The 54,575-nt window shown below is 71.5% G+C and carries 60 protein-coding genes (1 of these 60 running past the window's edge); 20 read left to right on the top strand and 40 right to left on the bottom strand.

Annotation, left to right across the window (positions count from 1 at the left end; translation table 11 throughout):
* The 3 genes in view from AB0C38_RS43215 to AB0C38_RS43205 are tightly spaced (each overlapping or abutting the next) and all read right to left on the bottom strand, a layout consistent with a single transcriptional unit that may run on beyond the window.
* Window positions 1-325 carry the beginning of an amidohydrolase gene (locus AB0C38_RS43215; protein WP_360685153.1) on the bottom strand. It extends 845 nt beyond the left edge of the window, so 325 of the gene's 1,170 nt are visible here — the first part of the coding sequence; the start codon lies at window positions 323-325; its stop codon lies off the left edge, out of view.
* Window positions 322-1,446, bottom strand: coding sequence for an amidohydrolase family protein (locus AB0C38_RS43210; protein ID WP_360685150.1), 1,125 nt, complete (start codon window positions 1,444-1,446; stop codon window positions 322-324). Before AB0C38_RS43210 ends, AB0C38_RS43215 begins: the two co-directional genes overlap by 4 nt.
* Window positions 1,443-2,882 carry an APC family permease gene (locus AB0C38_RS43205; RefSeq protein ID WP_360685147.1) on the bottom strand — a complete coding sequence of 480 codons (1,440 nt, stop codon included), beginning with the start codon at window positions 2,880-2,882 and terminating at the stop codon, window positions 1,443-1,445. Before AB0C38_RS43205 ends, AB0C38_RS43210 begins: the two co-directional genes overlap by 4 nt.
* Window positions 2,883-2,944: 62 nt before the next feature.
* Here AB0C38_RS43205 and AB0C38_RS43200 point away from each other — a divergent pair, with 62 nt between their 5' ends.
* Entirely contained in the window at window positions 2,945-4,303 is a 1,359-nt protein-coding gene (locus AB0C38_RS43200) for a glutamine synthetase family protein (protein WP_360685144.1), read from the top strand.
* Here the strand turns inward: AB0C38_RS43200 and AB0C38_RS43195 are convergent.
* The 9 genes from AB0C38_RS43195 to AB0C38_RS43155 form a co-directional block, all read right to left on the bottom strand.
* On the bottom strand, window positions 4,295-4,945 hold the full coding sequence (locus tag AB0C38_RS43195; protein ID WP_360685141.1) for a peptidoglycan recognition family protein: 651 nt from the start codon (window positions 4,943-4,945) through the stop codon (window positions 4,295-4,297). The two genes, AB0C38_RS43200 and AB0C38_RS43195, sit on opposite strands and share 9 nt — an antisense overlap.
* Before the next feature lie 47 nt (window positions 4,946-4,992).
* Window positions 4,993-6,147 (bottom strand): PrsW family intramembrane metalloprotease, encoded by a 1,155-nt coding sequence (locus AB0C38_RS43190; protein WP_360685139.1) that lies wholly within the window; start codon window positions 6,145-6,147, stop codon window positions 4,993-4,995.
* Entirely contained in the window at window positions 6,144-6,779 is a 636-nt protein-coding gene (locus AB0C38_RS43185; protein WP_360685137.1) for a hypothetical protein, read from the bottom strand. Before AB0C38_RS43185 ends, AB0C38_RS43190 begins: the two co-directional genes overlap by 4 nt.
* A 73-nt stretch (window positions 6,780-6,852) precedes the next feature.
* Window positions 6,853-7,230, bottom strand: a complete 378-nt coding sequence (locus AB0C38_RS43180) for a MerR family transcriptional regulator (protein WP_360685134.1) — start codon at window positions 7,228-7,230, stop codon at window positions 6,853-6,855.
* 33 nt (window positions 7,231-7,263) lie between these two features.
* Window positions 7,264-8,055, bottom strand: a complete 792-nt coding sequence (gene trpA, locus AB0C38_RS43175) for a tryptophan synthase subunit alpha (protein WP_360685131.1) — start codon at window positions 8,053-8,055, stop codon at window positions 7,264-7,266.
* On the bottom strand, window positions 8,052-9,263 hold the full coding sequence (gene trpB, locus AB0C38_RS43170) for a tryptophan synthase subunit beta (protein ID WP_360685128.1): 1,212 nt from the start codon (window positions 9,261-9,263) through the stop codon (window positions 8,052-8,054). Before trpB ends, trpA begins: the two co-directional genes overlap by 4 nt.
* Window positions 9,260-10,069: an indole-3-glycerol phosphate synthase TrpC gene (trpC, locus tag AB0C38_RS43165; protein ID WP_360685125.1), complete on the bottom strand. Its 810-nt coding sequence runs from the start codon at window positions 10,067-10,069 to the stop codon at window positions 9,260-9,262. Before trpC ends, trpB begins: the two co-directional genes overlap by 4 nt.
* 124 nt (window positions 10,070-10,193) lie before the next feature.
* Window positions 10,194-10,721 (bottom strand): Trp biosynthesis-associated membrane protein, encoded by a 528-nt coding sequence (locus AB0C38_RS43160; RefSeq protein WP_360685212.1) that lies wholly within the window; start codon window positions 10,719-10,721, stop codon window positions 10,194-10,196.
* Window positions 10,722-10,752: 31 nt separating this feature from the next.
* Entirely contained in the window at window positions 10,753-12,309 is a 1,557-nt protein-coding gene (locus AB0C38_RS43155; protein WP_360685122.1) for an anthranilate synthase component I, read from the bottom strand.
* Window positions 12,310-12,404: 95 nt separating this feature from the next.
* On the opposite strand from AB0C38_RS43155, the gene AB0C38_RS43150 reads away from it, so the two are divergent.
* Window positions 12,405-13,010 (top strand): TetR family transcriptional regulator, encoded by a 606-nt coding sequence (locus AB0C38_RS43150; RefSeq protein WP_360685119.1) that lies wholly within the window; start codon window positions 12,405-12,407, stop codon window positions 13,008-13,010.
* Here AB0C38_RS43150 and AB0C38_RS43145 read toward each other — a convergent pair.
* From AB0C38_RS43145 to hisF, 5 genes are all read right to left on the bottom strand, one after another.
* Complete coding sequence (locus AB0C38_RS43145) at window positions 13,003-13,935, bottom strand: hypothetical protein (protein ID WP_360685116.1); 933 nt, start codon at window positions 13,933-13,935, stop codon at window positions 13,003-13,005. The genes AB0C38_RS43150 and AB0C38_RS43145 overlap by 8 nt on opposite strands.
* A gap of 178 nt (window positions 13,936-14,113) precedes the next feature.
* The gene (locus tag AB0C38_RS43140; protein WP_360685113.1) at window positions 14,114-14,476 is read right to left on the bottom strand and encodes a DUF1304 domain-containing protein; all 363 of its coding nucleotides are present in this window, start codon (window positions 14,474-14,476) and stop codon (window positions 14,114-14,116) included.
* Window positions 14,473-14,835 (bottom strand): phosphoribosyl-AMP cyclohydrolase, encoded by a 363-nt coding sequence (gene hisI, locus AB0C38_RS43135; protein WP_285483495.1) that lies wholly within the window; start codon window positions 14,833-14,835, stop codon window positions 14,473-14,475. The genes AB0C38_RS43140 and hisI overlap by 4 nt, the downstream gene beginning before the upstream one ends.
* The gene (locus AB0C38_RS43130) at window positions 14,832-15,209 is read right to left on the bottom strand and encodes a hypothetical protein (protein WP_360685109.1); all 378 of its coding nucleotides are present in this window, start codon (window positions 15,207-15,209) and stop codon (window positions 14,832-14,834) included. Before AB0C38_RS43130 ends, hisI begins: the two co-directional genes overlap by 4 nt.
* A complete protein-coding gene (hisF, locus tag AB0C38_RS43125; RefSeq protein ID WP_360685106.1) occupies window positions 15,206-15,979 on the bottom strand; it encodes an imidazole glycerol phosphate synthase subunit HisF in 774 nt (257 codons plus the stop codon). Before hisF ends, AB0C38_RS43130 begins: the two co-directional genes overlap by 4 nt.
* Before the next feature lie 38 nt (window positions 15,980-16,017).
* Between hisF and AB0C38_RS43120 the strand changes: the two genes are divergently transcribed.
* From AB0C38_RS43120 to AB0C38_RS43105, 4 genes are all read left to right on the top strand, one after another.
* The gene (locus AB0C38_RS43120; RefSeq protein ID WP_360685103.1) at window positions 16,018-16,614 is read left to right on the top strand and encodes a TetR family transcriptional regulator; all 597 of its coding nucleotides are present in this window, start codon (window positions 16,018-16,020) and stop codon (window positions 16,612-16,614) included.
* Between the two features lie 186 nt (window positions 16,615-16,800).
* On the top strand, window positions 16,801-18,294 hold the full coding sequence (locus tag AB0C38_RS43115; protein WP_360685100.1) for a right-handed parallel beta-helix repeat-containing protein: 1,494 nt from the start codon (window positions 16,801-16,803) through the stop codon (window positions 18,292-18,294).
* Between the two features lie 94 nt (window positions 18,295-18,388).
* Window positions 18,389-18,886, top strand: a complete 498-nt coding sequence (locus AB0C38_RS43110) for a SigE family RNA polymerase sigma factor (RefSeq protein ID WP_360685097.1) — start codon at window positions 18,389-18,391, stop codon at window positions 18,884-18,886.
* Window positions 18,883-19,863, top strand: a complete 981-nt coding sequence (locus tag AB0C38_RS43105; protein ID WP_360685094.1) for a hypothetical protein — start codon at window positions 18,883-18,885, stop codon at window positions 19,861-19,863. The genes AB0C38_RS43110 and AB0C38_RS43105 overlap by 4 nt, the downstream gene beginning before the upstream one ends.
* Here AB0C38_RS43105 and AB0C38_RS43100 read toward each other — a convergent pair.
* Complete coding sequence (locus AB0C38_RS43100) at window positions 19,853-20,800, bottom strand: hypothetical protein (RefSeq protein ID WP_360685091.1); 948 nt, start codon at window positions 20,798-20,800, stop codon at window positions 19,853-19,855. The genes AB0C38_RS43105 and AB0C38_RS43100 overlap by 11 nt on opposite strands.
* A 159-nt stretch (window positions 20,801-20,959) precedes the next feature.
* Here AB0C38_RS43100 and AB0C38_RS43095 point away from each other — a divergent pair, with 159 nt between their 5' ends.
* From AB0C38_RS43095 to AB0C38_RS43085, 3 genes are read left to right on the top strand one after another with little or no spacing between them, the layout of a single operon-like run.
* The gene (locus tag AB0C38_RS43095) at window positions 20,960-21,673 is read left to right on the top strand and encodes an ABC transporter ATP-binding protein (protein WP_360685088.1); all 714 of its coding nucleotides are present in this window, start codon (window positions 20,960-20,962) and stop codon (window positions 21,671-21,673) included.
* Window positions 21,670-22,404 (top strand): ABC transporter permease, encoded by a 735-nt coding sequence (locus AB0C38_RS43090; protein WP_360685085.1) that lies wholly within the window; start codon window positions 21,670-21,672, stop codon window positions 22,402-22,404. The genes AB0C38_RS43095 and AB0C38_RS43090 overlap by 4 nt, the downstream gene beginning before the upstream one ends.
* A 13-nt stretch (window positions 22,405-22,417) precedes the next feature.
* On the top strand, window positions 22,418-22,804 hold the full coding sequence (locus AB0C38_RS43085) for a PPOX class F420-dependent oxidoreductase (RefSeq protein WP_360685083.1): 387 nt from the start codon (window positions 22,418-22,420) through the stop codon (window positions 22,802-22,804).
* On the opposite strand, the gene AB0C38_RS43080 is transcribed toward AB0C38_RS43085, so the two are convergent.
* The 5 genes from AB0C38_RS43080 to AB0C38_RS43060 form a co-directional block, all read right to left on the bottom strand.
* Window positions 22,788-23,264 (bottom strand): GNAT family N-acetyltransferase, encoded by a 477-nt coding sequence (locus AB0C38_RS43080; protein ID WP_360685080.1) that lies wholly within the window; start codon window positions 23,262-23,264, stop codon window positions 22,788-22,790. The genes AB0C38_RS43085 and AB0C38_RS43080 overlap by 17 nt on opposite strands.
* Before the next feature lie 31 nt (window positions 23,265-23,295).
* Window positions 23,296-23,655, bottom strand: coding sequence for a DUF1330 domain-containing protein (locus AB0C38_RS43075; protein ID WP_360685077.1), 360 nt, complete (start codon window positions 23,653-23,655; stop codon window positions 23,296-23,298).
* 91 nt (window positions 23,656-23,746) lie between these two features.
* Window positions 23,747-24,484 (bottom strand): bifunctional 1-(5-phosphoribosyl)-5-((5-phosphoribosylamino)methylideneamino)imidazole-4-carboxamide isomerase/phosphoribosylanthranilate isomerase PriA, encoded by a 738-nt coding sequence (priA, locus tag AB0C38_RS43070; RefSeq protein WP_360685074.1) that lies wholly within the window; start codon window positions 24,482-24,484, stop codon window positions 23,747-23,749.
* Window positions 24,485-24,520: 36 nt separating this feature from the next.
* A complete protein-coding gene (hisH, locus tag AB0C38_RS43065; RefSeq protein ID WP_360685209.1) occupies window positions 24,521-25,141 on the bottom strand; it encodes an imidazole glycerol phosphate synthase subunit HisH in 621 nt (206 codons plus the stop codon).
* A 31-nt stretch (window positions 25,142-25,172) separates the two neighbouring features.
* Entirely contained in the window at window positions 25,173-26,027 is an 855-nt protein-coding gene (locus AB0C38_RS43060) for a hypothetical protein (RefSeq protein ID WP_360685070.1), read from the bottom strand.
* Between the two features lie 173 nt (window positions 26,028-26,200).
* Here AB0C38_RS43060 and AB0C38_RS43055 point away from each other — a divergent pair, with 173 nt between their 5' ends.
* Genes AB0C38_RS43055 through AB0C38_RS43045 form a run of 3 tightly spaced genes read left to right on the top strand, consistent with a single transcriptional unit; the run spans window position 26,201 to window position 28,172 of the window.
* Window positions 26,201-26,377 carry a hypothetical protein gene (locus AB0C38_RS43055; protein ID WP_360685067.1) on the top strand — a complete coding sequence of 59 codons (177 nt, stop codon included), beginning with the start codon at window positions 26,201-26,203 and terminating at the stop codon, window positions 26,375-26,377.
* Window positions 26,378-26,425: 48 nt separating this feature from the next.
* The gene (locus AB0C38_RS43050) at window positions 26,426-27,598 is read left to right on the top strand and encodes an acyl-CoA dehydrogenase family protein (RefSeq protein ID WP_360685064.1); all 1,173 of its coding nucleotides are present in this window, start codon (window positions 26,426-26,428) and stop codon (window positions 27,596-27,598) included.
* 37 nt (window positions 27,599-27,635) lie between these two features.
* Entirely contained in the window at window positions 27,636-28,172 is a 537-nt protein-coding gene (locus AB0C38_RS43045) for an NIPSNAP family protein (RefSeq protein WP_360685061.1), read from the top strand.
* Here AB0C38_RS43045 and AB0C38_RS43040 read toward each other — a convergent pair.
* Window positions 28,161-28,727, bottom strand: a complete 567-nt coding sequence (locus tag AB0C38_RS43040) for an NUDIX hydrolase (protein WP_360685058.1) — start codon at window positions 28,725-28,727, stop codon at window positions 28,161-28,163. The two genes, AB0C38_RS43045 and AB0C38_RS43040, sit on opposite strands and share 12 nt — an antisense overlap.
* A 324-nt stretch (window positions 28,728-29,051) precedes the next feature.
* On the opposite strand from AB0C38_RS43040, the gene AB0C38_RS43035 reads away from it, so the two are divergent.
* Window positions 29,052-30,149, top strand: coding sequence for a hypothetical protein (locus AB0C38_RS43035; RefSeq protein ID WP_360685055.1), 1,098 nt, complete (start codon window positions 29,052-29,054; stop codon window positions 30,147-30,149).
* On the opposite strand, the gene AB0C38_RS43030 is transcribed toward AB0C38_RS43035, so the two are convergent.
* The gene (locus tag AB0C38_RS43030; RefSeq protein WP_360685206.1) at window positions 30,127-31,017 is read right to left on the bottom strand and encodes a transketolase; all 891 of its coding nucleotides are present in this window, start codon (window positions 31,015-31,017) and stop codon (window positions 30,127-30,129) included. The genes AB0C38_RS43035 and AB0C38_RS43030 overlap by 23 nt on opposite strands.
* Window positions 31,017-31,706, bottom strand: a complete 690-nt coding sequence (locus tag AB0C38_RS43025) for a thiamine pyrophosphate-dependent enzyme (protein WP_360685052.1) — start codon at window positions 31,704-31,706, stop codon at window positions 31,017-31,019. The genes AB0C38_RS43030 and AB0C38_RS43025 overlap by 1 nt, the downstream gene beginning before the upstream one ends.
* Window positions 31,707-31,758: 52 nt before the next feature.
* Here AB0C38_RS43025 and soxR point away from each other — a divergent pair, with 52 nt between their 5' ends.
* Window positions 31,759-32,220, top strand: coding sequence for a redox-sensitive transcriptional activator SoxR (gene soxR / locus AB0C38_RS43020; RefSeq protein WP_360685049.1), 462 nt, complete (start codon window positions 31,759-31,761; stop codon window positions 32,218-32,220).
* A gap of 33 nt (window positions 32,221-32,253) precedes the next feature.
* On the top strand, window positions 32,254-32,787 hold the full coding sequence (locus AB0C38_RS43015) for an RNA 2'-phosphotransferase (protein WP_360685046.1): 534 nt from the start codon (window positions 32,254-32,256) through the stop codon (window positions 32,785-32,787).
* Between the two features lie 248 nt (window positions 32,788-33,035).
* Here the strand turns inward: AB0C38_RS43015 and AB0C38_RS43010 are convergent, their stop codons facing one another.
* Window positions 33,036-33,629, bottom strand: coding sequence for a TetR family transcriptional regulator (locus AB0C38_RS43010; protein WP_360685043.1), 594 nt, complete (start codon window positions 33,627-33,629; stop codon window positions 33,036-33,038).
* A 205-nt stretch (window positions 33,630-33,834) separates the two neighbouring features.
* On the opposite strand from AB0C38_RS43010, the gene AB0C38_RS43005 reads away from it, so the two are divergent.
* On the top strand, window positions 33,835-36,030 hold the full coding sequence (locus AB0C38_RS43005; RefSeq protein ID WP_360685040.1) for an MMPL family transporter: 2,196 nt from the start codon (window positions 33,835-33,837) through the stop codon (window positions 36,028-36,030).
* Here the strand turns inward: AB0C38_RS43005 and AB0C38_RS43000 are convergent.
* Complete coding sequence (locus tag AB0C38_RS43000) at window positions 36,027-36,185, bottom strand: hypothetical protein (protein WP_360685037.1); 159 nt, start codon at window positions 36,183-36,185, stop codon at window positions 36,027-36,029. The genes AB0C38_RS43005 and AB0C38_RS43000 overlap by 4 nt on opposite strands.
* Window positions 36,186-36,202: 17 nt before the next feature.
* Between AB0C38_RS43000 and AB0C38_RS42995 the strand changes: the two genes are divergently transcribed.
* Window positions 36,203-36,940, top strand: coding sequence for an MBL fold metallo-hydrolase (locus AB0C38_RS42995; RefSeq protein WP_360685034.1), 738 nt, complete (start codon window positions 36,203-36,205; stop codon window positions 36,938-36,940).
* Here the strand turns inward: AB0C38_RS42995 and hisB are convergent.
* From hisB to hisD, 3 genes are read right to left on the bottom strand one after another with little or no spacing between them, the layout of a single operon-like run.
* Window positions 36,937-37,536, bottom strand: a complete 600-nt coding sequence (gene hisB, locus AB0C38_RS42990) for an imidazoleglycerol-phosphate dehydratase HisB (protein ID WP_360685031.1) — start codon at window positions 37,534-37,536, stop codon at window positions 36,937-36,939. The two genes, AB0C38_RS42995 and hisB, sit on opposite strands and share 4 nt — an antisense overlap.
* The gene (locus AB0C38_RS42985) at window positions 37,533-38,633 is read right to left on the bottom strand and encodes a histidinol-phosphate transaminase (protein WP_360685028.1); all 1,101 of its coding nucleotides are present in this window, start codon (window positions 38,631-38,633) and stop codon (window positions 37,533-37,535) included. Before AB0C38_RS42985 ends, hisB begins: the two co-directional genes overlap by 4 nt.
* Entirely contained in the window at window positions 38,630-39,955 is a 1,326-nt protein-coding gene (hisD, locus tag AB0C38_RS42980; protein ID WP_360685025.1) for a histidinol dehydrogenase, read from the bottom strand. Before hisD ends, AB0C38_RS42985 begins: the two co-directional genes overlap by 4 nt.
* Window positions 39,956-40,038: 83 nt before the next feature.
* Between hisD and AB0C38_RS42975 the strand changes: the two genes are divergently transcribed.
* Window positions 40,039-40,830 carry a carbon-nitrogen hydrolase family protein gene (locus tag AB0C38_RS42975; protein WP_360685203.1) on the top strand — a complete coding sequence of 264 codons (792 nt, stop codon included), beginning with the start codon at window positions 40,039-40,041 and terminating at the stop codon, window positions 40,828-40,830.
* Between the two features lie 106 nt (window positions 40,831-40,936).
* Here the strand turns inward: AB0C38_RS42975 and AB0C38_RS42970 are convergent, their stop codons facing one another.
* Genes AB0C38_RS42970 through eccB form a run of 3 tightly spaced genes read right to left on the bottom strand, consistent with a single transcriptional unit; the run spans window position 40,937 to window position 43,724 of the window.
* A complete protein-coding gene (locus AB0C38_RS42970; protein WP_360685022.1) occupies window positions 40,937-41,596 on the bottom strand; it encodes a response regulator transcription factor in 660 nt (219 codons plus the stop codon).
* Window positions 41,593-42,291, bottom strand: coding sequence for a response regulator transcription factor (locus tag AB0C38_RS42965; RefSeq protein WP_360685020.1), 699 nt, complete (start codon window positions 42,289-42,291; stop codon window positions 41,593-41,595). The genes AB0C38_RS42970 and AB0C38_RS42965 overlap by 4 nt, the downstream gene beginning before the upstream one ends.
* Before the next feature lie 11 nt (window positions 42,292-42,302).
* The gene (gene eccB / locus AB0C38_RS42960; RefSeq protein WP_360685017.1) at window positions 42,303-43,724 is read right to left on the bottom strand and encodes a type VII secretion protein EccB; all 1,422 of its coding nucleotides are present in this window, start codon (window positions 43,722-43,724) and stop codon (window positions 42,303-42,305) included.
* Window positions 43,725-43,865: 141 nt separating this feature from the next.
* Between eccB and AB0C38_RS42955 the strand changes: the two genes are divergently transcribed.
* A complete protein-coding gene (locus tag AB0C38_RS42955; protein WP_360685014.1) occupies window positions 43,866-44,912 on the top strand; it encodes a type VII secretion protein EccE in 1,047 nt (348 codons plus the stop codon).
* Window positions 44,913-44,986: 74 nt separating this feature from the next.
* On the opposite strand, the gene eccD is transcribed toward AB0C38_RS42955, so the two are convergent.
* The 6 genes from eccD to AB0C38_RS42925 are packed head-to-tail and all read right to left on the bottom strand — an operon-like array spanning window position 44,987 to window position 50,393.
* Window positions 44,987-46,360: a type VII secretion integral membrane protein EccD gene (gene eccD, locus AB0C38_RS42950; RefSeq protein WP_360685011.1), complete on the bottom strand. Its 1,374-nt coding sequence runs from the start codon at window positions 46,358-46,360 to the stop codon at window positions 44,987-44,989.
* Entirely contained in the window at window positions 46,360-46,680 is a 321-nt protein-coding gene (locus AB0C38_RS42945; protein ID WP_284740983.1) for a YbaB/EbfC family nucleoid-associated protein, read from the bottom strand. Before AB0C38_RS42945 ends, eccD begins: the two co-directional genes overlap by 1 nt.
* A complete protein-coding gene (locus tag AB0C38_RS42940) occupies window positions 46,677-47,147 on the bottom strand; it encodes a hypothetical protein (RefSeq protein WP_360685008.1) in 471 nt (156 codons plus the stop codon). The genes AB0C38_RS42945 and AB0C38_RS42940 overlap by 4 nt, the downstream gene beginning before the upstream one ends.
* Window positions 47,147-48,508, bottom strand: coding sequence for a WXG100 family type VII secretion target (locus tag AB0C38_RS42935; protein WP_360685005.1), 1,362 nt, complete (start codon window positions 48,506-48,508; stop codon window positions 47,147-47,149). The genes AB0C38_RS42940 and AB0C38_RS42935 overlap by 1 nt, the downstream gene beginning before the upstream one ends.
* A gap of 3 nt (window positions 48,509-48,511) precedes the next feature.
* Window positions 48,512-49,582 carry a hypothetical protein gene (locus AB0C38_RS42930; RefSeq protein ID WP_360685002.1) on the bottom strand — a complete coding sequence of 357 codons (1,071 nt, stop codon included), beginning with the start codon at window positions 49,580-49,582 and terminating at the stop codon, window positions 48,512-48,514.
* 37 nt (window positions 49,583-49,619) lie between these two features.
* Window positions 49,620-50,393 (bottom strand): WXG100 family type VII secretion target, encoded by a 774-nt coding sequence (locus AB0C38_RS42925; RefSeq protein WP_360684999.1) that lies wholly within the window; start codon window positions 50,391-50,393, stop codon window positions 49,620-49,622.
* A 143-nt stretch (window positions 50,394-50,536) separates the two neighbouring features.
* On the opposite strand from AB0C38_RS42925, the gene eccCa reads away from it, so the two are divergent.
* Window positions 50,537-54,466 carry a type VII secretion protein EccCa gene (gene eccCa, locus AB0C38_RS42920; RefSeq protein ID WP_360684996.1) on the top strand — a complete coding sequence of 1,310 codons (3,930 nt, stop codon included), beginning with the start codon at window positions 50,537-50,539 and terminating at the stop codon, window positions 54,464-54,466.
* Window positions 54,467-54,575 lie beyond the last annotated feature (109 nt).

The raw sequence follows: 54,575 nt of genomic DNA, 5'->3' as shown, positions 1-54,575 counted from the left end.
CGGCGAGGTGGACGTCGTGGCCGCACGCGTGCATCAGGTCGTTGCCCGACGCCCACGGCACGCCGGTGCCCTCCAGCACCGGCAGGGCGTCGAGCTCCGCCCGCAGCGCCACAACCGGGCCGTCCCCGCCGGGCAGCGGGATCGCGCGGCCGGTCTTGGCGACCCGCGTGCCGTCGCCGGCGCCGAGCGCGGCGGCCACCAGCCGGGCGGTGTCCTCCTCGTCGCCGGAGCCGCGCGGGTCGGCGTGCACCTCGTGCCGGAGCTCGATCGCGGCGGGCAGCTCGTCCTCGATCGCGCGCGTCCACCGGTCCCACAGGTCGTTCACACGTGCTCCAAGCGGTAGATCCTCTTCGCGTTCTCGTGTCCCACCAAAGCACACAGCCGGACGGCGTCCACTTCGGACATCGCGCCGGCGTCCAGCGCGGCGCGCAGGAAGTCCGAAAGTCCCTGGCGGAACAGCGCCGTGCCCAGGTGGTACAGCTCGGCCAGGCCGAAGGCGTCGGTGGAGAAGAGGACCTTCCCGAAGGGCGCGATCTCCAGCAGCTCGGCCAGGATCGCCGGCGCGCGGAAGCCCGCGTTGTGGGTGGCGAGGCCGACGTCGACGAAGACGTGCTCGAAGACCTGCGCGAGGTAGGCGGCGTTGCGGTGGAACGGGTAGTTGTGCAGCAGCAGGATCGGCACGCCGCGGTCGCGCGTGGCCCGCAGCAAGCCGGTGAGCCGCAGCGGGTCGCACCGGTGTAAATCGACGTCGGAGTCGCCGTACCCGACGTGGAACTGCACCGGCAGGCCGAGGTCCAGGCCGACGAACACCAGGAACCGGTGCAGGACCTCGTCGGCGAGCCGGCCGTTTCCGCCGCGCAGCCAGCGTCCCGCGGCGGCTTGGACCTCGGAGGGCGACGGCCGCTCCCCCGCCAGTTCGAGGCCGACGCGGTAGGCCGCGATCGACTTGAACCCGACGGCGGTCTCGGCCCGTTTCCCCAGCTCGGCGACGAAGTCCGCGGCGAAACCGGCCGCGGTGCTTCCGCGGATCACCTGCTCGGCGACCTGTTCCAGCCGGACGACGTCGTGCGCGCGGGTGCCCGCCAGCTGCGCGAACTCCCCGGTCGTGGTCAGCGAGTCCGGCAGGAACCCGCCGTCCAGCAGGAAGTCGGTGGTGCCGGTGGCGCGCAGGAACCGCCGCGCCACCTCGGCCGCGCCCAGCTCGGCCCGGCGTTCGAGGTAGACGTCGGCCGAGGCGTGCTTCGGCAGGTCGAGCACCGGCGCGCAGCGTGCGCGCACGGCCAGCCCGATCAGCGAGTCGAACAGGCTCGTGCCCAGCGGCGACGTCGTGTCCGCCTCGGTCAGCATCGCCTCGAAGCCGGCGCGGGCCACGTCCCCGGTGGTGACGCCGTGGCAGTGGTGGTCCACCAGCGGCAGGTCCGCGACGAACGGGAGCAAACCGGTCATGCGCCTCCGTCCACGTCGGCCAGCCTTTCCCCCACCCTACGAGCGAAGCCCGGCGCGGACAGCACCAAGATCACCGCGAGCAGCAGCACGGCCGCGGCCACCACGGGGAACCACCGCGCCGGGCCTTCGGCCGGGTACGGCACGACGTTGACGTACACGGTGTAACCCAGGACGGCGAGCGCGCCGATCGGGAACACGAGGTGCCACACCGGCACGCGCATCCGGCGCTTCACGAACAGCAGCAGGATCGCGCCGACCGTCGTGAGCAGGTAGATCACCAGCAAGATCAACGTGCCGATCGACCCTGACCACGCGAAGGTGTCCGACGCCGTCGCGCCGAAGAACAGGGCGCAGACCAAGATGATGAGCACCGCTGCGCCGGTCACCACGCTCACCGCGGCAACCGGCGTCCCCCGGCTGGACGTCCGGCCGATGCCGCGGCCGCCGTAGGCGTCGCGTCCGAGGGCGAACAGCAGCCGCGAGCCGCCGACGACGCAGGCCAGGCAGCAGCCGAACGCGCTGATCGCGGCGCCGACGCTGATGACGTCGCCGACCCACGCGCCCGCGTAGCGGCTGCCGAGGTCGCCGAGCAGGGACGGCGAGTCGTGGAACGCCGTCGCGTCCGTGCCGAACGCCATCATCTCGACCGCGGTGACGACGACGAAGTAGCCGCCGCCGAAGATCGCCGTGCCGAGGATCGCGCGCGGGATGTTGCGCTTCGGGTCGTGGGTCTCCTCGCCGAGCGTCGCGGCGGCTTCGAACCCGGCGAAGGACAGGAAGCCGAACACCGCGCCGAGGAACACCCCGGACAGCCCGGTCTCGGGGGTGAAGGTGAAGACGTCGAGGGTGAACCGCGCGTCGTCCGGCGCGTTCCCGGCGACCAGCCGGACCAGGATCACCACCGTGACCAGCAGGATCACCGCGATGGTCGCGCCTTCGACGGCGAGCAGCGTGCTCGTGCCGCGGCGCGCGGGCACCACGGACAGCAGCCAGGCGCCGATCAGCGCGACCGCCGTCAGCACGAACGGCCCCCAGGACGGCGGGTTCGGCCAGATCCCGGCCTGGGTGAGGAAAGCGGTGCCGAGCGTGCCCGCGGCCGAGCTCGTGACGACGGCGTAGAACGTGTACGTGCCGAGGAGGCCGATGCCGGAGACGACGCCGGCGCGCGGGCCGAGCGTCGCGCCGACGAACGCGTACACCGAGCCGGCGTGCTGGTAATACCGGCAGAGCTTGACGAAGCCGTACGCGACCAGCAGGACGCCGACCGCCGAGAGCAGGAAGGCGAGCGGGACGGCGCGGCCGGCGGCGGACGCGGTCTGCTGGGGGTTGATGTTTGCGGCCATGCTGGGAGCCATCAACGCCACGGACAGGCCGACGGCCTGCCAGACGGAGAGGGAACGGCGCAGCCCTGGACGGGTTTCGACGGTGTCTGACACGATCTCCACCTCGCTTTTCGAAGTGCAGCTCAAGGTACTCAGTGAACATCGACGGGAGCAGGATGAGCCAGCTCGACCGGGCAGAACTCGCACAGCAGGGCGCGCTCCGGGCCGACGGCCTGCGTGCGGCCGGTGTCGAGCTCGTCGCTCTGACCTTCGTGGACAACAGCGGTATCGCGCGGGTCAAGGCCGTCCCGGTGGACCGGCTGTGGTCGGCGGCGGCCTGGGGTGTGGGCGCGTCGAACTCGTTCGACTTCTTCCTGGCGACCGACGAGATCGTCGACGGTGCCTATTCGCGTGGCCCGGTCGGCGACCTGCGGCTGCACCCGGACCTCGACGCGCTCGTGCCGCTGGCCGCGCAGCCCGGCTGGGCGTGGGCGCCGGTCCGGCGGTACGACCAGGAGGGCGAGCCGCACCCGCAGGACGCGCGGGCGCTGGCCGCGACCGCGACGGCCCGGCTCACGTCGCTGGGCTACACCGTGCGGACCGCCTTCGAGATCGAGTGGGTGCTCACGGCGGCGGACGCGCCGGACGACCCGCGCTCGGCCACGGCGGGCCCGGCCTACGGCTTCGCGCGGCTTTCCGCCCAGGCGGACTACCTGCGCGCGCTGGTGTCCACTTTGTCCGCCCAGGGCGTGGCGGTGGAACAGATCCACCCCGAATACGCGGCCGGGCAGTTCGAGCTGTCGGTCGCCCCGGACGACCCGGTGCGCGCGGCCGACGTCGCGGTGCTGACGCGCGAGACGATCCGGATGGTGAGCGAGCGGCACGGACTGCGGGCGTCGTTCACCCCGAAGTTCTCGCCGGCCGGCGTGGGCAACGGCGGCCACGTCCACCTGAGCCTCTGGGACGGCGACCGGAACCTCTGCGCCGGCGGTGACGGCCGGTTCGGCCTGACGCCGACGGCGGAGGCGTTCGGCGCCGGGATCTTCTCGCGGCTGCCGGCGCTGCTGGCGATCGGCGCGCCGTCGGTGGTCAGCTACCTGCGACTGGAGCCGCACCACTGGGCCGGCGTGTTTTCGGTGTGGGGCCTGGAGAACCGCGAGGCGCCGCTGCGGCTGGTGCGGGGCCCGGCCGGGCAGCGCGACCGGGCGGCGAACTTCGAGGTCAAGTGCTTCGACCTGACCGCGAACCCGTACCTGGTGGTGGCGGCGCTGCTGTTCGCGGGCCTCGCCGGCCTGGACGTGAAGGAGTCGCTGCCGGAGCCGGTCGACGTCGACCCGGGGACGCTGCCTTCCGCGACGCGGCTGCCGACTTCCCTGGCGGACGCGGTGACGGCGTTCGAAGCGGACGACGCGTTGACGTCGGCGTTCGGCGCGGAGCTCGCGACGACGGTGATGGACGTGCGCCGCGGCGAGATCGCTCGGCTCGGTTTGCTGCCACCGGACGAGCTGTGCGCGCTCATGCGCTACCTACATTGACGCCGCCACTTCGTCGCGCAGCTGCGGAAGCTTGGCGTAGAGGCGGTCGCCGGGGCATTCGGTGTTGTAGTAGTCGTGGTGGCCCTTGATCTCCTCGACGGGGATGCCGTACTGGCGGCAGACGTAAGCGCAGAACACGACCAGCGCGGCCCACTGCGCCTCGGGCGGCTCGACGCTCGTGTAGGTGCCTTCGTTCTCGATGCCGATGGCGTTGGTGTTCTGACCCGGGCAGTGCGCGCCCTGGATCATGGTCGTGCCGCCGCGCAACGCGTCGAGGCTGCCGTGGCGGCCTTCGAGCCGGTACCCGCCGCGGCTGACGGTGAAGTGCTGGCCGGTGTCGGACCAGCCGTTGTCGTCCATGTGGTCGTGCTGGTCGTCGCGGGCGACCTGGAAGGCGTGCGCGAGGGAGTAGTCGGTGCTGTTGGCGCTGGCGATGTGGTGGATGAGGACGCGGTTCGCCGGGTGGTCGAGGGTGGTGAGCGCGTCGGACGGCGGCCGGGCTCCCCACTCGGCACAGCTGTAGATCCGGGGTTCGGTGGCGGCTTGGGCCGCGCGGGGCAGCAGGAAGCCCGCCGCACCCGCGACGGCGAGCCCGGTGGCGCCGCGGAGGAAGGTGCGCCGCGGGAGGTGTCCGAAGTCCATGCGGGGTGACCTTGCCGGAGCGGCGTACAGCTTTCGTACAACCGGCGTCAGCTCCGCTGGTGGAGCCGGACGAGCTCCGCGCGAGCGTGCGCGACCCGGTCCGTCTCGCGGCCGCCGGCGCGGGCGATCTCCCGGGCGAGGTCGCTCGCGGCCGCCGTCCGGTGCCGGGCGGCGCGGCGGCCGCGGACGTGCTTGCGGTAGGCCTTGCGCTCCTTGCGGAGGCCGCTGACCGCGTCGAGCAGGGCCGGGTCGAGGACCCCGGCTTCGGCTTCCGGGCCGAGCAGCTCGCGCGTCCAGGTCCGCTCCCGCCGGGCGGCGTGGCGCAGGACGTAGAACAGGAACGTCAGCTCCACGACCGCGATCACGAACGGCAGCACCACGGACAGGGCACTGTTGCCGCTGAGGCCGTTCATGTCGTCCCAGGCGAAGTGGAACACCATCGCCACCAGCATGGTCAGGACGCCGCGCACGACGTTGCGGTCGGCGCGGTCGCGGCCCAGCACCCACATCAGCCCGGCGCAGAAGACGGCGCTGAACAGCGCGTGCGACACGATCCCCGTCGCACCCCGGATGACGAAGATCTGCAGCGACGAGCCGATCTGGTCGGCGCCGAAGCTCTGGGTCGCGCCGTTGTAGACGTAGAGCACGTCCTCGAAGACCTGGAAGCCCAGGCCGAGGAACGCGCCGATGATGAACCCGTCGTAGACGCTGCGGACCAGCCGGGGCGCGAGGCCGATCAGGAGCACCAGCCCGAGCGCCTTCGCGAACTCCTCGTCGATCGGGGCGGTGAGGCCCGCGGCCCAGTTCGAGGCGAAGGCGGTGCCGCCGAGCTTCGTCCAGATCTCCAGCAGGGCGGTGTTGGCCGGGAGCGCGATGCCGAACGCCGCGGCGAGCCCGCCCCAGGCGAACGCCGCCGTCAGCAGCCCGCCCGGCTGGGCCGTGAAGCGGTTCTGGTGGCGCAGCAGGACCAGCCAGGGCACCAGGTAGAGCCCGAACAGCAGCACCCCGCCGGTCAGCGCCGGGGTGTAGAAGGTGCCGCCGGCGCCGAAGTACCGCAGCAGCGCGAGCGCGCCGGAGCCGACCCCGGCGAGGTACACCCAGAACGCCAGGTTGTGCGGCTGGAAGAACCGGAACGGCAGGCCCCAGCCCGACTGCTCGATGGCGGTGAGCTGGGCCGCCTTGGTCCCGGACGGCGCGGTCATCGGCCCGCTCCCGGGGTGATGCTGAGCAGCACGCCGCCGATCTCGTCCCGGTACCGCTCGAACTGGCCCGGCGCGGTCCGCACCCGGAACAACAGGGCGGGCGCCGCCTCGGCCTGGGCGCCACCGGCCATCTTGAAGGCGACGTCGAGCCCGTCACCGCCCGGTCCCGTGGTGCTCTGCGCGACCCCGACGAGCCCGGCCGACGTCGTCACCGTGCCCCGCGCACCGTCGATCGCGGGGGCTTCGCGGCCTTCCGAACGCCGCACCTGGTCGAGAAAGGCGTCCGCGGAACCGCGGTAGGACGCGCCGCGCAGTTCGATCGTCGCGCCGCCCGTGGCCAGGACGGCGTCCAGGCTCGCCGGGCTGGTGGCGGCCCCCGAGCCGGCCAGCGTGCCGTTCTCCAGCTGCCAGCCCACCGGCGGGACGGCGGTGCCGCCGGCGCCGAGGTCGAGCAGGGAGCCGGCCCGGATCTCGTTGTGCCACGGGATCGCGGCGTTCACCGCCGGCAGCCCGTAGGCAAGCACCAGCGCGACGGCGAGCGCGATCAACGCGGGCGTGAAGGTCCTTCGGTCGAGTCCGAGGAAGCGGTGCTCGACCGGCACCCATCCCCGCGGCGGTTCGGTCACGGTCACCGGGATTCCCCTCTCTTCGGTGACCGTCATCAGAACACGAAGAGCGGGATCGGGCCTCCGGAGGAGCGGCGGGTCAGCCGGTCGAGGCCAGCTCCCCCGTGCCGCTGTAGAGCTGGATCTTGAACCGGATGTGGTCCTGGTGCTCGCGCAGACGCTCGATCTGGGCCTCGACGCGGGCCTCGTGCTCGCGCAGGACGTCGACACGCTCTTCGCGCGTCGCCTCACCGGAGCGCAGCAGCTCGACGAAGCGCAGCATCTCCGCCACCGGCATGCCCGTGTACCGGAGACAGCGCACCAGCTGCAGGAACTCGACGTCCTGCTCGGTGAACACCCGCCTCCCGCCGGCGGTGCGGCCGACGTGGTGGAGCAGTCCGATGCGCTCGTAGTACCGCAGGGTGTCGATCGTGAAACCGGTCTTTTCGGTCACCTGAGCCGGGGTGTAGGAGGTCACGGACCCAGCCTGACACCCGGAGTGCACTCCAGGTCAAGCGGTGGCGACCGCCCGGCGCACGCCGTCCGCCAGCTCCTCCGACAGGCGGCGAACTCCAGTGGGGCCTTCGGCCGCCGCCGTGACCAGCGCCGAGCCCACGATCACCGCGTCCGCGAACGAGGCCACCTGGGCCGCCTGGTCGCCCGAACGCACGCCCAGCCCCACGCCGATCGGCAGGGACGTGTGCGCCCGCGTGCGGCGGACCAGCGTCTCCGCTCCCGCGCCGACCTGGTCGCGTGCGCCCGTCACGCCCATCACCGCGGTCGCGTAGATGAAGCCCGAGGCCGCGGCGACCGTCTTCGCGAGCCGCTCCTCCGACGACGACGGCGCCACCAGGAACGTCCGGTCCAGCCCGTGGGCCTCCGACGCCGTCATCCACTCGCCGGCCTCGTCCGGGATCAGGTCCGGCGTGATCAGGCCGAGCCCGCCCGCCGCCGCGAGGTCCCGCGCGAAGCGGTCGACGCCGTAGCGGTGCACCGGGTTCCAGTACGTCATGACGACCGCGCGTCCGCCGCGCGCCGAGATCGACTCCACGACCTCGAACACGTGCTTGAGCCGGAAGCCGTTGTCCAGCGCGGTCACCGACGCGGCCTGGATGGTCGGGCCGTCCATCACCGGGTCCGAATAGGGGACGCCGACCTCGATGAGGTCCGCGCCGCCGTCGACGCACGCCGCGATCAGGTCCTTCGACGCGGAAACGGTCGGGAAGCCCGCCGGGAGGTACCCGATCAGGGCGCCGCGGCCTTCCGCGCGCGTCGTGGCGAAGAGGTCGTCGAGCCCGCTCACTTGTCCACCAGCCCGAACCACTTCGCCGCCGTGTCCATGTCCTTGTCGCCGCGGCCGGAGAGGTTGACGACGATCAGGCCCTCCGGTCCGAGCTCGCGGCCCAGCACCAGCGCGCCGGCCAGCGCGTGCGCCGACTCGATCGCCGGGATGATGCCTTCGGTGCGCGAGAGCAGCTTGAACGCGTCCATCGCCTCGGCGTCGGTGACCGGCCGGTACTCGGCGCGGCCGGTGTCCTTCAGCCACGCGTGCTCCGGGCCGACGCCCGGATAGTCCAGCCCGGCCGAGATCGAGTGCGACTCGACCGTCTGGCCGTCCTCGTCCTGCAGCAGGTACGTCATCGCGCCGTGCAGGTTGCCCGGGGTGCCCTTCGTGAGCGTCGCGCCGTGGCGGTTGCCCTCGATGCCCTCGCCGCCCGGCTCCAGGCCGACCAGCCGCACGGACGGGTCGTCGTAGAAGCCGGAGAAGATGCCGATCGCGTTCGACCCGCCGCCGACGCAGGCCGCGACGACGTCGGGCAGGCGGCCGGCCTGCTCGAGGATCTGCTCGCGGGCCTCCGTGCCGATGACGTGGTGGAAGTTGCGGACCATCGCCGGGAACGGGGCCGGGCCGGCCGCCGTGCCGAACAGGTAGTGCGTGGTGTCCGAGTTGGTCACCCAGTCGCGCAGGGCCTCGTTGATCGCGTCCTTCAGCGTCCTCGAACCGGTCTTGACCGGGATCACCTCGGCGCCGAGCAGCTTCATGCGGGCGACGTTCAGCGCCTGGCGCTCGGTGTCGACCTCGCCCATGTAGACGACGCAGTCGAGGTCGAGCAGCGCGCACGCGGTGGCCGTCGCGACGCCGTGCTGGCCCGCGCCGGTCTCGGCGATGACGCGCTTCTTGCCCATCCGCTGGGTGAGCAGCGCCTGGCCCAGCACGTTGTTGATCTTGTGAGAGCCGGTGTGGTTCAGGTCCTCGCGCTTGAGGAACACCCGGGCGCCGCCGGCGTGCTCGCCGAAGCGCTTGGCCTCGGTGAGCAGCGACGGCCGGCCCGCGTAGTCGCGAAGCAGGCGGTTGAACTCGTTCAGGAACTCCGGGTCGTGGCGGGCCTTCTCGTACTCGGTCGCCACCTCGTCGACGACGCCGATCAGCGCCTCCGGCATGAACCGGCCGCCGTACGGGCCGTAGTAGCCGCGCTCGTCCGGGTCGTGCGTGCCGCGCTCCTCCGTCACCGCGACGGCCTCGGGCAGGCAGGGTGGGAACCGGCGGTGACCAGCTTGATCAGGGAGCCCTTCGGGTCACCCGACGCGACGAGCCCCTCGCCGACCAGCACCGCGTCGGCGCCGTGACCGGCGTAGGACATCAGGTCGCCCGGCCCGCGGACACCCGACTCGGCGACCTTGTAGACGTCCATCGGCAGGCCGGGGGCCAGCCGCGAGAAGACGTCGCGGTCCACCTCGAGGGTGTGCAGGTTGCGCGCGTTGACGCCGATGACCTTGGCGCCCGCCTCGAGGGCCTTGTCGGCCTCCTCGGCGTTGTGGATCTCCACCAGCGCGGTCATCCCGAGCGACTCGACGCGGTCGAGCAGCGACACGAGCGCGTTCTGCTCCAGCGCGGCGACGATCAGCAGCACCATGTCGGCGCCGTGCAGGCGGGCCTCGTGCACCTGGTAGGGGCTGACGACGAAGTCCTTGCGCAGGATCGGGGTGTCGACCGCCGCGCGCACCGCGTCCAGGTCGGCCAGCGAGCCGCCGAAGCGGCGCTGCTCGGTGAGCACGCTGATCACGCGCGCGCCGCCGTCTTCGTAGTCCTTCGCCAGCGCGGCGGGGTCGGGGATGTCGGCCAGGTCGCCCTTGGACGGGCTGCGCCGCTTCACCTCGGCGATCACGCCGATACCGGACTCACGCAGCGCGGACATCACGTCGCGGGGCGCCGGAGCGGCCGCCGCGCGGATCTTCAGCTCGTCGAACGGCAGCACGGACTCGCGTGCCGCGAGGTCCTCGCGCACGCCGGCGACGATGTCTTCGAGCACGGTCACCGGGCGCCCCCGCCCGGGTACGCGCTCACGGATTCATTCGCAAGGTCGCTCACAAAAACCTTCCCCTTCCCGCCGAAACGATGCTAACCCCCGCATCTGGAGCGCCCGGTTCCGGGTGCGCGCGTTACTCCGAATGCCTCCCCCGGACCTCCGTCGGATCCTGGCCTTCCGACAGCGCTTCCCACAGCTCGGCGTCCGGGTCACGCGCCTTCTTGCGCGTGGCCGGAGCCGCGTACCTGGTCCCGAGCCGCGCGGCCGTCCCGGCACCCTTGACGGCTGCCAACCCGCCGGCGGCGACGAGAATTCCCCCCAGCACGGCCAGGCCGCGGCCCAGCAGCATCTCGGTGACGGGCAGCCCGTCCGCGTAGCCGGAGAACCGGACCCCGGCCACCCCGGCCCAGACCGCGGCGACGCCCGCCAGCGCGAGCACGACGCCCAGCACGCGCCGCGCCCAGCCACCGGTCGCGATGACCCCGGCCACGCCGGCCAGGGCGAGCAGGGCCAGCGGCACGAGCGCCGTCGCGCGCTGCTCGCCGTTCTCGCGGTAGAGCACCGTGCCGCGCACGCCGGCGTCGCGGAACTCGGCGAACCACGTCAGCCGTGACGCACCCCACAGCGCGAGGGCGCCGAGCAGGAGCGCGACCACGATCATCCACAGTGGACGGCGGGACGGCCGCTCCGGCTCAGACACGGGCGCTGTCCCCGGCCGGGTCGAGGGCGCCCGCCGCCACCATCGTCTGCGCGGCGGCCACGGCCGACAGCACGGTCCGGGCCTTGTTCAGCGACTCGGTGTCCTCGTAGTCCGGCACCGAGTCGGCGACGACGCCGCCGCCCGCCTGGACGTGCGCGATCCCGTCCTTGACCAGCGCCGTGCGGATCGCGATCGCCGTGTCCGCGTCGCCGGCGAAGTCGAGGTAGCCGACGACGCCGCCGTACAGCGCGCGGCGGACCGGCTCGAGCTCTTCGATCAGCTCCATCGCGCGGACCTTCGGCGCGCCGGACAGCGTCCCGGCCGGGAAGCACGCGGTGACCGCGTCGAAGGCCGTCTTGCCCTCGGCCAGCTCACCGGTGACGGTCGACACGATGTGCATGACGTGGCTGTAGCGCTCGATCTGGAAGAAGTCGACGACGCGCACGGTGCCCGGCTTGCAGACCTTGCCGAGGTCGTTGCGGCCGAGGTCGACGAGCATCAGGTGCTCGGCGCGCTCCTTCTCGTCGGCCAGGAGGTCCTTGGCCAGCTGCGCGTCCTCCTCCGGGTCGGCGCCGCGCCAGCGCGTGCCCGCGATCGGGTGCGTGGTCGCGCGGCCGTCCCGCACGGTGACGAGCGATTCGGGGCTGGAGCCGACGATGTCGAAGCCTTCGAGCCGCAGCAGGTACATGTACGGGCTCGGGTTGGACGTCCGCAGCACGCGGTAGATGTCGAGCGCGTCGGCGGCGGTGGGGATCTCGAACCGTTGCGACGGCACGACCTGGAACGCTTCACCGGCCTTGATCGCCTCGACGGCCTTCTCGACCGCCGCGTGGAAGTCCGCCTTGGACCGCTTGCGCGTGAACTCGGGCGCGGGCCGCTCGAACGCGGCGATCGTGGCCGGCGCGGGCACCTGCAGCTGCTCGGTCATCGCGCTCAGCCGGGCGACGGCGTCGTCGTAGGCCGCGTCCACGCGCTCGGGCGAGTCGTCCCAGTTGACGGCGTTCGCGATGAGCGTGACCGTGCCCTCGTGGTGGTCGAACGCCGCGAGGTCGGTGGCCAACAGCATCGTCAGCTCGGGGATGTCGAGGTCGCGTTCGGCCAGCTCCGGCAGCTTTTCGAGCCAGCGCACGGAGTCGTAGCCGATGTAGCCGACCATGCCGCCGGTCAGCGGCGGCAACCCGGGCAGCGGCTCGGTGTGCAACGCTTCGATCGTTTCGCGCAGCACGTTGAGCGGGTTGCCCTCGGACGGCAGGCCGACGGGCGGGGTGCCGGTCCAGACGGCCTTCCCGTCGCGGACGGTGAGCGCGGCCGGGCTGCGGACGCCGATGAACGACCAGCGCGTCCAGGAGGCGCCGTTCTCCGCGGACTCGAACAGGAACGTGCCCGGCCGGTCGGCGGCGAGCTTGCGGTACACCCCGATCGGCGTCTCGCCGTCGGCGAGGACCCGGCGCACGACCGGGATGACGCGACGGCTCTCGGCGAGGGCACGGAAGTCCTCACGGGACGGGCTGACCGAGCCGGGACCGGACCCGGCAGATGCGCTGACCATGACCCTCATTGTGCTGCACTCCCCAGGAGGGGTTTTCCCAGACCCTGAATTCAATGAGTGTTGAATTCAGGGGGCACGTGCGTCATGATGGAGGCGTGAGCACCACCGAGCCTACTTCGCGACGCCGCGGACGGCGCCCCGCCGGCCAGGACACCCGCACGGCGCTGATCGAAGCCGCGCGGGCCGTGTTCGCCGAGAACGGCTACGACGGGGCGACCGTGCGCGCGATCGCCACCCGCGCGGGCGTCGACGCGGCCATGGTCAACCACTGGTTCGGCGGCAAGGAGGGCCTCTTCGCCCAGGCGGTGCTCAAGCTGCCGTTCGACCCCCTGGAGCTGCTCGGGATCCTCCGCGACGGCCCGGACGACGAGCTCGGCGAACGGATCGTCCGCACCTTCATCACCCGCTGGGACGGCGCGGGCGGCGGGGTGTTCGTGGCGCTCATCCGCAGCATCACCGGCCACGAGCAGGCCGGGCAGGTGCTGCGCGACTTCTTCCAGAAGTTCTTCACCGCGCTGATCTCCTCGATCGGCTCGGGAGACGTCTCCCTGCGCATGACGCTGTGCGCGTCCCAGATGGTCGGCATGGGCATGATCCGGTACGTGGCGAAGTTCGAGCCGTTCGCCACCGAGGAGGTCGAGGTCCTGGTGCGGGCGGTGGCGCCGAACCTGCAGCGCTACCTCACCGGCGACATCAGCTGATCCGCTCCCGGGTCGCGCGGACCGCCACGGTGGGCGGGCCGTTCTCGAGCCCCACGACCATCGACCGGCCCCAGCCGCCGACCCAGCCCGGCCGGTTCTTCAAGCCGGCCGTCGGTGACAGGGCGAGGAACCCCGAGGTGCGGCTCAGCTCGATCGCCGTCCCGTCGCGGAATCTCGCGTGCAGCATCGCCCCTCCCGCGTCGGTCACGGCGGCTCGCCGCCACCCGGTGCGCTCGACGGCCCGGATCCGGCGCCGCCAGCTCGCCGCCGCCCCGATCGAGAACGGGAGGCCGAACACGGCGGCCAGGATCGGGACCACGCCGAAGCCGAGCAGGACCTGGTTTTCGTTCGGTTCGTCGTCGGTGCGCACGCGCGCCGGGTCGGCCGGGTCGTAGCTGACGATCACCCCCTCGCCGACGTGGTAGTCGCGGTCCGACTCCCAGATGATCGCGTCGGTCCGGTCACCGTGGCGCACCCAGATGTAGGAGGTGCCCTTGACGCGGTGGATCACGTTGACGACCACACCGGGCTCGTGGAAGCCGGTGTGGAGCAGGTCGTCGGCGGCCGCCCCCGCCAGGGCGACGCCGGTGAACCCGGCCACGAGCACCACCCCCCAGCCCACGACGAAGCCCGTCGCGCGGCGGGAAGCCCGGCGCAGGCGGGCGTTCGGTTCCGGGTGGTCACCGTCGGCGGGATCCGCCGCGGGCAGCCACCGGCCGAAGTCCACGACGGCGGCCAGCGCGCTGCGGTCCAAAAGCCGCAGCGCGTACCAGCCGAGGGCGGCGAACGCGAGGGAACCGGCCAGGAGGATCGCGTTGCCCGGCAGATCGTCGTCGCCGGAGAAGAGCGAGTACACCGTGGCCCCGGCGAAGAGCGTGGAGAGGAGCGAAAAGACGACGAAGACGACCACCCAGAATGCCCGCATGGAGTGATGGTAGGGCCGTTGACCTGCGTGGAAGCTGCGAGAAACGGCATACGACGACGAGGCAACCCGGCGGCTTTCCCGTGCGTGCAAGTGAGCAGGCGTCACATTTCGCTGACACCGTTCGCGCATTCGGGGAATCGACGGAATTCGTATGCTTCGCCGACCGGGCGGCGCGGGGTCAGCGGGCGAGCAGGAGCGCGATGAGCGCCAAAACTCCCGGCAGCACCTGGACGAACAGGATCCGCTTGCTGGCCGTCGCCGCGCCGTAGAGGCCCGCGATGATCACGCACACGATCCCGTACAGCTTGAGCTGGAAGCCCGTCGGATCGCTCGCGATCAAGCCCCACACGAGCGCGAGCGCCAGGAAGCCGTTGTACAGCCCCTGGTTCGCGGCCAGCGTCTTGGACTCCTCGGCGAACTCCGGCGTCGTGCCGAAGGCCGCGCGGGCGCGGGGCGTCGTCCAGAGGAACATCTCCAGGACGACGATGTAGACGTGGATCAGGGCGACCAGCCCGACCAGGACGTCGGCGACGATTGTCACGCGTGCTCTTTCTCGTCGGCCAGGAGCAGGCGCTCCTCGGTGTCGAAACAGGTGTGCGTGCCGGTGTGACAGGCCGGGCCGGTCTGGTCGACGCGCAGCAGGACCGTATCGCCGTCGCAGTCGATCCGCACCTCGCGGACGTGCTGGTAGTGCCCGGACGTCTCGCCCTTGACCCACAGCTTCTCCCGGCTGCGCGACCAGTACGTGCCGCGGCGGGTGGCGAGGGTGGCGGCGAGCGCGTCGTCGTTCATCCAGGCCATCATCAGCACGTCCGAGGTGGCGTGCTCGACGACGACGGCGGCGATCAGGCCGTCGGCGTTGCGCTTGAGGCGCGCCGAGACGGCCGCGTCCAGGGTCATGCCCGTACCCCCAGGATGTGCCGCTTCAGCGGCATCGAGTTGAACAGGACGAACGCGTAGCCGTAGCCGGCGAAGGACAGGCCGGAGAACAGCTTGTTCCACCACAGGGCGGCGCCGAGCAGCAGGAACGCGTGCAGCAGCGCGAACACCACGGAGATGATCAGCCCGCCGATCCGGGCGCTGCCCAGCTTGAGCACGAGCCCGGTCGTCACGACCCCGCCGAGGATGAGCGCGAGCGCGGGGATCCGGAAGATCTCCAGGCCCGAGCCGGCGCCGATGACCGGGATGAGGTCGAGCAGCGCCCACGCGACCGGCAGCCCGACCATCAGGGCGGCGACGACCTTGACCTCGACGGGTGCCTGCCAGGACTTCATCGGACCTCGACCCCACCTTCGCGCAGCGCGTCCTTGACGTCGCCGATCTTCAGCTGTCCGAAGTGGAACACGCTGGCCGCGAGCACGGCGTCGGCGCCGGTGCGGACCGCGGGCAGGAAGTGCCCGAGCGCGCCCGCTCCCCCGCTGGCGATCACCGGGACCCGCACGGCCTTGCGGACCAGCCCGATCAGCTCGAGGTCGAAGCCGTTCTTGGTGCCGTCGGCGTCCATGGAGTTCAGCAGGATCTCGCCGACGCCCAGCTCCTCGCCGCGCGCGGCCCACTCGACGGCGTCGATGCCGGTGCCGCGGCGGCCGCCGTGGGTGGTGACCTCGAAGCCGGACGCGGTGGGCTCGCCGCCCTCGGGCACGCGGCGCGCGTCGACCGACAGGACGATGCACTGGGAGCCGAAGCGGCGGGAGGCCTCGTGGAGGAACTCCGGGCGGGCGATCGCGGCGGTGTTGATGCTCACCTTGTCCGCGCCGGTGCGCAGCAGCCGGTTGACGTCGTCGTTGCTGCGGACGCCGCCCCCGACGGTGAGCGGGATGAAGACCTGCTCGGCGGTGCGGCGGACCACGTCGTAGGTGGTCTCGCGGTCGCCGGAGGACGCCGTGACGTCGAGGAACGTGAGTTCGTCGGCCCCCTCGGCGTCGTAGCGCCGGGCCAGCTCGACGGGGTCGCCGGCGTCGCGGAGGCCGGCGAAGTTGACGCCCTTGACGACCCGGCCCGCGTCGACGTCGAGACAGGGGATCACCCGCACCGCGACAGACATGCCCACCAGCGTAGTCAGGGGCGTTCTAAGCTCGGCCAATGGCACAGGCGGGGCGGCGGCCGGGGCAGACGGAGACGCGGGAGAAGATCCTCGACGCGGCCCGGCACCGGTTCGCCGAGCTGGGGTACGACGGCGCGACGGTCCGCGGGATCGCCGCCGACGCGGGGGTGAACGCCGCCCTGCTGCACCACTTCTTCGGCAGCAAGCAGCAGCTGTTCGCGGCCTCGATGAACCTGCCGGTGAACCCGGCCGAGCTGGTCCCGGCGATCCTCGCGGGCCCGCGGCCGGGCCTGGGGGAACGCCTGGTGCGCGCGTTCCTGGCGGTCTGGGCCACGCCCGAGGGGCGGACGCCGTTCATCGCGATGCTGCGCGCCGCGGCGACGAACGAGCAGGTCGCGCTGATGATGCGCCAGTTCATCGAGCGCACGGTGCTGGCCGAGGTGGCCCGCGCGCTGGACGTCCCGCGGATCCGCGTCGCCGGGATCGCCGCGCAGATGATGGGGGTCGCGCTGCTGCGGTACGTGATCAAGCTGCCCCCGCTGGCGGACGCGGACGACGAGGAGATCGTCGCGCTGCTCGCGCCGGTGGCGCAGTACTACCTGGAAGGCCGCGAAACCGTCGGTGGCCCGCCGTGAGGGCGGCGGCAAAAATCGCGTTCTTCGTGGGGATTCCCATTGTCCCGCATTTGTCATGCGGCCGGAACCGGTGATTATCTACCCATGACCAGCACCCGAATTCACCGCAGATAAAATCACCCACAAGGGGAGAAGCCGTGCCCTTATGGCGGTGTCCCCACGATCGACGCCGCGTACGTTTACCGCATGCCGCGCCCCCATTCCGCGCTTGTCGTCCTGCTCGTCGCCGCCCTGGTCACTCCCGTTTTCCCGGCCGCCGCGGGTGCCACCGACATCGGCGGGACGGGGGCCGTGTGCGACCGCCAACCCGCTTTGAACCCCGAAGCTCCACCCGGTGCCGTGGTCGTCGATCCGGCGGTCGACGGCGACCTCAGCGTCAAGACGCAGTCCTCGCCGCCCGGGACCACCTTCTGGCTGCCGCCCGGCACGCACCGGCTGGCCGAGGACGGGTTCGGGCAGGTCATCCCGAAGGACGGCGACACCTACCTCGGCGCCCCCGGCGCGGTGCTCGACGGCCGCGGCCTCAACCGGGCCGCCTTCACGCAGCAGGCCCAGGACGTCGTCATCCGCGGCCTCACCATCGAAAACTTCGTCGCTCCCCAGGACCAGGGCGTGGTCAACCACGACTCCGGCGCGCACTGGGTGATCGAGCACAACACCATCCAGAACAACGGCGGCGCCGCGCTGATGGCCGGCGACCGGCAGGAAGTGCGGGCGAACTGCCTGCGCGACAACGGGCAGTACGGGATGAACGCCTACCGTCCCGACAACGCCATCACGGGGCTGCTCGTCGAGGGCAACGAAATCTCGGGCAACAACGTCGACGACTGGGAAACGCGCAATCCCGGCTGCGGCTGCAGCGGCGGAATCAAGTTCTGGGCCGTGAACGGCGCGGACATCCGGGGAAACTGGGTCCACCACAACCGCGGCGCCGGCCTGTGGGCCGACACCAACGACAACGATTTCCTGATCGAAGACAACGTCATCGAGGACAACGACGCCGAGGCGATCTTCTACGAAATCAGCTACAACCTCGTCATCCGCCACAACGCCATCCGGCGCAACAACGTGGTGGCCGGCAGCAGGCGCGCGGCCCGCGGCGACAACTTCCCCACCGCGGCGATCTACCTGTCCGAGTCCGGCGGCGACCCCCGGGTGCCGGCCCGCACCGACGTCATCGACATCTACGGAAACGACTTCGCCGACAACTGGTCCGCCATCACGCTGTGGGAGAACGCCGACCGCTTCTGCAACAGCCCGGCGAACACGTCCACCGCGACCTGCACCAAGTTGGTCACCGACCGCAACCAGTGCGCGGCGCCGGGCATCGCGACCCGGCCGCTCTACGACGACTGCCGCTGGAAGACCCAGCGGGTCGAGATCCACTCGAACACCTTCCGCTTCGACCCCGACCGGCCCGGCTGCGCCGGCATGTGCGGCCGGATGGCGGTGCTGTCGAACTACGGCACGTACCCGGCCTGGTCCCCCTACCGGGGCACCCTCGTGCAGGAGGCGATCGCCCACGACCAGGACAACTACTGGTACAGCAACCACTACGTCGGCCCGTGGACGTTCGTGGCCGGCGACAGCTCCCGCACCGTCACCCCGGTCCAATGGCAGAACGAGCCGTGGAACCAGGACGACTGCGCGTCCTTCGACGGCGTGACCCCGCAGTGCTGAACTCGCCCGAAGCCGATCTCTTCCGAAAAAGTTTCCACCCCCATGCATCACCCCGCCCCGCTCACGCGTCCAAAGGAGGACGGAAGGGGCGCGCGTGCGCTTTGAAGAGTTCGTGGCGGAGCGGCTGGACGGCCTCCTGCGCTACGCCACCGTCCTGACGAACGACCCGCACCTGGCGCAGGACGTCGTCCAGGACGTGCTGCTGCGCGCCCAGCAGCGCTGGGACGGCATCGAGGCCCCGCCCACCTACGTCCGGCGGATGATCACCAACGAGTACCTGTCGTGGCGCCGCCGTGCGGTGCGGCGGATGGTGCCGAGCAGCCACGACGTCCTCGACGCGCTCGGCCCGCCGGAGGCCGACCCGTCGGCCGCCTACGACGAGCGGGACGCCATGCTCGGCCTCCTGGAGACGCTGCCCCGCAAGCAGCGCGCGGCGATCGTCCTGCGCTACTACGAGAACTACTCCGACGCCGAGATCGCCGCCGTCCTGCGCTGCGGCACCTCCACCGTGCGCAGCCAGATCTCCCGCGCCCTCGCCACCCTGCGGACCGCCCCGCACCCCGCCGTCCTCACCACCGGAGCCCCCGAATGACCCGCAGCGACCACGAGACCGAGACGCTGATCCGGGAAAGCCTCGACCGCGTCGCCGCCCGCGCCCCGGACGGCGACGCGGTCCGGGACGCCCTCGCCCGCGCCGGTCGCAAGCAGCGGCCCGGGGCGCGGCTCGCGCTGGTGGCCGCCGCCGTGGTCGTGGTGGTGGCGGGGGTCATCACCGGCACGCAGGCGTTCACGACGTCCCACCTGGACCCGGCGGCGAGCCGGCCGGTGCTCGGCTACAGCCCCGGCCGGCTGCCCGACGGCTTCACCGAGCAGTACCGCGAGGGCGGCCCCGGCATCACGCCGCAGGTCCGGCGGTGGTTCGCGGGCCCGGCCGAGATCACGCTCTCGGCGTACTCGACCGCCGATCCCGAGTGGTCGCGGACCGCGCTGCGGATCGCGTCGATCCGCGACCAGATCCTGGTGCACGGCCGGGTCGCCATGGTCACCGGCGACACCGGCGGCGCCGCCCTGCTCACCTGGCTGGCCGACGACGACCACGTGCTCACCGTGCGGGTCGGCGGGGTGCCGGACGCCCGCGCGGTCGCCCAGCGGATCGCCGAGGCCGTCACCCCCGAGCCGGTCGGCGTCCGCGGCGAACTGCGCTTCGGTGCGCTCCCCGAGGGCCTGGCGGAACGGTCGGCGGCGGTGAAGGGCACCGGCCCGGCCGACGCGAGCACCGAGCTGACCGCCGCCGATCCCGCGCGGCCGTCGGTGCCCGCGGTCCGCGTCACGGCGAGCGCCGGCTCCCCCGGCGTGAACGGCGCCGCCCCGGTCACCGTGCGCGGCGGCCAGGGGTTCTTCGTGGCGCCGAAGCCCGGCGAGACGGCGATGGTCGCGGTCCGGCTGCCGTCGGGGCGCTGGCTGACGGTCGCGGGCCCGCGGCCGGAGGCCGAACTGGTCGCCATCGCCGACGACGTCCAGCTCGACCCCGCGCCCGACTACCGGTGGCTCGGGCGGGCTACCAGCTGACCATCGGGAACCAGATGATCCCGAGCCGGCCCAGCACGCGGACGTCCCAGTAGAGCAGCGTGAACGTGCCGCCGACGAGCAGCGCCGCACCGGTCACCGTCGCGATCCGGGCGGGTTTCGCGGCGAGCCAGCGCTGCACGCGACCGCCCGTGGCGTGCGTCAGGATGAGGAACAGCACCGCCATGACGACGATGTTGCCGACCGACTGCAGGGCGAACGCGGCCGCGCCGTAGAGGACGTTGTGCTGCTCGGCGGCGCTGCGGAACATGATCCGGAACAGCGGGTAGGGCCGGCCGATCAGGAACCCGCCGATCAGCGCGCCCATCAGGACGAGCGGTGCCGCCGGGTGCCGGGCGACGAACCCGGCGAACGGGTTCCGCAGGATGCCGAGCGCGATCAGGCCCAGCACCAGGAAGACCAGCCCGACGACGCCGAAGGCGACCATGGACTGGATGCTGCGCGCGCTCAGCCCGGACGTCGGCGCGGTGGAGAACTGCGGCATCCGCGTGCCGACCAGGGCGACGACGACACCGTAGACGATCGACACGGCCAGCAGGCCGGCCGCGATCCAGCCCAGCGGCTTGAGCGTCGTGGCGAAGCGCTGTTTCTCCCCGGCCTGGCCGCCGACCAGCGGGGCGACCGCGCCGAACGCGGCGATGTTGCAGGCGGTGAACGAGCCCGCGAGGCCGGAGACGAACGCGAACAGCGTCCCGGCGAGGACCCCGCTGATCGGCGTGGCTTTCGCGTCGTAGCCGAGGAGTCCGTTCGCGACGCTGTCGCCGATGACGGAGTCGACGAACGGCGCGGACCACAGCGCGGTCAGCGCGAAGCCGGCGAGCACCGCGACGACGGCGATCGCGACGCGGCGCGTGGGGTAGGGCCCCGCGCCGAAGAACTGTGCTTGCGGATGAACCGGTACCTGCTGCGTGACGGCCATCGACGTCCCTCCAGGTCAGCGAGAATCCCAAGACTTCAAAGCGTTTCAGACACGGGTGTCGAAACGCTTCCGCCGGTCGTGTGGGTTCGCGGGGCGAACGGACTAGGCGTTTTTCCCGCCTCTTGACGCCGGGAACTCACCAGGCGCAGAATTAAACGCATGACTAATTCTGCGCTCGAGGTCACCGGCCTGCGGGTCCGGCGCGGGGGCCGGGAGGTCGTGGGGGACGTGAGCTTCTCGGTGCCGCGCGGCGCCGTCACCGGGCTGCTCGGCCCGAGCGGCTGCGGCAAGACGACCCTGATGCGGGCGATCGTCGGCGTGCAGATCGTCGAAGCCGGCACCGTCACCGTGCTCGGCCTGCCCGCCGGCAGCCCGCCGCTGCGGCGCCGGATCGGCTACGCGACGCAGAACCCGGCGATCTACGCCGACCTGACCATCCGGGAAGCCCTGCGGTACTTCGCCGCCGTGCTGCGTGCGCCGGCGTCCGATGTGGACAGAGTCATCGACGAGGTCGGCCTGGCGGACCACGCCGGGAAGCTCGTCGGATCGCTGTCGGGCGGGCAGCACAACCGCGCGAACCTCGCTGTCGCGCTGCTCGGCGAGCCGGAGCTGCTGGTGCTCGACGAGCCGACCGTCGGGCTCGACCCGCTGCTGCGCGACGAGCTCTGGGCGCTCTTCCGCCGGCTCGCCGACGGCGGCGCCACGCTGCTGGTGTCCAGCCACGTCATGGACGAAGCCGCGCGCTGCGACCGCCTCCTGCTCATGCGCGAAGGCACCCTCCTGGCCGACGACGCCCCGCTCGCCCTGCGCGAGCGCACCGGCGCCGCCGACCTCGAACAGGCCTTCCTGCACCTGGTGCGGGCCGCCTCGTGAACCCGGCGCTGACGCTCGCGACGACGCGGCGCATCCTCACCCAGCTGCGGCACGACCCGCGCACCGTCGTGATGCTGATCCTGGTGCCGACGCTGCTGATGATCCTGCTGCGGTACGTGTTCAACTCGACGCTGGTGTTCAGCCGCGTCGCGCCCGCGCTGCTCGGCGTGTTCCCGTTCCTGATCATGTTCCTCATCGCGTCGATCACGACGCTGCGGGAGCGGACCACGGCCACCCTCGAACGCCTGATGACGCTCCCGATCGGCCGGCTCGACCTGCTCTTCGGCTACGCGCTGGCGTTCGGCTCGATCGCCGTCGTCCAGGTGGCGCTCGCGGCGGGCGTCTCGCTGTGGTGGCTCGGCCTCGACCTCGCGGGTTCGGTCGTGCTGCTGCTGGTGATCGCCGTCCTCGACGCGCTGCTGGGCATGGCGCTCGGGCTGTTCGTCAGCGCGTTCGCCCGCACGGAGTTCCAGGCCATCCAGTTCATGCCGGTGTTCGTGCTGCCGCAGATCCTGCTGTGCGGGCTGTTCGTGCCGCGCGAAGAAATGGGCTGGTTGCTGCGGTGGCTCTCGGACGTCATGCCGCTGTCGTACGCGGTCGAGGCGCTGACCCGCGTCACGGCTTCTTCGACGGTGGACGCGGTGATCCTGCGGAACCTCGTGGTCGTGGCGTGCTGCGCGCTGCTGGCGCTGGTGCTCGGCGCGGCGACGCTGCGGCGACGGACGCCGTGACTACCGTGGACGCATGGCATCCGAAACGGACCGGCTCGCGGCCGAGCGCTACGTCGTCCTGACCACGTTCCGCAAGGACGGCCGTGCGGTGCCGACCCCGATCTGGGTGGCCGGCGACGGCGGCGAGCTCGTGCTGTGGTCGGAGCGCAAGGCCGGGAAGGTCAAGCGCATCCGCAACAGCGGCCGGGTCGAGGTCCAGGCCTGCGACGTCCGCGGGAAGAAGACCCACGGCGCGGTGGCGAGCGGGCAGGCGCGGCTGCTGGACCTGTCCGAGTCCGAGCGCGTCCGGCGGGCGATCACCCGCAAGTACGGCATCGTCGGGCGCGTCACGATGTTCTTCTCGAAGCTGCGCGGCCCGGCGGACCGGACGGTCGGGATCGCGGTCAAGCTCGACGGCTGAAGCTGCGGAACCCGCGGCGCAGGTAGTTCGGCAGCGCGTTCGGGTGGTCCAGCGTCGAGGTGTGCAGCCAGACGCGGCGCGCGCCGGGCAGCGTCCACGCGTCGGCCACGACGAGGGTGAGCGCGTAGCCGCCGAGCCCCTTGCCGACGAACTCCGGCAGCAGGCCGAAGGTGGTGATCTCGACGTCACCGCCGGGCTGTGGCTCGAAGTCCGCGGCGCCCGCGACCTCGCCGCGGTACTCGACGAGCCGGTACCGCCGGTCCGGTTCGGCGAGCCAGCGTTCCCAGTCTTCGTCCGATCGGGACGCGCTCGGCCAGAGGTACGGCGTCCCGATCCGGACGTGCAGGTCGCGGATCGACGGCCCCGCTCCGGTGGCTTCGAGCGTGACGCCGTCGACGACCGGCGCGGGGTTGAGGTGTTCGGCGGCGGTCATTTCGAGCTCGGTGACGATCTCCTCCACCGCGGCAACCTACGGCTCCACGGGGCTGCTGTCAGCCCCTTATCGGGGTCGCCTTCGCCGCGCGCATCGCCGCGGCCATCGCGGCCGAGTCGTGGTCCGGCCCGCAGCCTTCGACGATCACCAGGTCACCGGGGATGTGGTCGGCCCGCAACCGCAGGATTTCCCGGTACGCGGCGGAGTCGTACCACTCGTGCGCGGCGGCGAGGCCCGGGAACTCGATGACCACGAGCGCGCCGGGCCAGTCGCCTTCCATGACCTGCACCGGCGAGCCGTGCACGACGAACTTGCCGCCGAAGGGGTCGAGCGTCGCCTGGATGCGCTCCAGGTACCGGAAGACGTCCTCGGGCAGTTCGGCCGGCGGGCGCAGGTGGGCGATTCCGTAGGCGGTCATGGCGTTCCTTTCGTTGTCTTGAAAGGAATCCTGACGCCTTGCGGGCGTGGAGTCGATTACGCCGGAGGTAATGCCGGCGCCACTCCGCCGGTCAGACCTTCGCGACCGCGGCGAGAGCCTCCGGCAGCGTGAACGCGCCGGCGTAGAGGGCCTTGCCGACGATGGAGCCCTCGACGCCGTCCGACGCCAGGCCGGCCAGCGCGACGAGGTCGTCCACACTGGACACCCCGCCGGAGGCGATCACCGGCGCGTCGGTGCGGGCGACGACGTCGCGCAGCAGCTCGAGGTTCGGGCCGCGCAGGGTGCCGTCCTTGCTCACGTCCGTCACGACGTAGCGGGACGCGCCGTCGCGGTCCAGGCGCTCCAGCACCTCCCACAGGTCGCCGCCGTCGGACGTCCAGCCGCGGGCCGAGAGGCGGTGGCCGGCCTCGGTGATCCGCACGTCGAGGCCGATCGCGACGCGGTCGCCGTACTCGCCGATCACCCGCGCGGTCCACTCCGGGTCCTCGAGCGCGGCGGTGCCGAGGTTGACCCGGCGGGCGCCGGTGGCCAGCGCGGCCTTCAGCGACGCGTCGTCGCGGATGCCGCCGGAGAGCTCGACCTGGACGTCGAGCCGGCCGACGACGTCGGCGAGCAGCTCGCGGTTGCTGCCCTTGCCGAAGGCGGCGTCGAGGTCGACCAGGTGGATCCACTCGGCGCCGTCGCGCTCCCAGGCGAGCGCCGCCTCCAGCGGGCTGCCATAGGAGGTCTCGGTGCCGGCCTCGCCCTGGACGAGTCGCACGGCCTGGCCATCGGCCACATCAACGGCGGGAAGCAGCGTGAAAGTCACGCCGGTAACTCTAGGGCGGAGACGCGCGTCACCCGGTCAGAGGGTCGCGAGCCAGTTGCGCAGCAGCTGCGCGCCGGCGTCCCCGGACTTCTCCGGGTGGAACTGGGTGGCCCAGAGCGGCCCGTTCTCGACCGCCGCGACGAAGTCCTCGCCGTGGTGGGCCCAGGTGACCTTCGGTTCCTGGCCGGCCAGGCCCGATTCCAGCTCCCACTTGCGGGCGGCGTAGGAGTGGACGAAGTAGAACCGCTCTTCGGGGTCGAGGCCGGCGAAGAGCTGCGTGCCGGCCGGCGCGCGCACGGTGTTCCAGCCCATGTGCGGCAGGACGTCGGCCTCCAGCCGGTCGACGACGCCCGGCCACTCCCCCGTGCCCTCGGTCTCCTCGCCGTGCTCGACGCCGCGGGAGAAGAGGATCTGCATGCCGACGCAGATGCCGAGCACGGGACGGCCGCCGGCGAGGCGCTTGCCGATGATCCGGTGGCCCTTCACGTCCAGGAGCCCCGCCATGCACGCCGAGTACGCGCCGACCCCGGGCACGAGCAGGCCGTCGGCCTCGATCGCGGCATGCGGGTCGGCGGTGACCTCGACTTCGGCCCCGGCGCGCGCCACGGCGCGTTCGGCGGAGCGGAGGTTGCCGGAACCGTAGTCGAGAATCACCACACGAGACACGCACCCAGCGTAGCCGTCGCCCTCAGCGGCGCTCGAACGAATAGACGTCCGTCACGGTGTTGCACGGCGCCGGCGGCACGACCTCGACGCGCAGCACCCCGGCGTCGTAGTCGACGCCTTCCGGGGTGAACGTGCCGGTGCAGGTGCTGACCAGCGGAACCTGGCTGATCTCGCGCACCTTCGCCGTGACGTCACGGCCGTTCAGGGGCCGCGGGAGGTCGATCTGCAGGAGCTGCAGGTTCGTCGGGTACAGGTCGTTGTTCGGGTCGCTCGTGGCGCAGATCAGGCGCGTCGGGCTGACGAAGTCGCAGCCCTGGGCGCTGCGGATGTGGTGGTCGAGGTGGATGCGGGCGGCGACGGGGAGGTCGCCGGCCTGCTTCGGGCCGCGCGGGTTCAGGAACGGCGTCGGCGAGACGTAGAGGCGGTCGATCTCGCCGAGCGGGCCGGAGACCAGCCACTGGCCGTCGGGAGTAGCCGCGACCTGGGCGTTGGCGTTCGGGGCGGGCTCGTCGGCGGCGAGCGGGTGGACGAACTCCGTCGTCGTCCCGTCGGGCTTGGTGACCAGGTACATCTTCGTGGTGGGCGTGGGGGTGACGGTGTCCTGGTAGACGTCGAAGACGTAGCCGCGCAGTGAGTCCGGGTCGCCGACGTGGCCCCAGCCCTCGTCCTTGAGCGGCTGCGGGATGGTGGCGCCGTTGCGGTAGACGATCTCGGACGGGTGGCCGGGCAGCCGCAGCGTGGCGATGCCCTCGCCGCTGACCCGGTTCTCGGCGGTGGTGTGCCCGACCTGGCGCCAGGCGTTTTCGTGCGCCGTGGCGACGCCGGTGGCCGCGAGCAGGGTGGCGGTGGTGAGGACGAGCAGACTGGCCGCGCGCATGTGCGCTCCTCGGGAGTAGAGGCCTTGGCGGCGGCGACGCGATTCTGCCACGAAGGGACCGCGGGCCGGAAGAATCTTGAAGAAGAGCGTTTCGGCGTCCCGATCGCTGGGTATCAAGTCACCCGATCGTGCGGGCTGACCCCGGCACGACCGGACGCCAGGGAGGCGAAGAGATGTCCGAGGACGATCTGCTGTCCCAGATGCTGCACGCCTGGCGCGACGACATCGAAAGCGTCCCGTTTCCGCAGTTCAGCGAGCTGCTGATCCCCCGCCAGCAGGTCCGTCCGCGGTGTTCGCCGTCCGCGTCTGCTGCCCGCGTGACGAACGCCACGCGGAGGACAGACGCCTGACTGTGGTTTCCTGCGGGGGCCGCATCGACGCGTCCCCCGGGAGCCCTTATGAGTCGCACCCCTGATCCGCACGACTTCCTCGACCTCGACGCCGGGCTCGCCGAGGAGGAGCGCGCCATCCGCGACGCCGTCCGCGCGTACGCGAAGGACAACCTGCTGGACCAGGTCGCGGACTGGTACGAAACGGGCGCGCTGCCCGCCGCTGAACTGGCGAAGGAGTTCGGCTCGCTGGGGCTGCTGGGCATGCACCTGGAGGGCTACGGCTGCGCCGGCACGAGCGCGGTCGCGTACGGCATCGCGTGCCGTGAGCTGGAGGCCGTCGACTCGGGGCTGCGGAGCTTCGTGTCGGTGCAGGGTTCGCTGGCGATGTACGGGATCCACAAGTGGGGCAGCGAGGAGCAGCGGCAGGAGTGGCTGCCGCGGATGGCCACCGGCGACGCGCTGGGGTGCTTCGGGCTGACCGAGCCGGACGCGGGCAGCGACCCGGGCTCGATGCGGACGCGGGCGGTGCGCGACGGGTCCGACTGGGTGCTGTCGGGCACGAAGATGTGGATCACCAACGGAACGGTCGCCGACGTCGCGGTGGTCTGGGCCCAGACCGACGACGGGATCCGCGGCTTCGTCGTCCCGACGTCGACACCGGGGTTCACGGCCAACGAGGTCAAGCACAAGCTGTCCCTGCGAGCGTCCTTGACGGCGGAGCTGGTCCTGGATGGAGTCCGGCTGCCCGCATCCGCGGCGTTCCCCGAGGTCCGGGGCTTGCGCGGACCGCTGTCGTGCCTGAACGAGGCCCGCTACGGAATCTTGTTCGGCGTGGTCGGGGCGGCTCGTGCGTGCTACGAGTCGGCGCTGGAGTACACGCTGTCGAGGTCGCAGTTCGGCAAGCCGCTGGCCGGGTTCCAGCTGACGCAGCACAAGCTGGCCGACCTGCTGGTCGAGGTCAACCGCGCCGGCCTGGTGGCGATGCAGATCGGGCGGCTGAAGGACGCGGGGTCGTTGCACCACAACCACGTGAGCTTCGGGAAGATGGCGAACGTGCGCTCGGCTCTTTCCGTGGCGCGCACCGCCCGCTCGATGCTGGGCGCGAACGGGATTTCGCTGGAGTACCCGGTGATGCGGCACATGGCGAACCTGGAGACGGTGCTGACGTACGAGGGCACGGAGGAGATGCACGCGCTGTCGCTGGGCCAGGCGGTGACGGGGCTGGCGGCGTTCCGCTGATCCGTTTTTGTCGGTGGTGAGCGGTAGCTTCCTGCCCGTGGACTTTTCTTCGTTTGAGACGGTGCTCGAGCTGCGGCGCTACACCTTGCACCCGGGCCGGCGTGACGAGCTGATCTCGCTGTTCGAGCGGGAGTTCGTCGAGCCCCTGGAGGAGGCCGGAGCGCATCTGTTCGGGCTGTTCCGTTCACCCGCTGCGCCGGACCAGTTCGTGTGGCTGCGGGGCTTCCGGTCTCTGGCTGCCCGGAAATCGGCCCTTGAGGAGTTCTACTTCGGCCCGGTCTGGAAGGCGCATCGCGAGGCGGCGAACGCAACGATGGTCGACTCGGACGACGTGCATCTGCTCCGTCCGGTCCTTCGCGGGCTGGCTTCGCCACCGACGGGTTCCGGGGTGTACGTGACCGTGGGTCCGGTTTCGGAGCCGCCGCCATCGGTGTTCGCGGCGTTCGAGACGGAGCCGTCTCCGAACAACTTCCCCCAGCTGCCGGTCCACACGGACGGGCCGGTGTCGGTGTGGTTCAGCCGCGAGCCTTCCGGGGAGCAACTGGAACCGACGGCGCGTTCGTTACTCCGATAAGAGCAGTTCGGTGAGCCCGGCGGGATAGAGGATCTTGCTGCCGTTCCGGAAGTCCTGGAGGTCGACCCACCGGGCGGTGGCGGGATCGTCGAGGATCTTCATCTCGTCTCGGGCGTAGAGACCGGCGTCGACGAACTCGGCTTCGTAGACGAAGGCGATCTCGTGCCCGGGGTTGCCCCGGTAGGCGTAGACGTTCTCGAGGACCCCGAGCCGCTCTTTGACGACGATCGAGGCATCAAGCTCTTCACGAAACTCGCGCACGAGGGCGTCATCGCTGCGCTCACCGAACTCGACCCCACCCCCGAGCGGCCGGTAGTAGGTCTCGCCCTTGACGTCATCGCGCCCTTCGAAGACAAGGATCTGTTCGCGCCGCCGAATCAGACCGAGCGCGATCGGCCGAATGCTGGACCCCATGGAGGTCACGCTATCGGGCTTCCCCTCCCGGAGCACCACCCAACCGAGCCACCCCACCCCCGAAGCCACCAGCACCCCGGTGGCGAGCCAAGCCCAAGCCGCCCCGAACACCCCGGCAACGGCGACGACCACGATGCCCACAGCAGGCACCGCCCAGGGCGAAAGGCCCATCCCCACCTCGTCCCGACTTGTCGACTAGCCCTGAATGCTGGCCTAACATGGTCGAATCCTGGGAGGCGGGGTGAGGCGGATGCGCAGGCTTCGGCTCCTCTCGGCCCTGATTCGGCTGCAGACGCGCCTCGGTCACGAGTTCCCGTCATTCCGAGCACCGGCGAGAAAGCCCACCGACGACGGTAGCCCCTGCGACCGCCCCGGCTGCCACGGCGTGTTCGAGCGCAACAGACGTGGGATTCTCCGGTGCAGCGAATGCGGCAAGCGACCCGATGACTCGGCGAGCTCCACGAAATGAGCTCACAGTCACTGGCTGACAGCGCCATCTCGGTCGGCAGTCGGATTGGCCGCCAGTTCAGCATCGTCAGCATGCTGCCGGCTTTGTTCCTCGTTCTGTGGTCGGCGGCCCTCATCGCCAGCGGTGCTTGGCAAGGTGGGCCGCAGCTCAAGCAACTGGGCCACGAGTTCGGCCAGCCGACGGTGGCCAAGGTCGCCTGGATCATCCTCGCCAGCCTGATCACCGGCCTCTTCCTGCACCCCCTCCAATTCGCCATGGTCCAGCTCTTGGAGGGGTACTGGGGGCACAATCGACTCGCCCGGGTGCTGGCTCTCATCAGGATCGACCACTATCGGAAGAAGAAGCTGGACCTGAGAAAGCAGGCGGGATCAGTCGACGCGCAGCTGCGAGAACTCGTGGATGCGAGGCTGGTGCTGGACTCGGACCCGGCAACGTTGGAGAAAGAGCCGATAACCGAGGAAGACCGGGAAGGTCTTCTGGACTCCCGCCGCGGTGATGACTTCACACCATGGATCCTCGCCGCCGAGACTCTCGGCTACGCGGCAGACCGATATCCCGATGCTTCCCGGATCATGCCGACCCGATTGGGAAACACGCTGCGCAGAGAAGAAGACCGGGCCGGCCAACAATACGGGCTCGATGCCGTCACCACCGCCCCTCACTTCACTCTCGTCGCTGAAGAGCGACACCTGCTCTACCTGCGGGATACGCGGCAGCAGCTCGATACGTCAGTTCGCCTCTGTGTCGTCTCGGTGCTGGCCACCGCCGAGACCGTGGCTTGTCTATTTACAGACCGCCTATGGCTCCTCATCGCGCTGGCCACACACGCCCTGACGTATCTCGCCTATCGGGCGTCGGTCGCCGCGGCCGACGAATACACGGCGGCGGTACGCACCTTGATCGACCTCAACCGCTTCAAGCTCTACGAGAGCCTGCACGTCCGGTTGCCGGTGAGCACCGAAGATGAGCGACGGAACAACGTCAAGGTGATAGAGCTACTCCGCGGCGTCCCGACGAACGTGAGCTACAAACATCCCGCCACCGGTACCCCCAGCACCGGCGCCGCTCCGCCTACTCCCCCAAGAAGTCCTTGATCGACAACCTCAACGACCCCGCATCCAGCCCATGCGCCAGATCATGGTCGACAATCCCCCCGTAAGTCCGAACCTCCGCATCCCGCCGAACCCCCAAAGACCGCAACCGATGCGGCAAGTCCGACAGCGCCTCGGAAACCCAGAAAGCCGAAGTCCCGGCCAAATAAGGCTCCACAAGAACCACTGAAGGCGAAGCCGAAAGCACAGCCGACCGCAAACCAGCAGCGTCGAAAGGCCGAATAGTAGACGCATACAACACCGTGACATCCAGCCCGGCGCACGCCCGCAAAACCCGATCCAGCACCGGCCCCACAGCCACCACAACACCAGCCGACCCGAACCGCAGCCGAGTGAACCCGACGCCAAGGTGCGGCGAAGCGTTGGTCTGCGCGGACAACCGCAGGTAAACCCGCCCGTCCCCAGGAACGGACTCCAGCAGCAACCGCCGAGCCTCGGCAGCATGCCCTGGCACGTGCACCGTCCAGCCCGGCAGCGAGTCCATCAGCGAAACGTCACCCGGCGACTGGTGCGTCCGCCCCTCCGCCGACATGTCGTACGACGCCCCGTACGACACCAGGACCCCGCCCACCTCCTGGTGCGAAAAGTCCAGCTTGATCTGCTCGAACGCCCGCTCCACCAGGAACGACGGGAACGTGTGCACGATCGGCCGCAGCCCCGCCAGCGCCAGGCCCGCGCCCGCGCTGACCAGCAGCTGCTCGCGGATCCCCACGTTGATCACCCGGTCCGGGTGCCGCCGCGCCGCGCCGGCCAGCTGGGCCGCCGAAATGTCGGCCAGCACCACCGCCACGTCCGGGTCCGCGTCCAGGATCTCCTCGGTCGTCCGCAAAAACGTTTCCCTCATGGAAATCAGCCCTTCGGTTCGACAACCGCGACGACCGCCAGCGGCCGCCCCGGATGCGACGTCGTGAACGCCTCGTACAGCGCGGCGTGGTCGCGGCCGGACACCGTGCGCGTCTCCCAGCCCTCGACCTCGAAGCGACGCGCGATGCCTCCCGGCCAGCCGCGCGTCGACGACCGGTTGTCGATCACCACCGTCGTCAGGTTCTCCAGCCCGAAGCGCGCCGCGACGACGATCGCTTCGTGGTTCGAGCCCTCGTCCAGCTCGGCGTCGCCGACCAGCGTCACGACCTTCGACGTCAGCCCGCGGGCGCGCAGACCCAGCGCCGTGCCGAGGGCGATCGGCAGGCCGTGGCCGAGGGAACCGCTCGAGATCTCGACGCCGGGAACGCGCCGCCGGTCGGGATGGTGCCCGAGGCGCGACAGCGCGTTCGACCACGTCGGCAGCTCGGCTTCGTCGAGGAAGCCCTTCAGGGTGAGCACGGCGTAGTAAGCCATCGGACCGTGCCCTTTGGACAGTAAGAACCGGTCACGGTCCGGCGAGCGGAAGTTCGACGGCGTGACGTCGAGCACGCGGTCATAGAGCACCCACAGGACGTCCACAGTGGACTCCGCGGCGGCGTGGTGCTTGTCGTCGCCGGTCATCAGCGAGATCAGTCGCGGCAGCTCGGCGTAGCCCGGTTCGGTCGCAGTGGTCATACTCCGACGATGCAACCTCGACTAAACTCGAAGTCAAGGATAGCCTGAGCTGGTGACGAGGCTCGCTGAACATCTCAGCATCGGACAGGTGGCGGACCGCAGCGGGGTGCCGCACACGGCACTGCGGTTCTACGAGGAGAAAGGGCTGATCAGCTCGGAGCGGTCGGCGGGCAACCAGCGCCGCTACGCACGCTCCGTGCTGCGGCGGATCGCGTTCATCCGCGCCGCGCAACGCGTCGGGCTCTCCCTGGAAGACATCAGCACGGCGCTGACGTCCCTGCCCGCCGACCACGCCCCGACGAAGGCCGACTGGGCGCGGCTGTCCCGCGACTGGCAGCACGAGCTCGACGCGCGGATCGACGCCCTGCAACGGCTTCGCGACCGGCTCACCGGCTGCGTCGGCTGCGGGTGCCTGTCACTGCGCAGCTGCGCGCTCTACAACAACGACGACGCGCTCGCGCGCTTCGGGCCGGGAGCCAGCAAACTGCGGCCGGCGGTCGAAGGCGGCATCTAAATCGCTTGCCCGCCGCGGGATCCTGGGGAAGCAATGAACGAAAAAGAACTGACCCGCATCTCGAAACGGCTGTCGCTGCACCTGCGCCACGACCCCGCCGCTCTCGGCCTCACCCTCAGCCCCGACGGCTGGGTCGAGGTCGGCACCCTGTTGCTCGCGCTCAAGATCACCCGCGAACAGCTCGACGAAGTCGTCGAGACGAACAACAAGCGCCGGTTCGCCTTCGACGAGACCGGCACCCGCATCCGCGCGAGCCAGGGCCACAGCGTCTCGGTCGACCTCGGCCTCGAGGACGCAGCGCCGCCGGACGTGCTCTACCACGGCACGGTGGCGAAGTTCCTCGACGCGATCCTCCGCGAGGGCCTGCGCCCGATGAAGCGCCACGCGGTCCACCTCTCGGCGACGCTCGACACGGCACGAACGGTCGGCGCCCGCCGCGGCAAGCCGGTGCTCCTGCGCGTGGACTCGGCCGGGATGACCGACGCCGGACACGCGTTCCAGGTGAGCGCGAACGGCGTTTGGCTGACGGCATCGGTGCCCCCGGAGTACCTCTACCGCATCGGCTGAGGCGGAAGACGCGTACCCGAGCGGTCGACTCGCGTACCTGGACGGTCGGCTCACGTACCCCAGACGGTCGGCTCACGTACCCGGACCGTCGGCTCACGTACCCAGGCAGTCGGCTTGCGTACCCAGAGGGTCGGTTTGCGTGATCCCAGCCGGATCTCGCGTGATTGGGGACGGGTCTCGCGTGATTGGGCGCGTAACTCGTGTGATCAGCGGGGCATCTCGCGTGACTGGGGAGGCATCTCGTGTGATTAGGCGGTCGACACGGGGGTTGGGAGACGGCGGCGGGGGCGGCCCAGGAGGCGGCGGCCTACGTCCAGCAGTTCCGTGCGGAGCTCTTCGTCGCCCAGGCCGGCCAGGTCCGGGGAACCGCCGGCCATCGCGATGCCCGTCAGCGTCACCATCGCGTTGACCCGCGCCGTCGGGGTCGGGTCCGGGCCCGACAGGATGCCCAGCAGCGCCTGGCCGAAGCCCTCCATGCCGCCGTGCGCCGACTTCTCGATCGCGCGGACCAGGCCCGGGTCGCTCGAGAACAGCGCCACCAGCGCGCGGTGCCGGATCACCAGGTCGACGAACCCCTCCAGCAGCAGGTCCACCTGCGTGCCGCGGCGTTTCTGCGCGGCCGCGCGCAGCACCAGCTCGTCCAGGTCGCGCACGCCGGGCTCGGCCACCGCCTCGGTGATCTCCGCCTTCGTCTTGAAGTGGTAGTAGACCGCCGCCTTCGTGACCCCGAGAGCGTCGGCGATCATCTGCAGCGACGTGCCCTCGACCCCGTGTTCGGTGAACAGCCGCAACGCGGTGTGCAGCAGTCGGGTCCGGGTGTCCTCGGCCGGGCCGGCGGTCATTCTTCCTCCTCAGCGAGCCGTCGGAGCGTACGTCACTCCCTGTCGATCGGCAAACCAGCTACTAGCCGATCGGCTGGGATAAACCTTGCTGTTCGGCAAGTCACATACTTGCCGATCGGCTTGGAGCTCCCCTTGCCGATCGGCTAGCGTGGCGACTAACCAGATGGAGTGAACCAACCCCGTTCGGGGGAAACGGAGCTGACGCGTGGCGACCTTCCTGTACCGGCTCGGCCGGTTGTCCTTCCGACGGCGAGCGCTGGTCGCCGTCGTCTGGGCGGCCGTCCTGGTAGCACTCGGGCTGGGCGCCCTCACGCTGTCCGGCCAGCTGTCGAACTCGGTGACGATCCCCGGCACCGAGTCGCAGCGCGCGATCGACCAGCTGACCGAGAAGTTCCCGCAGGCCAACGCCGGGGGCGCCACCGCGCGCGTCGTCATCGAGGCGCCGGCCGGGACGACGGTGACCGACGCGAAGGGCAAGGCCGCCGTCGAGGCGCTGGTCGGGCAGCTGAAGACCGCGCCGAAGGTCAGCGTCGTCGTGGACCCGTTCCAGGCGCAGTCGATCGCGCCCGACAAGCGCGTCGCGCTCGCCCAGGTCAGCTACGGCGCCAAGGCGTACGAGCTCACCGACGGCGACCGCCAGGCGCTGCTCGACACGGCGAAAGCCGCCCGCGACGCCGGGTTCACCGTCGAGTTCGGCGGCGACGCCGTGCAGGGCATCCCCGAAACCGGCGCGACCGAGGGCCTGGGTGTCGCGGTCGCCGCCGTCGTGCTGATCATCACGTTCGGCTCGCTGCTCGCCGCCGGGATCCCGCTGCTCACCGCCCTGATCGGGGTCGGCACCGGCATGGGCGGCATCTTCCTCGCCTCCGGCTTCCTCGAGCTGAACTCGAACACGCCGATCCTGGCGCTGATGATCGGGCTGGCCGTCGGCATCGACTACGCGCTGTTCATCGTTTCGCGCTATCGGCACGAGCTGAAGCTCGGCCGCGATCCCGAGGAAGCTGCGGGCCGCGCCACCGGCACCGCCGGCTCGGCCGTGGTGTTCGCCGGGCTGACCGTCATCATCGCGCTGGCCGGTCTCACCGTCATCGGCATCCCGTTCCTCGGCCAGATGGGCGTGGCCGCCGCGGTCACCGTCGCAGTCGCCGTCGTCATCGCCCTGACGCTGCTGCCCGCGATCCTCGGCTTCGCCGGGAGCCGGGTCGCCGGCGAGCGGATCCGCCTGCGCCGCCAGCCGGTCGAAACGACGCACGGCGAGCGTTGGGCGCGGTTCGTCGCGCGCCACCGGTGGCCGGTGCTGCTCGTCGCGCTGGCCGGGATGGCCGTCGTCGCGCTGCCCGCCCTCGGCATGCAGCTCGGCCTGCCCAACGACGCCACCGCCGCGCCGGAGTCCACGCAGCACAAGGCGTACGAGATCGCCAGCCGCAGCTTCGGCGAGGGCTCGAACGGGCCGCTGCTGGTCGTCGTCGACGTCGGCGCCAGCACCAACCGACAGGCCGCGCTCGGCCAGGCCGCGGCCGACATCCAGAAGCTGCCCGACGTCGCCGCCGTCACCCCGGCCCGCGTCAACCAGAACGGTGACACGGCGTTGCTCACGGTGATCCCGAAGAGCGGGCCGAGCAGCACCCGGACCGAGGACCTGGTGGCCGCGATCCGCACCGAGTCCGGCGCGCTGGAGAACGCGACCGGCGCGAAGCTGGCCGTCACCGGGCAGACCGCGGCGAACATCGACGTCTCGGAGAAGCTGTCCGACGCGATGCTGCCCTACCTCGGCCTGATCGTCGGGCTGGCGTTCATCCTGCTGATGCTGGTGTTCCGCTCGGTCGTGGTGCCGCTGAAGGCGACGATCGGCTTCCTCGGCTCGGTCGCGGCGACGTTCGGCGCGGTGGTCGCGGTGTTCCAGTGGGGCTGGCTGACCGACCTGCTCGGCGTCGAGTCGACCGGGCCGATCATGAGCATGCTGCCGATCCTGCTGATCGGTGTCCTGTTCGGACTCGCGATGGACTACCAGGTGTTCCTGGTGACGCGGATGCGCGAGGAGCACGTCCACGGCGCCGAACCGCAGGAGGCCATGGTCACCGGCTTCCGGCACGGCGCCCGCGTGGTCGTCGCGGCGGCCCTGATCATGATCAGCGTGTTCGCCGGGTTCATCCTGGCTGAATCGACGCTGATCCAGTCGATCGGCTTCGCGCTGGCGTTCGGCGTGCTGGTGGACGCGTTCGTGGTCCGGATGACGCTGGTGCCGGCCGTGATGTCGCTGCTCGGCCGCGGTGCGTGGTGGCTGCCGAAATGGCTCGACCGGATCCTGCCGGACGTCGACGTCGAGGGCGAGAAGCTCACCAAGCACCTCGACGCCGCTCCCGATGACGACGAGCGGGAGCTGGTCGGCGCGAGCCGCTAGCTCATGAACCAGAAGATGGCGCCGCCGATGGCGAGCAGCGCCGCGACGGCCAGGACGGCGGCCATGAACTTGGCCGTCTTCCAGGTCGAGTAGACGCCGCCGACGAGGAATCCGCCGAGGGCGAGCAGAAGGACGCCGACCACACCACTGTTCACGCCGGTTAGGGTGCCACATGCCGTTCGAGCTGATCGTGCTGGGCAGCGCCAGCCCGTATCCGCGGCCCGGCGCGCAGTGCTCGGGGTACCTCGTGCGCGGCGACGGCGCGAACGTGTGGCTGGACGCCGGCCCCGGGACGCTCGCCGCGCTGCAGGAGCACATCGCGTTGACCGACGTCGACGCGATCTGGATCTCGCACCTGCACGCCGACCACGTCGCCGACCTGCTGCCGGCGGTGTACGCGCTGCTGTTCGCCGACCTGCGGCCGTCACGGCCGATCCCGCTGTACGGCCCGCCGGGCATCGGCGAGCGCCTCGGCGGCTTCCTCACCACCACCGCGCCGGCGCCGATCGGCGAGGCGTTCGCGGTGCACGAGCTGCACGACGGGCACCTCGCCGAGGCCGGCGGGCTGACGCTGGCCACGACGGCGGTGGAGCACGGCTTCCCGGCCTTCGGCGCCCGCGTCACGGACGGCGACCGGGTGCTGGCCTACTCCGGCGACACGGGACCGTGCGCGGCGCTCACCGAGCTGGCGAACGGCGCGGACCTGTTCCTGTGCGAAGCCGACGGGCCGGAGCCCTCACCGGTGCACTTGACGCCGGAGGACGCGGCCCGCGCGGCGCACGGTGCCGGCCGGCTCGTGCTGACCCACCTGGGCCCGTTCCTCACCGCGGAGGACGCCACCGCGCGCGCCTCGACCGTCCACTCGGGACAGGTCGAGGTCGCGACGGCGGGGCGTGTGTTCGCGGTTTAGAGGACGCCCTTCGTCGACGGGATGCCGCCCGCGCGCGGGTCAGGCTCCGTCGCCGCGCGCAACGCACGCGCCACCGCCTTGTACTCCGCCTCCGCGATGTGGTGCGGGTCGCGCCCGTGGATCACCCGGACGTGCAGCGCGATCTGCGCGTGGAACGCCAGCGAGTCGAACACGTGCCGCGTCAGCACGAACGGGTAGTTGCCGCCGATCGTGAACGCGTCGAACTGCTCCGGCTCGCCCACGTGCACGCAGTACGGGCGCCCCGACACGTCGATCGCCGCGTGCGCCAGGGTTTCGTCCATCGGGATCCACGCGTCGCCGAAGCGGCGGATGCCGCTCTTGTCGCCCAGGGCCTGGCGGATCGCCTGGCCCAGCACGATCGCCGTGTCCTCCACCGTGTGGTGCGCGTCGATGTGGACGTCGCCGGTCGCCTCGACCTTGAGGTCCAGGGAGCCGTGGACGCCGAACGCCGTCAGCATGTGGTCGTAGAACGGCACGCCGGTCGAGATCTCGACCTCGCCCGTGCCGTCGAGGTCCAGCTGCACGGAGATCGAGGACTCCTTGGTGGTCCGTTCGACCTTGCCGATGCGGGTCATCGCGAAACTTCCTTACTCGCCTCGAGGAAGGCGTCGTTCTCTTCCGGAGTGCCGATGCTGACGCGCAGGTGCCCTTCGATGCCGGAGTCGCGGATCAGCACGCCCTTGTCCAAATAGGACTGCCAGGCCGCGTGCGGGTCACTGAACCGTCCGAAGAGGACGAAGTTCGAATCGCTCGGCACGGGGTCGTAACCCAGGCCCGCCAACGCCTCCACGACGCGGTCGCGTTCGGCCGCCAGCTTGTGCACGCTGGCCAACGTGGCGTCCGCGTGGCGCAGCGCCGCCCGCGCGGCCGCCTGCGTCAGGCGCGACAGGTGGTACGGCAGCCGCACCAGCTGCAGCGCGTCGACGACCGCGGGTGCGGCGGCCAGGTAACCGAGCCGCCCGCCCGCGAACGCGAACGCCTTGCTCATCGTGCGCGACACGATGAGCCGCGCCGGGTAGTCGGCCAGCAGCCCGACCGCGCTCGGCTGCGGCGAAAACTCCGCGTACGCCTCGTCGACGACCACGATCCCGGTGGCCGCGTCCAGGATCGCACGCAGCTCGGAAACGGGGATCGAGCCGCCGGTCGGGTTGTTCGGGCTGGTGACGAACACGATGTCCGGCCGCTTCTCACGGATGAGCGACGCCGCCGCGGCCGTGTCGAGCGTGAAGTCGGGGCGGCGGGGCGCCGGGACCCACTCGGTGCGTGTGCCCGACGCGATGATCGGGTGCATCGAGTACGACGGCTCGAAACCGAGCGCGCTGCGCCCGGGACCGCCGAACGCCTGCAGGATCTGCTGCAGCACCTCGTTGGACCCGTTGGCGGCCCAGACGTTCGCCTCCGACAGCACCACCCGCGTCGACACGCTCAGGTAGTCGGCCAGGTCCTGGCGCAGCGCCACCGCGTCGCGATCCGGGTAGCGGTGCAGCTCGGCGGCCTCCGCGCGGACCGCCTCGGCGACGTCCGCGACCAGCTCGGGCGGCGGCGGGTACGGGTTCTCGTTGGTGTTGAGCCGGACCGGGACGTCCAGCTGCGGCGCGCCGTACGGGGTCTTGCCGCGCAGGTCGTCGCGCAGCGGCAGCGCGTCCAGGGTGACCTCTTCGCCGATGGTCATCGGGCCTCGCCTCCGAAGCGCGCGGCGACGGCCTCGCCGTGCGCGGGCAGGTCCTCGGCGTTGGCCAGCGCGACGACGCGCCCGGCGACCTCGCGCAGCGCGTCCTCGGTGTAGTCCACGACGTGGATGCCCTTGAGGAAGCTCTGCACGGACAGGCCCGAGGAGTGGCGGGCGAACCCGCCGGTGGGCAGGACGTGGTTGGAGCCGGCGCAGTAGTCGCCGAGCGACACCGGGGCGTACGCGCCGACGAAGATCGCGCCCGCGTTGCGGACCCGGGCGGCGACCGCGCGCGCGTCCGCCGTCTGGATCTCCAGGTGCTCGGCGGCGTAGGCGTCGACGACGCGCAGGCCGTCATCCACTGTGGACACCAGGATGACACCGGACTGCTTGCCGCCCAAGGCTTCGGCGACCCGCTCGCTGTGCTTGGTCGCGGCGACGCGGTTCACCAGGTCCTTGTCGACGGCGTCCGCGAGTTCGGCCGACGTCGTCACCAGAACGCTCGCGGCCAGCGGGTCGTGCTCGGCCTGGCTGACCAGGTCGGCGGCGACGTGCACCGGGTCGGCCGTCTCGTCGGCGAGGATCGCGATCTCGGTCGGGCCGGCCTCGGCGTCGATGCCGATCAGGCCGCGCAGGAGCCGCTTGGCCGCGGTGAGGTAGATGTTGCCCGGCCCGGTGACGATGTCGACCGGGACGAGCTCGGCGCCGTCGGTGTCCGTGCCGCCGTACGCGAGGAGCGCGACGGCCTGGGCGCCGCCGGCCGCCCACACCTCGTCGACGCCGAGGAGCTCGGCCGCGGCGAGGATGGTCGGGTGCGGCAGGCCGTCGAACGCGGCCTGCGGGGGCGAGCACACGACGAGGGAGCCGACGCCGGCGATCTGCGCCGGGACGACGTTCATCACCACGGTCGAGGGGTACACGGCCAGCCCGCCCGGGGCGTACAGCCCGACGCGCTCGACCGGCACCCACTTCTCGGTGACCGTGCCGCCGTCGACGACCGTGGTCGTGACGTCGGTGCGGCGCTGTTCGGCGTGCACCTTGCGGGCGCGAGCGATCGACTCCTCCAGGGCGGCGCGGACCTCCGGGTCGAGCGCGGCGAGGGCCTCGGTGAGCTTCGCGCGCGGCACCCGCACGGACGCGGGGCGGACCTTGTCGAACTTCTCGGTGTACTCGAGGACGGCTTCGACACCGCGGTCACGGACCGCCTCGACCACCGGCCGCACGTGATGCAGCGCCGCGTCCACGTCGTATTCGGCACGCGGCAGCGTGGCGCGCAGTTCGGCGGCGGTCGGGACCTGCCCGCGCAGGTCGGTGCGGTTCAACATGCCCCCAGGGTACGAGGTCACGCCGAGCGGGTTTTCAGCGATACTCCCTGGTGACGGTGGATCCCAGCATGCAGGAGGCAACGGTGGCGCGAATCGCGTTGTGCCAGGTCAACTCGGGTGACGAACCGGAGGAGAACCTGAAGCTGGTTCGCTCCGGGGTGGAGGCCGCGGTGGCGGGCGGCGCGCGGATCGTCGTGTTCCCCGAAGCGACGATGGCCCGGTTCGGCCGCCCGCTGGAGCCGGTCGCGGAGCCGCTGGACGGGCCGTGGGCGTCCGCGGTCGCCGCCCTGGCCGCCGAGCACGACGTCCTGATCGTCGCCGGGATGTTCACCCCGGCCGCCGGCCGGGTGCGCAACACGCTGCTGATCACCGGCGGCGGGCACCACCGCGGCTACGACAAGATCCACCTCTACGACGCGTTCGGCTTCGCCGAGTCCGACACGGTGGCACCCGGTGCCACATTGGCCACCTTCGAGCTGGACGGCGTCGTGTTCGGCGTCGCGACGTGCTACGACCTGCGGTTCCCGGAGCTGTTCCGGGCGCTGGCCGACGACGGCGCCGACGTCGTGCTGCTGCCGGCGTCCTGGGGCGCCGGCGAGGGCAAGCGCGAGCAGTGGGACGTGCTGGTGCGCGCGCGGGCGCTGGACTCGGGCTGCTGGGTGCTGGCCTGCGGCCAGGCCGACCCCGCCGCGACCGGCGTCACGGTGAACCCGAAGGCGCCGACGGGCATCGGGTACTCGACGGTGTCGGACGGCTTCGGCCGGATCGCGGCCCAAGCGGGCGCGGGGCCGGAGATGCTGCTGGTGGACGTCGACCCGGCGGTGTCGGCCAAGGCCCGCACGGCAACGGGAGCCCTGGCCAACCGCCGGCTCTGAACACGTGACTCGCGTGATCCGGGCCGGAACTCGCGTGATCGAAGCCGTGACTCGCGAGATCCGGCTTCGATCACGCGAGTCACGGCCTCAGTCACGCGAGTTACGGCTAGCGGAGCAGGCCTTCGCGGATCGCGACCCGCACGAAGCCCGCCCGCCGGCGTTCGCCCGTCTTGTCGCGGATCCGGTCCAGGTACGACCGGACCGTCCGGACGCTGATGTTGAGGATCTCCGCGACGTCGACGTCGCGCTCCCCCGCCGCCACCAGCCGGAGCACCTGCTTCTCCCGCTCCGACAGCACGATCTTCGGGCCCGCGTGCCGTTCTTCGCTGTCCTGGATGATCATCCCGGCCAGCGTCGGCGACACGTACGCGTTGTCGTCGGCGATCGTGCGGATCGCCCGCAGGAGCTCGTCGCCGTCGACGTCCTTCGACAGGAAGCCCTTCGCGCCCGCCTGCATCGCGCCGAGCACCTCCGGCTGTTCCGCGTGCGCGGACACCACCAGCACCTTGTGCCCCATCTGCCCCACTTCCAGGACCGCGGCCGCGTCCTGGACGCCCCGGAGCTTCAGGTCGAGGACCACGACGCTGCCCGCCGGCTGGTCCTGCACCGCGAACCGGGCCACCGAGTCGGCGACGGCGCCGAGCTCGATGTCCGGGGCTTCGGTGAGCACGCGGGTGAGCGCGTACCGGTAGAGCGGGTGGTCCTCGATGACCCCGACGTGGATCCGCCGCGGCGCCTTGGCCTGCCCCTGGTCGTCGTCGCTCATTTGCGGCCGCCGCGCCGCGGGCCGGAGCCGCCGATCAGGCCGCGCCGGATGGCTTCCTTGACCAGGCCCGGCCGCCGCCGTTCACCGGTCTTGTCGCGGATGCGGTCGAGATAACCCCGCACGGTCCGGACGCCGATGCCGAGGATCAGCGCGATGTCGACGTCGCGCTCCCCCGCCGCCACCAGCCGCAGCACCTGTTCCTCACGCGGCGACAGCTCCACGTCGGCCGAGACGGCCGGCCGGTCCGCGTTGTCCTTCATGATCATCCCGGCGACCACCGCGGAGACGTACGCTCCGCCCTCGGCGACCGTCTTGATCGCGATCAGCAACTCGTCCCCGTCGACGTCCTTGGAGAGGAAGCCGCGGGCCCCCGCGGCGATCGCCCCCAGCACGACTTCGGGTTCCGCCTGCGCGGAGACCACGAGCACGTGGTGCCCGAGCTCGCAGACCTCCAGGACCGCCGCCGCTCCCGCGACGCCGGGCAGCCCCAGGTCGAGCAGCACGACGCTGCCCGCGGGCTGCCGGTGCACGTGGAACCGCGCGACCGAGTCGACCACCGCGCCGAGCTCGACGAAATCCGCTTCGGCCAGCACCCGCTCGACGGAGACGCGGTACAGCGGGTGGTCCTCGACGACCGCGACCCGGACCCGCCCCGGGACCGGTACGTCACCTTCGGTCGAACGCTCTTCTGTCATTTGCACGACTTTCACCCCGTTCCACCCGACGGGGCCGGCCGACCGGCCGTGGCCGGGTCCAGCGCGGGGCCCATCGGCACCAATGCCAGCAAACTACCTGTGACCGGTGACTTGGCCACCCCTCCGTAGCCGAGCGAGGCCAATGCTTGCGCGTTCACCACCGGGTACTTCCGGCCCGTGTCGGTCACCAGGTACGTGGTGGCCGAGCCGGATTCGACGACGACGGCTCCCCCCGCCGGGGGTACGTACACCTCGTCCGCCACCCGTGCTTCGGTCCGGGTGGCGACCTGGATTGCTTTGGCGCCAGGGGAAAGCGGGAATTCGGCCGAAACGAGCAACCGGCTGCCCTGGATGCACAACGCGACGGAGTTGCCGGTGATCGGCGCCTTGCCCGGGATGCGGTCGGGGAAGGCCGCGGGGTCGGCCCCGCCGGCGCGGGGCGCGGCGACCTTCGGCGCGGCGGCGACGTCGGCCGCGCGGACGCCGACCGGCGCCGGGGTGCCGGGGTAGGCGGCCGCGTTGGCCCCCGTCGTCACCAGGAGGCTCGCCTCGGTCTGCCCGACCGGCTCGAGCCCGTCGCGGCGGACCAGGTAGTACGACGTCGCGGAGCCGGGCGCGGCCATCGCGTCCACGACGGAGAGGACCTCGCCGACGCGGGTGTCGCGGCCGCCCACCTCGGGTCCCCGGTCGCCGGCGCCGCCGACCGGCAGCGCGGTCAGGTCACGCCCGGCCGGGACGGTGTCGATCCACCGCGCGGACACCGCGATCGTCGGGTAGCTGTCGAACTGCAGCGCGGTCGCGGCCTCGTCGGACAGCTTGTAGCGGCGGCCGCCGGTGAGCAGGAACCGGTCGCCCCAGGGCAGCCGGACGATCACGCCCTGGTCGCGCGGCAGCTCGACCCCGGACGCCGGCGCCGAGAGCAGCACGGCGGTGCGCGGCTCGGCCGACGCGGGCGCGTCCTGGGTGGTGCGGCTGCAGCTCGTCCACGGCGCGGTCACGAGCGCACCGGTGGCGGGCACCGAGTCGGGCGCTCCCGGGATGCCGATCGAGGTGCCGCGGCCGGCGTTGCCGAGGTTCTCCGAGGAGACGGACACGGTCGCGTCGCCGTTGCCGCCGGCCAGCAGCCGCGCGGAGGCGTAGTTGAGGACCGGGTGCAGGACGCCGTCGGCCCCGAGCACGAACCGGGCGCCGGTGCCCTCCTCGACGATCACCTTGCCGCCGGCCAGCCAGTCTTTGCCACCGGAGGGGTTGAGCAGGCCGATGATCCCGAAGACGGCGGTGACGAGCAGCGCGGCCACGAGCCCCAGCACGGTGCCGAGGACGAGCCGGCGGCTGGGCGAGACGGGGTGGTTGGCGTCGGCCGCGACGAGTGCGGAAACGAGCCTGCGGCGGAGGAACTGGTACGCCTGGATCTGGTCCCGCTGCGTCCACACGCGCTGTGCCCCCGGCTGTGTGCGTCGTCCTCCCGAGTGCTCGAGGTTAAGCCGCGCCCGCGGGGGCGGCGAGGGTAATTTTTACGCCCACGCGGTATCCGGGTAACCAGTAGCGTCGCAGACCCGGGGAAAGGGGAGCCCGTGTCCGTCGAAACCGCCGGCGCCGTCCGCCCGGCACCGCCGCGGCCCGCGTCCACGCCGCTGCCCTGGCTGCTGCCGGTCCGGCCGCTGCAGGCCGCGCTGTGGGAGATCGCCGGGATCGCCGTGCTGCTCGCGTGGATGGTCGACGCCGTCTCGCCGCCGCTGCGGATCGGCGTCAGCGTGGCGGCCGGGCTCGTGGTGCTGCTGACGTCGGTGCGCTTCGCCGGGCGGCACCTGGCGGGCTGGGCCCTGACCTGGACGGCGTTCCGGCTGCGGCGCCACGACACGCGCCGCGACAACCCCGATCCGCTGCTGAGCGTGGCCGGGCCGGTGAAGGTGCGCCAGCACGTCGACCGCGCGGGCAACCGCTTCGGCGTCGCCGAGGTCGACGGCGGGTGGAGCGCCCTGGTGCGGCTGACGCAGGGGCCGGAAGCGCCGGGCCCGCTGGTGGAGGCGTTGCGCACGGCGTATCGACGGACCGACGTTCCTCTCGCGTCGGCGCAGCTGCTGACGTGGGCCATCCCGCGCGGCGAGCAGGTGCTGCGGGTCCGCTGGCTGGCGGTCCGCTACCGGCCGGACCTGGCCCCGATCGCGGCGCTGGCCCGTGGTGGCGGCGACCTCGGGGCGTTGCGGAGCACGGCGTCGGCGGCGTTGAGCCTGATGGGGGCGCTGGCCGAGGCGGGGTATCAGAGCACCGTGCTGGAGGCCGGAGAGCTGGCGAAGGAGCTTCGGGTGGCGTTGGGGGTCCAGGGGGCCGCTTCCGGCTCCCCCGACCGGTGGCGCTCGTGGACGTGGGGGGATGCGGCGCAGGTGTGCTTCACGCCGCGGTCGTCCCGGGCGGTGGATTTCTCGGTGCCGGGAGCGGCTTTCACGGCGACTTCGTACACGCTGACCCGGACCGCGGGTGGGCGGGAGAAGGCCGAAGTGACGGTGCGGGTGGGGGCTCGGCCGGGATCCCCGGTGCCGGCGCCGGGCGGGGCGATCCCGCTGCACGGCCGGCACGGCGCCTCGGTGCGGCAGACTCTCCCGCTGGCTTTGGATTCCTGAAGCGACATGAACGACTCTTTCATGTCATCTGGTGGCATGAAAGAGTCGTTCATGTCGTCTCGGAGACCGGAAACTCAGCCGCGGACGGCTTCGTACACCCCCGCGATCATGCCCACGAACGGCACCAGCGAAAGCAGCACCAGGAACTCCGAAACGTCCAGAAGCCTTGACCAGTAAGGCGAACGCAGCCCGCGCGCGACCCGCGACGCGTACGCCAGGCACACCACCGCCGCCAGCACGACCGCGCAGCCCGCCGCGAAGACCACCGTGCGGTTGCCCGATGCCACCAGCCACACCCCGGCGCACACCAGCGAGAGAACGCCGAACCCGACCAAAACCAGACGCTGGACGCGGCCCGCGTACGAGCGGGACCGCAGGATCCACGCCACGCCGAGCAGGGCCGCCAGGCCCGCGTCCCACGGCCCGCCCGCGGACAGCACCACCGACGACGCCAGCACCACCAGGCCCAGGCCCACCAGCAAGCCCGTCAGCACGGCCTGCGCCCGGGACGTCCGGCCGATCATCTCGGTCCCCAGCGACGGCTGCTCGTCCGCGCGGAACGCCGCCATGTCGTCCGGCACCCGGGGCAGCGGCAGCCGGGCCAGGCGCAGCGACAGCATCGGGGCCACCGCCGCCAAAGCCGTGCACAGCACCGCGACCACCGCCGCGGCCGCCACCGGCTTGACGCCCGCCAGCAGCACCACGCCCGTCGTGATCGCGCCGAAGCCCGCCGCGCCCGTGATCGCCACGAACCACGGCAGCCGGTCGGCCACCGAGACCGCCGCCAAGACTCCGTACACCGTCACCGCCGCCAGCCCCGCCGCCAGCGGACCGGCCGACAGCGAGAACAGCGGGTGCGGCGGCAGGATCGACATCCCGGCCAGCAGCGCCACGCCGACCCCGGCGACGGCTCCGGCCGCACCGGCTTCGGCGTCTCCGTACGCACGGCTCAGCGCGCCGCCGCCGAGGAGCAGCACCAGCGCCAGGAGCCCGGTCCCGATCGGCGCCAGCACGCTGCCGGACGCCGCCGCCTGCACCAGCAGCCCGCCGGCCAGCAGCAGCACCACCGCGGCCACCAGCCCGGACCGCCGCGCGACCGACGGGCCCCAGCCACCGGCGGAGTCGGCGACGCTCGCGATCGAGTCGATGACGTCGTCGAACAGCAGCGGACCCCGCGGGCGTTCCCGCGGGGTCAGGTGGAGCACTTCGCCGTCCCGGATCTGGGCCGCCGCGACGCTCAGGCCGAGGGCCAGTGGCGCGCCGCCGAGCCGGGAGAGCACCCAGCCCGGATGCTCGGCCGACGCCTGCCCGGACGCGCCGGCCAGCCGGACCAGCTGCGGCACCAGCTCGGCGAACGTCGACTGCTGCGGCAGCGCGACGTCCACCCGGGCCCTCGGCGTGACCACCGTGACCCGGCGGGTCGTGCCCGTCAAAGCGGCGGCGGTCATCAGACGTTCTTCGCGGCCGAGATCACCGGAGCGAACTTCGCGTTCGACGCCTCGGCGAGCTTCGAGAGCCCCGCGTTCACGGCCTCGAGGACGATCTCCGAGAGGTTCCGGGCGTCGTACTCGCGGATCGCGCGGGGGTCGATGTCGATCGAGGTGAAGCGGCCGTCGCCGCGGAGGGTGACGGTGACCTCGTTCTGCCGCGAGTGCGCCTTGACCTCCATCGCCTCGACCGTGCGCTGGATCCGCTGGACCTCTTCGGTCTGCTTGCGCACCTGTGCCAGCAGCTCGTCCATGTCCGGCACCGCGTACGGATCGGTCACTGTTGCATCCCTTCGTGCTGGCGGACGCGGACACTGCCCACGAACCGCTGGAAACCGGGTGAGAGCCGCCGCGCGGTCGCGGGCGCGGCCGTGCAGGCGAGCTCGAGCACCAGCCGGTCCGCCGGCGTGGGGCCGGGAACCGTCAGGTGCACCTGGGTCTGGATCAGCTCGTCGCCTTCGCCGGTGCGCAGGCGCAGCAGCTGCATGACGCCGGGCGCGACCGGGGCGCCGACGTCGCGGCGGCTCAGCACTTCGAGCCCGGCCAGCGTGCGCGAGAGCCGTTCGACGGCTTCGGCGGCGATGGCGTCGATCGACGTCTCGTCCGGTCGCTGCTGGACGCTGACCGTGATGTTCGGGACGAACTCGCCCGGCGAACCGTCGTGCACGGCGACGAACACCGCGCCCGAGTCGCCCGGGTCGACGGCGGTCCAGCCGTCCGGGATGACGAAGTCCAGGGGAAGGGTCATCACAGCCCCACGTACGAAACTGCGTCGTCCCAAGCGGATCCGACGGCATCGGCGGCATCGTGCGCCGCGGTCCCGACGTAGTCCGCGGCCGCGCCACCGTACTCACCGATGGTGTGGCCGAGCTTCGGCAGGTCGATGTCGATCTTCGCGCCGACCCCGGCGCCGAGGCCGAGTGCCGCCCCCGCCTTGAAGTTGACCTTGAGGTGCCCCGCGTCGTAGACGGCCTGGGCGTCGAGCTGCGCGCCGATGCCGTACTGCAGCGTGCCGTTCGCGCCGACGCCGACCCCGGCGACGTCCGCGGCGACCTCGCCCTCGATCTTGCCGCCGGCGAAGACGTTCGCGTGCGCGCCCACGCCGTGCGCGCCGATGGTGCCGGACGCGCTGGCCTCGCCACCGGCGAACACCGTGCCCTTGGCGTGCGCTCCAGCGACGCCCCAGTCACCCTTGAGCTCGGCCTCTTCCTTCACCGCGGCCAGCTCGGTGTGCCCGGACGCGCCGACGTCCCAGCCCTTCGACGTGATCTTCCCGTCGTACTCCGGGGTGAGCCCGTCCTGCTCGTGCTTGAACTTGTAGTAGGTGATCTCGGTGTTGTTGCCCAGCTTGTCCTTGAGGCTCTCGGGCTTCGGCTGGCCGAACGGCGTGTCCGCCTTCTTCGGCGCGCGAGTGCCCTCCAGGCCGTCCCAGGTGAGCTTCTTCCAGCCCGAGTTCTTGAACCACGACGGCGCGTCCCGCGGCCGCTTGCGCCCGTCGAGCGGGCTGCCGTTGAGCCAGCCCAGCGGACCGAGGGTCTTCTTGCCCAGCTTGTACTCCAGCCGCTGGGTGCCCTCGGGCGGGAACAGCTCGGCGAGCGCCTCGGAGAACTCGTCGACGACCTGGCGGGCAGCCTGGACGCTCTGCTCCCCCAGCTGCCGCGCGGCCTGGATGAACGCGCCGACCGAGGCGGAGTTCACCGCTCGGGCCTGCGCGGTCAGCTGCTGGGCGTACTGGTCGAACTGCGCGAGGACCGAGTCGACGGCCGCCTTCGCCGACTGCACCAGCTGGGCCGCCGTCGAAAGCCGTTTCGCCTGGTCGTCGAGCTTCGTGGCGGCCTCGGTGAGCTCCTTGCCGAGCTCGCCGGCGGCCGTCGCGAACGCGGTGTAGGCGTCGCCGTCCCAGTCCGCGTGCAGCGTCTTGGCGGACTCGTCGATCTCCTTCGCCTTGCCCGAGACCGTCGAAGCCTGGGTGGCGACGCGCTGCGACGCGGCACTCAGCGCACCAGGGTCACCGGTGACCCGTCTCTGGCACTCGACCAGGACCTGCCGGTAGCCGGACAGCACGGAGCTGACCACCCCCGACGCGTCGACGACCCCCGAGCCCGCCATCGGCTAGTTCCCCGCCGCGTCGTAGCCGACGTGCTGGCTGAAGTGCTTGCCGTCGAAGTCCAGGTCGATGTCGAGGTCGAAGTCCTGACCACCCGGAGCCTCCACAGTGGACTCCCCGGTGGTGAGGTTGGTGTGGATGACGACCTCGTCGGCACCCCCCGCCGAAGGCGCGGGAGCCGGGGCGGGCTGGGTGACCGGCGCCGGCTGCGTCGGCACGGTGGCGCCGTTCTGCTGCGCCGGGTCCACGGCGATCCAGCTGTTCGACGGGTCGAGGGCGGTGCCGTTGCCGGTCACCGGCGTGGTCGCCCCGCCGGTGCCGGTGCTGGAACCGCCGCCGGTGGCGAGCGCGGGCGGGGTGTAGTCGGTGAACGAAGGCTGCTGCGGGATCCCCCCGCCGCTCCCGCCCGCCAACGCCTGCTGCCCGGCCGGGCTTGCCACCGACGGCGGGGCCTGGGGCGCCGTGACCGGGGTGTTCCCGATCGACGGCGTCGTCGCGCCCGACGTGCCGGTGTCGTGGTGGAAGAGCTTCTCGATCGCGCCGATGACCTGCGCGAGCTGCGTGACCTGCTGGGCGAGGTCACCCGCGCCGAGCGCCTTGAGCAGCGCGCCGATCGAGGTGATGAACGCCCGCAGCGACGCGCTCGTCGCGGTCGACAAAGCAACCGCCGCGCCGTAGGTCCACGGGTTCGACATCAGCGAGGCGACCGTCGGGTTCACCGCGGCCACCACCGAGCGGTAGGCCTGCTGCGCCGTCTTGATCAGCGTGCCGGACACCCCGAGCAGCTCGGCGCCCTTCTGGACGACGTTGATGATCGTCTCGAGCTGCTTCAGGGAGTCGCCGATCTTCTTCAGCGCCGACTCGCTCGCCGCGCCCGACCAGATCTTGCCGAGCTGGTCGGCGGCCTTGGTGAGCTCGGTGTACATGCTCAGGAACTGCTCGGCCTTCTTGATCAGGTCGACCACGTGCTGCGCGATCTGCTCCGGCTGGCCGGTGACGATCTGCGGCAGGATGGTGATCGGCCCGCCCGAGGACGAGGTCGCGTCCATCGCGCTGGAGTTCGGGAAAGTCAGCATCGGACCTCACAAGGTTCTGTAGTGCCAGACAGGACGATCAGACGACGGAGGCGGGCCGGTAGACGCTGACCTTCGCCAGGCCGCCGATGCGGGCGTCGAGGAGCCCGTGGTTGTACAGGCGGCCGCCGTCGCCGGCGACGCCGATGACCGGCTGGCGGTCGGAGAACAGCAGCGGCTCGACGACCACGACGTCCCCGCTGTGCACGCCGCCGGGAACGTCGGAGAAGGTGCGCGCCGTGCCGGCGTAGACCTCGATGAGCCCGACCCGCGCCTGGTTGTCGGCGTCGCCGGCCAGCCAGTCGTTGAAGTCGGCGACACCGTGGAAGCGCGTGTCGGTGATCGGGTGGTCCCCGAGCCGGCCGAGCTGCGCGTCCCCCAGGTAGCGCAGCACGTTCCCGACCGACGACGGCTCACCGTGGGCGCCCGCGCTGTCGTTGATCGCCAGGGTGGCGAGCTCCGAAGCGTGCGAGCTCCCCCAGATCGACGACGTGGGCGTCGTGGACCCGTCGTGCCCCCCGCCGTAGCCGGCGGCCGCGGCCCGGTCCGCCGCCTGGTAGGCGTCGGCACTGGCCTTGACCAGCCCGTTGACCTGCTGCAGCAGCTGCAGGAGCGTGCGGACGGCGGTGACCTGGCTGGAGTGCAGGGCGGCGTTCGCGGCGGCGACCGCACTGCCGAAGCCCGCGAACGACATCGGCTGCACGACGAGCCGTTCGAGGTCGGCCACGGCGTTGATGCCGTGGGCGATGATGCCGCCGACGTTTCCGACGGACGAGCGCATCGCCTCGGGCTCAGCCCGGTACTCGCCGGCCATGGCTCTCCTTCCGCGGGTGGCTGCTCGGCAGAGCGTAAGTTCGGCCCCGGAAGCGGGCGGACGGCAAAAGTACCCACCGCGGTGTGTCGGTAAGTGGCCAAAATACCGGTCAGAGCCACCTCGATCCGCTGGAGCATTACCTCATGAGCCTCTCGCCAGAGCGCCCGACCGAGATCGTGCTGCAGTCGCCGCCGATGCTCCCGAAGAGCTCGTCCGGCGGGATGATGCAGCTGATGATGTTCCTGCCGATGATGCTCGGCATGGGCGCGATGTCGTTCGTCTACATCGGACGCGACGGCGGCGTGATGACGTACATCTTCGGCGCGCTGTTCATCTGCGCCATGGGTGGCATGGTCGTGATGTCCCTGGGCCGCGGCGGCATGGCGAAGAAGGCGCAGATCAACGACGAGCGCCGCGACTACCAGCGCTATCTGTCCGGCTTGCGGGCCCAGGTCCGGGACATCGCCGACGGCCAGCGCGCCGCGATGGTCGCCGTCCAGCCCGACCCCGCCGACCTCTGGGCCTACGTCGAGAGCGGGAAGCTGTGGGACCGGCGGCGCACCGACGGCCAGTTCGCGCAGGTGCGCGCGGGCACCGGTCCGCAGCGGCTGGCGACACCGCTGAAAGCGCCGCAGACCGTGCCGCTGGAGGACCTGGACCCGGTGTCCTCCACCAGCCTCAAGTACTTCATCCGCACCTACTCGACGGTCGACGGCCTGCCGGTGGCGCTGTCGCTGCGGTCGTTCGCCGCGGTCACCCTGGCCGGGCGGCGCCCGGACGTGCTCGGCCTGGTGCGGGCGCTGCTGTGCCAGCTCGTCACCTTCCACTCCCCCTCGGACCTGCGGGTCGCGCTGTGCGTGCCGGCGGACCGGCAGCACGACTGGGAATGGGCGAAGTGGCTGCCGCACGCGACCGCGGCCGGCGCGACCGACGCCGTCGGCTCCCGGCGCCTGGCCGCCGATTCGGTGGCCGGCTTGGCCGAGCTGCTCGGCGCGGACCTCGGCGAACGCCCGGCGTTCAGCCGGCGCGCGGCGGCCGAGCTCGACCTGCCGCACCTGATCGTCGTCGTCGACGGCGGCAACGCCCACGGCGAGCCCCGGCTGATCGGTGAGGACGGCCGGCTCGGCGTCACCGTGCTCGAGATCGGGCAGGAACACCCGCGGACGTACTCGACCGAGCGGCTGCTGAGCCTGCACACCGACCGCGACTCCCTGGGCATGGTCGTCGGCGACGCCACCGAGCAGAGGCTCGGGTTCCTCGGCCGCCCGGACCTCCTCGACCGCGGCGCCGCCGAAGCGCTGGCCCGGATGCTGACGCCACTGCACACACCGGCCGCCATCGTCGGCGAGAAGCCGATGTCGGCGACGTTCGGGCTGTCCGGGCTGCTCGGCATCGGCGACCCGCGCGACACCGACACCACCGTGACGTGGGCGCCGCGCGCGGCGCGCGACCGGCTGCGGATCCCGCTGGGCATCAACCCGGAGGGCCGGCCGGTGGAACTGGACCTCAAGGAGTCGGCCGAGGGCGGGATGGGCCCGCACGGCCTGGTCATCGGCGCGACCGGGTCCGGCAAGAGCGAGCTGCTGCGGACGCTGGTGACGGCGCTGGCCGTGATGCACTCGTCGGAGACGCTGAACCTGGCGCTGATCGACTTCAAGGGCGGCGCGACCTTCGCCGGGATGACCGGGCTGCCGCACACCTGCGCCGTCATCACGAACCTGTCCGACGACCTCGCGCTGGTCGACCGCATGGCCGACGCGCTCAACGGCGAGCTGCTGCGGCGTCAGGAGCTCCTGCACGCGGCCGGGAACTACGCGTCGGTGCGCGACTACGAGAAGGCGCGCGCGGACGGCGCGGCGCTCGACCCGCTGCCGTCGCTGCTGGTGATCATCGACGAGTTCAGCGAGCTGCTGTCCGCCCGGCCGGAGTTCATCGACCTGTTCGTCGCGATCGGGCGGCTCGGGCGCTCGCTCGGCATCCACCTGCTGCTGGCGTCGCAGCGGCTCGAGGAAGGCCGGCTGCGCGGACTCGATTCGCATCTGTCGTACCGGATCGGCCTGCGGACGTTCTCGGCGTCGGAAAGCCGGACCGTGCTGGGCGTCGCCGACGCCTACCACCTGCCGCCGGTGCCGGGGTCGGCGTACCTCAAGTCCGACACCGACACGCTCATCCGGCTCAAGGCCGCGTACGTCTCCGGGGAGCTGCCGCCGCGCAGCACGGTCGTGCGCGAGGACGGGCAGGAGCTCGGCGTCCTGCCGTTCTCCCTGGCCGCGGTGGAGATCCCGGTGACGACCGAGATCTCGGAAGCCCCGGCCGCGCCGGACGGCACCGGCGAGACGATCATCCACGCGATGCTGTCGCGCCTGGAGGGCCGCGGGCCGGCCGCGCACCAGATCTGGCTGCCGCCGCTGAACGAGCCGCCGACGCTCGAACAGCTCCTGCCGCCGCTGGGCGAGGACGCCGCGCGCGGCCTGTCCCCGCTCGGCTGGGGCGGCAACGGCAAGCTGACGATCCCGGTGGCGCTGGTGGACAAGCCGTTCGAGCAGCGCCGGGACATGCTGTGGGCCGACTTCTCCGGCGCGGGCGGGCACGCGCTGATCGTCGGCGCCCCGCAGAGCGGCAAGTCGACGCTGATGAAGGACATCGCGGGCATGCTCGCGCTGACCCACACCCCGGCCGAGGTGCAGCTGTTCGTGCTGGACATGGGCGGCGGCGCGCTGGCCCCGATCGCCGGCCTGCCGCACACGTCCGGCTACGCCACCCGCCGCGACGCGCAGCGCTGCCGCCGGGTCGTCGCCGAGCTGACGACGCTGCTCGAACAGCGCGAGGAGTTCTTCTCCGCCAACGGGATCGAGTCCATCACGACGTTCCGCCAGCGCCGCGCGGAGTTCATCGAGAGCACCGACGGGCGCGAGTTCGGCGACGTGTTCCTGTTCGTGGACAACTGGACCACGATCCGCCAGGAGTACGAGCAGCTGGAGGAGCAGATCACCGGGCTGGCCGCGCGCGGGCTCGGGTTCGGCATCCACGTGATCGTCTCGCTCAACCAGTGGATCGGCGTCCGCGCGCAGCTGCGCGACGCGATCGGCACGCGCTTCGAGCTGCGCCTCGGCGACCCGATGGACTCCTCAATCGACCGCAAGGTCGCGGTGAACGTCCCGGCCGACCGCCCCGGGCGCGGCATCACGGCGGAGAAGCTGCACTTCCTCGCGGCACTCCCCCGCATCGACGGCGACCAGCGCCCGGAGACGGCCGGCGCGGGCGGCGTCGACCTCGTGCGCCGGATTTCGGAGGCCTGGAAGGGACCGCGCGCGCCCCAGGTCCGGCTGCTGCCGCCCGAGGTGCCGCTGGACACGCTGCCGCCGGCGCCTTCTCGCCAGGTCACTTTGGGTATCGCGGAATCGACGTTGCGGCCGGTGTACCTGGACTTCGCGGCGGACCCGCACTTCGTGGCCTTCGGCGACGTCGAGTCCGGCAAGTCTTCGCTGCTGCGTGCGGTGGCTCAGGGCATCACGTCGGCGTACACCCCGGACGAGGCGGCGATCATCGTCGCGGACTACCGCCGCGGCCTGCTCGGCGCGGTGCCGGAGGCGCACCTGCTGGGCTACGCCGGCGCCGAGGGCAAGCTCACAGAGCTGGTCACCGAGTGCGCTCAGGCCATGCGCAACCGGCTGCCTGGTCCCTCGGTGACGCCGGAGCAGCTTCGCAACCGCTCTTGGTGGCGGGGGCCGGAGCTTTTCGTCCTCGTGGACGACTACGAGCTGGTGGCCACCGTGGGGCGGAATCCGTTGCAGCCGTTGCTTGAGTTCCTTCCGCAGGCTCGGGACATCGGTTTGCACGTGATCATCGTTCGGGGTTCCGGTGGGGCTGGGCGGGCCTTGTTCGAGCCTGTTCTGCAGCGGCTGCGGGAGCTGGGGTCGCCGGGTCTCATCATGTCGGGTACCAAGGATGAGGGCGCGTTGCTGGCGGATGTGAAGCCTTCGCCGCAGCCGCCTGGGCGGGGGACTCTTGTTTCGCGGCGGCATGGGACTGGGCTTGTTCAGGTCGCTTGGACTAAGCCTGTTGATTCATAAGGGTTTTACTGATGCGGCTTCGCCGGGGCGTGGGAAATCGGCGCTTCGTGTTGTTGCTTGCCGCTCGGTGCGGGAGCGCCGATTCCCCACGCAACGGTGCCCCTGCCGC

The organism is Amycolatopsis sp. NPDC048633, from assembly GCF_040650695.1.
GTDB lineage: Bacteria > Actinomycetota > Actinomycetes > Mycobacteriales > Pseudonocardiaceae > Amycolatopsis.
Note: the sequence above shows the minus strand (reverse complement) of the source record. Positions and strands in the feature narration are given on the sequence as shown.

Excerpts from the sequence above, each read along its gene's own strand:
- AB0C38_RS43210 (WP_360685150.1), bottom strand. The coding sequence starts at position 1,446 with ATGACCGGTTTGCTCCCGTTCGTCGCGGACCTGCCGCTGGTGGACCAC.
- AB0C38_RS43200 (WP_360685144.1), top strand. The coding sequence starts at position 2,945 with ATGAGCCAGCTCGACCGGGCAGAACTCGCACAGCAGGGCGCGCTCCGG.
- AB0C38_RS43195 (WP_360685141.1), bottom strand. The coding sequence starts at position 4,945 with ATGGACTTCGGACACCTCCCGCGGCGCACCTTCCTCCGCGGCGCCACC.
- AB0C38_RS43190 (WP_360685139.1), bottom strand. The coding sequence starts at position 6,147 with ATGACCGCGCCGTCCGGGACCAAGGCGGCCCAGCTCACCGCCATCGAG.
- AB0C38_RS43160 (WP_360685212.1), bottom strand. The coding sequence starts at position 10,721 with ATGATCGTGGTCGCGCTCCTGCTCGGCGCCCTCGCGCTGTGGGGTGCG.
- AB0C38_RS43155 (WP_360685122.1), bottom strand. The coding sequence starts at position 12,309 with ATGGTCAGCGCATCTGCCGGGTCCGGTCCCGGCTCGGTCAGCCCGTCC.
- AB0C38_RS43145 (WP_360685116.1), bottom strand. The coding sequence starts at position 13,935 with ATGCGGGCATTCTGGGTGGTCGTCTTCGTCGTCTTTTCGCTCCTCTCC.
- hisI (WP_285483495.1), bottom strand. The coding sequence starts at position 14,835 with ATGACCCTGGACGCGGCCGTCTCGGCGCGCCTCAAGCGCAACGCCGAC.
- AB0C38_RS43130 (WP_360685109.1), bottom strand. The coding sequence starts at position 15,209 with ATGAAGTCCTGGCAGGCACCCGTCGAGGTCAAGGTCGTCGCCGCCCTG.
- hisF (WP_360685106.1), bottom strand. The coding sequence starts at position 15,979 with ATGTCTGTCGCGGTGCGGGTGATCCCCTGTCTCGACGTCGACGCGGGC.
- AB0C38_RS43120 (WP_360685103.1), top strand. The coding sequence starts at position 16,018 with ATGGCACAGGCGGGGCGGCGGCCGGGGCAGACGGAGACGCGGGAGAAG.
- AB0C38_RS43115 (WP_360685100.1), top strand. The coding sequence starts at position 16,801 with ATGCCGCGCCCCCATTCCGCGCTTGTCGTCCTGCTCGTCGCCGCCCTG.
- AB0C38_RS43105 (WP_360685094.1), top strand. The coding sequence starts at position 18,883 with ATGACCCGCAGCGACCACGAGACCGAGACGCTGATCCGGGAAAGCCTC.
- AB0C38_RS43100 (WP_360685091.1), bottom strand. The coding sequence starts at position 20,800 with ATGGCCGTCACGCAGCAGGTACCGGTTCATCCGCAAGCACAGTTCTTC.
- AB0C38_RS43095 (WP_360685088.1), top strand. The coding sequence starts at position 20,960 with ATGACTAATTCTGCGCTCGAGGTCACCGGCCTGCGGGTCCGGCGCGGG.
- AB0C38_RS43085 (WP_360685083.1), top strand. The coding sequence starts at position 22,418 with ATGGCATCCGAAACGGACCGGCTCGCGGCCGAGCGCTACGTCGTCCTG.
- AB0C38_RS43075 (WP_360685077.1), bottom strand. The coding sequence starts at position 23,655 with ATGACCGCCTACGGAATCGCCCACCTGCGCCCGCCGGCCGAACTGCCC.
- AB0C38_RS43060 (WP_360685070.1), bottom strand. The coding sequence starts at position 26,027 with ATGCGCGCGGCCAGTCTGCTCGTCCTCACCACCGCCACCCTGCTCGCG.
- AB0C38_RS43055 (WP_360685067.1), top strand. The coding sequence starts at position 26,201 with ATGTCCGAGGACGATCTGCTGTCCCAGATGCTGCACGCCTGGCGCGAC.
- AB0C38_RS43050 (WP_360685064.1), top strand. The coding sequence starts at position 26,426 with ATGAGTCGCACCCCTGATCCGCACGACTTCCTCGACCTCGACGCCGGG.
- AB0C38_RS43035 (WP_360685055.1), top strand. The coding sequence starts at position 29,052 with ATGAGCTCACAGTCACTGGCTGACAGCGCCATCTCGGTCGGCAGTCGG.
- AB0C38_RS43025 (WP_360685052.1), bottom strand. The coding sequence starts at position 31,706 with ATGACCACTGCGACCGAACCGGGCTACGCCGAGCTGCCGCGACTGATC.
- AB0C38_RS43015 (WP_360685046.1), top strand. The coding sequence starts at position 32,254 with ATGAACGAAAAAGAACTGACCCGCATCTCGAAACGGCTGTCGCTGCAC.
- AB0C38_RS43010 (WP_360685043.1), bottom strand. The coding sequence starts at position 33,629 with ATGACCGCCGGCCCGGCCGAGGACACCCGGACCCGACTGCTGCACACC.
- AB0C38_RS42995 (WP_360685034.1), top strand. The coding sequence starts at position 36,203 with ATGCCGTTCGAGCTGATCGTGCTGGGCAGCGCCAGCCCGTATCCGCGG.
- hisB (WP_360685031.1), bottom strand. The coding sequence starts at position 37,536 with ATGACCCGCATCGGCAAGGTCGAACGGACCACCAAGGAGTCCTCGATC.
- AB0C38_RS42985 (WP_360685028.1), bottom strand. The coding sequence starts at position 38,633 with ATGACCATCGGCGAAGAGGTCACCCTGGACGCGCTGCCGCTGCGCGAC.
- hisD (WP_360685025.1), bottom strand. The coding sequence starts at position 39,955 with ATGTTGAACCGCACCGACCTGCGCGGGCAGGTCCCGACCGCCGCCGAA.
- AB0C38_RS42970 (WP_360685022.1), bottom strand. The coding sequence starts at position 41,596 with ATGAGCGACGACGACCAGGGGCAGGCCAAGGCGCCGCGGCGGATCCAC.
- AB0C38_RS42965 (WP_360685020.1), bottom strand. The coding sequence starts at position 42,291 with ATGACAGAAGAGCGTTCGACCGAAGGTGACGTACCGGTCCCGGGGCGG.
- eccD (WP_360685011.1), bottom strand. The coding sequence starts at position 46,360 with ATGACCGCCGCCGCTTTGACGGGCACGACCCGCCGGGTCACGGTGGTC.
- AB0C38_RS42940 (WP_360685008.1), bottom strand. The coding sequence starts at position 47,147 with ATGACCCTTCCCCTGGACTTCGTCATCCCGGACGGCTGGACCGCCGTC.
- AB0C38_RS42935 (WP_360685005.1), bottom strand. The coding sequence starts at position 48,508 with ATGGCGGGCTCGGGGGTCGTCGACGCGTCGGGGGTGGTCAGCTCCGTG.
- AB0C38_RS42930 (WP_360685002.1), bottom strand. The coding sequence starts at position 49,582 with ATGCTGACTTTCCCGAACTCCAGCGCGATGGACGCGACCTCGTCCTCG.
- AB0C38_RS42925 (WP_360684999.1), bottom strand. The coding sequence starts at position 50,393 with ATGGCCGGCGAGTACCGGGCTGAGCCCGAGGCGATGCGCTCGTCCGTC.
- eccCa (WP_360684996.1), top strand. The coding sequence starts at position 50,537 with ATGAGCCTCTCGCCAGAGCGCCCGACCGAGATCGTGCTGCAGTCGCCG.